47 protein-coding genes, 1 tRNA gene and 1 pseudogene (1 of these 49 only partly in view) are annotated in these 57,671 nt (G+C 70.2%); 24 read left to right on the top strand and 25 right to left on the bottom strand.

Annotation, left to right across the window (positions count from 1 at the left end):
- Both ACZ48X_RS16140 and ACZ48X_RS16135 read left to right on the top strand, forming a co-directional pair.
- Positions 1-341, top strand: partial view of an ABC transporter ATP-binding protein gene (locus ACZ48X_RS16140; RefSeq protein ID WP_336348729.1) — the 3' portion only. The gene continues 616 nt to the left of window position 1, outside the view; 341 of the gene's 957 nt are visible here — the last part of the coding sequence; its start codon lies off the left edge, out of view; it ends in the stop codon at positions 339-341.
- On the top strand, positions 341-1,219 hold the full coding sequence (locus tag ACZ48X_RS16135) for an ABC transporter permease (protein ID WP_336348730.1): 879 nt from the start codon (positions 341-343) through the stop codon (positions 1,217-1,219). Before ACZ48X_RS16140 ends, ACZ48X_RS16135 begins: the two co-directional genes overlap by 1 nt.
- A gap of 104 nt (positions 1,220-1,323) precedes the next feature.
- Here the strand turns inward: ACZ48X_RS16135 and ACZ48X_RS16130 are convergent, their stop codons facing one another.
- Positions 1,324-2,382 carry an NAD(P)-dependent glycerol-1-phosphate dehydrogenase gene (locus ACZ48X_RS16130; RefSeq protein ID WP_336348731.1) on the bottom strand — a complete coding sequence of 353 codons (1,059 nt, stop codon included), beginning with the start codon at positions 2,380-2,382 and terminating at the stop codon, positions 1,324-1,326.
- A 149-nt stretch (positions 2,383-2,531) separates the two neighbouring features.
- On the opposite strand from ACZ48X_RS16130, the pseudogene ACZ48X_RS16125 reads away from it, so the two are divergent.
- From ACZ48X_RS16125 to ACZ48X_RS16110, 4 genes and pseudogenes are all read left to right on the top strand, one after another.
- Positions 2,532-3,905 (top strand): annotated as a pseudogene (locus ACZ48X_RS16125) (APC family permease); the annotation flags it as partial.
- A gap of 272 nt (positions 3,906-4,177) precedes the next feature.
- Positions 4,178-4,831, top strand: coding sequence for a potassium channel family protein (locus ACZ48X_RS16120; RefSeq protein WP_336348733.1), 654 nt, complete (start codon positions 4,178-4,180; stop codon positions 4,829-4,831).
- 2 nt (positions 4,832-4,833) lie between these two features.
- Positions 4,834-5,220, top strand: a complete 387-nt coding sequence (locus tag ACZ48X_RS16115) for a hypothetical protein (RefSeq protein WP_336348734.1) — start codon at positions 4,834-4,836, stop codon at positions 5,218-5,220.
- Positions 5,221-5,331: 111 nt separating this feature from the next.
- Positions 5,332-6,507: an inorganic phosphate transporter gene (locus ACZ48X_RS16110; protein ID WP_336348735.1), complete on the top strand. Its 1,176-nt coding sequence runs from the start codon at positions 5,332-5,334 to the stop codon at positions 6,505-6,507.
- A gap of 36 nt (positions 6,508-6,543) precedes the next feature.
- Here the strand turns inward: ACZ48X_RS16110 and ACZ48X_RS16105 are convergent, their stop codons facing one another.
- Positions 6,544-7,596 (bottom strand): NAD-dependent epimerase/dehydratase family protein, encoded by a 1,053-nt coding sequence (locus tag ACZ48X_RS16105; RefSeq protein ID WP_336348736.1) that lies wholly within the window; start codon positions 7,594-7,596, stop codon positions 6,544-6,546.
- 101 nt (positions 7,597-7,697) lie between these two features.
- On the opposite strand from ACZ48X_RS16105, the gene ACZ48X_RS16100 reads away from it, so the two are divergent.
- On the top strand, positions 7,698-7,910 hold the full coding sequence (locus ACZ48X_RS16100) for a zinc ribbon domain-containing protein (protein WP_336348737.1): 213 nt from the start codon (positions 7,698-7,700) through the stop codon (positions 7,908-7,910).
- On the top strand, positions 7,911-8,168 hold the full coding sequence (locus ACZ48X_RS16095; protein ID WP_336348738.1) for a hypothetical protein: 258 nt from the start codon (positions 7,911-7,913) through the stop codon (positions 8,166-8,168). It abuts the gene before it with no gap.
- Between the two features lie 9 nt (positions 8,169-8,177).
- On the opposite strand, the gene gltB is transcribed toward ACZ48X_RS16095, so the two are convergent.
- From gltB to ACZ48X_RS16060, 7 genes are all read right to left on the bottom strand, one after another.
- Positions 8,178-12,920, bottom strand: coding sequence for a glutamate synthase large subunit (gene gltB / locus ACZ48X_RS16090; RefSeq protein ID WP_379761782.1), 4,743 nt, complete (start codon positions 12,918-12,920; stop codon positions 8,178-8,180).
- A 269-nt stretch (positions 12,921-13,189) separates the two neighbouring features.
- Positions 13,190-14,719 (bottom strand): ATP-binding protein, encoded by a 1,530-nt coding sequence (locus ACZ48X_RS16085; protein ID WP_336348739.1) that lies wholly within the window; start codon positions 14,717-14,719, stop codon positions 13,190-13,192.
- Between the two features lie 155 nt (positions 14,720-14,874).
- On the bottom strand, positions 14,875-16,374 hold the full coding sequence (gene proS / locus ACZ48X_RS16080) for a proline--tRNA ligase (protein ID WP_336348740.1): 1,500 nt from the start codon (positions 16,372-16,374) through the stop codon (positions 14,875-14,877).
- A 75-nt stretch (positions 16,375-16,449) separates the two neighbouring features.
- Positions 16,450-17,076: an 8-oxo-dGTP diphosphatase gene (locus tag ACZ48X_RS16075; protein WP_336348741.1), complete on the bottom strand. Its 627-nt coding sequence runs from the start codon at positions 17,074-17,076 to the stop codon at positions 16,450-16,452.
- Positions 17,077-17,128: 52 nt separating this feature from the next.
- Entirely contained in the window at positions 17,129-17,608 is a 480-nt protein-coding gene (locus tag ACZ48X_RS16070; protein WP_336348742.1) for a DUF488 domain-containing protein, read from the bottom strand.
- A gap of 29 nt (positions 17,609-17,637) precedes the next feature.
- Positions 17,638-18,483, bottom strand: coding sequence for a hypothetical protein (locus tag ACZ48X_RS16065; RefSeq protein WP_336348743.1), 846 nt, complete (start codon positions 18,481-18,483; stop codon positions 17,638-17,640).
- Positions 18,484-18,567: 84 nt separating this feature from the next.
- On the bottom strand, positions 18,568-19,074 hold the full coding sequence (locus ACZ48X_RS16060) for a hypothetical protein (protein ID WP_336348744.1): 507 nt from the start codon (positions 19,072-19,074) through the stop codon (positions 18,568-18,570).
- A 301-nt stretch (positions 19,075-19,375) separates the two neighbouring features.
- Between ACZ48X_RS16060 and ACZ48X_RS16055 the strand changes: the two genes are divergently transcribed.
- The gene (locus tag ACZ48X_RS16055) at positions 19,376-21,295 is read left to right on the top strand and encodes a beta-CASP ribonuclease aCPSF1 (protein WP_336348745.1); all 1,920 of its coding nucleotides are present in this window, start codon (positions 19,376-19,378) and stop codon (positions 21,293-21,295) included.
- A gap of 39 nt (positions 21,296-21,334) precedes the next feature.
- On the opposite strand, the gene ACZ48X_RS16050 is transcribed toward ACZ48X_RS16055, so the two are convergent.
- Complete coding sequence (locus tag ACZ48X_RS16050) at positions 21,335-22,963, bottom strand: hydroxysqualene dehydroxylase (RefSeq protein ID WP_336348746.1); 1,629 nt, start codon at positions 22,961-22,963, stop codon at positions 21,335-21,337.
- 181 nt (positions 22,964-23,144) lie between these two features.
- Between ACZ48X_RS16050 and ACZ48X_RS16045 the strand changes: the two genes are divergently transcribed.
- Positions 23,145-23,492 carry a DUF192 domain-containing protein gene (locus ACZ48X_RS16045; protein ID WP_336348747.1) on the top strand — a complete coding sequence of 116 codons (348 nt, stop codon included), beginning with the start codon at positions 23,145-23,147 and terminating at the stop codon, positions 23,490-23,492.
- Between the two features lie 230 nt (positions 23,493-23,722).
- Here the strand turns inward: ACZ48X_RS16045 and ACZ48X_RS16040 are convergent, their stop codons facing one another.
- Both ACZ48X_RS16040 and ACZ48X_RS16035 read right to left on the bottom strand, forming a co-directional pair.
- On the bottom strand, positions 23,723-24,727 hold the full coding sequence (locus ACZ48X_RS16040) for a transcription initiation factor IIB (protein WP_336348748.1): 1,005 nt from the start codon (positions 24,725-24,727) through the stop codon (positions 23,723-23,725).
- 125 nt (positions 24,728-24,852) lie between these two features.
- A complete protein-coding gene (locus ACZ48X_RS16035) occupies positions 24,853-25,980 on the bottom strand; it encodes a M48 family metalloprotease (protein WP_336348749.1) in 1,128 nt (375 codons plus the stop codon).
- Positions 25,981-26,183: 203 nt separating this feature from the next.
- Here ACZ48X_RS16035 and ACZ48X_RS16030 point away from each other — a divergent pair, with 203 nt between their 5' ends.
- Entirely contained in the window at positions 26,184-26,471 is a 288-nt protein-coding gene (locus tag ACZ48X_RS16030; RefSeq protein ID WP_336348750.1) for a YgaP family membrane protein, read from the top strand.
- Positions 26,472-26,993: 522 nt separating this feature from the next.
- Here the strand turns inward: ACZ48X_RS16030 and ACZ48X_RS16025 are convergent.
- Positions 26,994-27,078: transfer RNA gene (locus ACZ48X_RS16025), tRNA-Ser, on the bottom strand.
- 104 nt (positions 27,079-27,182) lie between these two features.
- Here ACZ48X_RS16025 and ACZ48X_RS16020 point away from each other — a divergent pair.
- The gene (locus ACZ48X_RS16020; protein WP_336348751.1) at positions 27,183-28,133 is read left to right on the top strand and encodes an AAA family ATPase; all 951 of its coding nucleotides are present in this window, start codon (positions 27,183-27,185) and stop codon (positions 28,131-28,133) included.
- Positions 28,134-28,217: 84 nt separating this feature from the next.
- Here the strand turns inward: ACZ48X_RS16020 and ACZ48X_RS16015 are convergent, their stop codons facing one another.
- The 7 genes from ACZ48X_RS16015 to ACZ48X_RS15985 all read right to left on the bottom strand — a co-directional run bounded on the left by ACZ48X_RS16015 (position 28,218) and on the right by ACZ48X_RS15985 (position 33,786).
- Positions 28,218-28,430 (bottom strand): hypothetical protein, encoded by a 213-nt coding sequence (locus ACZ48X_RS16015; protein ID WP_336348752.1) that lies wholly within the window; start codon positions 28,428-28,430, stop codon positions 28,218-28,220.
- Between the two features lie 98 nt (positions 28,431-28,528).
- Entirely contained in the window at positions 28,529-29,113 is a 585-nt protein-coding gene (locus tag ACZ48X_RS16010) for a DUF7519 family protein (RefSeq protein ID WP_336348753.1), read from the bottom strand.
- On the bottom strand, positions 29,110-30,519 hold the full coding sequence (locus tag ACZ48X_RS16005) for a DUF58 domain-containing protein (protein WP_336348754.1): 1,410 nt from the start codon (positions 30,517-30,519) through the stop codon (positions 29,110-29,112). Before ACZ48X_RS16005 ends, ACZ48X_RS16010 begins: the two co-directional genes overlap by 4 nt.
- Entirely contained in the window at positions 30,516-31,079 is a 564-nt protein-coding gene (locus ACZ48X_RS16000; protein WP_336348755.1) for a DUF7269 family protein, read from the bottom strand. The genes ACZ48X_RS16005 and ACZ48X_RS16000 overlap by 4 nt, the downstream gene beginning before the upstream one ends.
- On the bottom strand, positions 31,076-32,041 hold the full coding sequence (locus ACZ48X_RS15995; protein WP_336348756.1) for a DUF4129 domain-containing protein: 966 nt from the start codon (positions 32,039-32,041) through the stop codon (positions 31,076-31,078). Before ACZ48X_RS15995 ends, ACZ48X_RS16000 begins: the two co-directional genes overlap by 4 nt.
- 99 nt (positions 32,042-32,140) lie before the next feature.
- Positions 32,141-33,109, bottom strand: a complete 969-nt coding sequence (locus tag ACZ48X_RS15990; protein WP_336348757.1) for a DUF4129 domain-containing protein — start codon at positions 33,107-33,109, stop codon at positions 32,141-32,143.
- Positions 33,110-33,156: 47 nt separating this feature from the next.
- Complete coding sequence (locus ACZ48X_RS15985) at positions 33,157-33,786, bottom strand: VOC family protein (RefSeq protein ID WP_336348758.1); 630 nt, start codon at positions 33,784-33,786, stop codon at positions 33,157-33,159.
- Positions 33,787-33,964: 178 nt separating this feature from the next.
- On the opposite strand from ACZ48X_RS15985, the gene ACZ48X_RS15980 reads away from it, so the two are divergent.
- Entirely contained in the window at positions 33,965-34,501 is a 537-nt protein-coding gene (locus ACZ48X_RS15980; protein WP_336348759.1) for a metal-dependent hydrolase, read from the top strand.
- Between the two features lie 32 nt (positions 34,502-34,533).
- Here ACZ48X_RS15980 and ACZ48X_RS15975 read toward each other — a convergent pair whose 3' ends face one another.
- A complete protein-coding gene (locus ACZ48X_RS15975) occupies positions 34,534-35,766 on the bottom strand; it encodes a M20 family metallopeptidase (protein ID WP_336348760.1) in 1,233 nt (410 codons plus the stop codon).
- Entirely contained in the window at positions 35,763-37,046 is a 1,284-nt protein-coding gene (gene thrC / locus ACZ48X_RS15970; RefSeq protein ID WP_336348761.1) for a threonine synthase, read from the bottom strand. Before thrC ends, ACZ48X_RS15975 begins: the two co-directional genes overlap by 4 nt.
- A gap of 196 nt (positions 37,047-37,242) precedes the next feature.
- Between thrC and ACZ48X_RS15965 the strand changes: the two genes are divergently transcribed.
- The 9 genes from ACZ48X_RS15965 to ACZ48X_RS15925 all read left to right on the top strand — a co-directional run bounded on the left by ACZ48X_RS15965 (position 37,243) and on the right by ACZ48X_RS15925 (position 48,756).
- Positions 37,243-39,561 (top strand): type II/IV secretion system ATPase subunit, encoded by a 2,319-nt coding sequence (locus ACZ48X_RS15965; RefSeq protein ID WP_336348762.1) that lies wholly within the window; start codon positions 37,243-37,245, stop codon positions 39,559-39,561.
- Positions 39,558-41,447: a type II secretion system F family protein gene (locus ACZ48X_RS15960; protein ID WP_336348763.1), complete on the top strand. Its 1,890-nt coding sequence runs from the start codon at positions 39,558-39,560 to the stop codon at positions 41,445-41,447. Before ACZ48X_RS15965 ends, ACZ48X_RS15960 begins: the two co-directional genes overlap by 4 nt.
- Positions 41,444-42,202 (top strand): DUF7289 family protein, encoded by a 759-nt coding sequence (locus ACZ48X_RS15955; protein ID WP_336348764.1) that lies wholly within the window; start codon positions 41,444-41,446, stop codon positions 42,200-42,202. Before ACZ48X_RS15960 ends, ACZ48X_RS15955 begins: the two co-directional genes overlap by 4 nt.
- The gene (locus ACZ48X_RS15950; RefSeq protein ID WP_336348765.1) at positions 42,199-42,741 is read left to right on the top strand and encodes a DUF7266 family protein; all 543 of its coding nucleotides are present in this window, start codon (positions 42,199-42,201) and stop codon (positions 42,739-42,741) included. The genes ACZ48X_RS15955 and ACZ48X_RS15950 overlap by 4 nt, the downstream gene beginning before the upstream one ends.
- Complete coding sequence (locus tag ACZ48X_RS15945) at positions 42,742-43,452, top strand: DUF7263 family protein (protein ID WP_336348766.1); 711 nt, start codon at positions 42,742-42,744, stop codon at positions 43,450-43,452.
- On the top strand, positions 43,445-43,891 hold the full coding sequence (locus ACZ48X_RS15940) for a DUF7262 family protein (protein WP_336348767.1): 447 nt from the start codon (positions 43,445-43,447) through the stop codon (positions 43,889-43,891). Before ACZ48X_RS15945 ends, ACZ48X_RS15940 begins: the two co-directional genes overlap by 8 nt.
- Entirely contained in the window at positions 43,888-44,436 is a 549-nt protein-coding gene (locus ACZ48X_RS15935; protein WP_336348768.1) for a DUF7261 family protein, read from the top strand. Before ACZ48X_RS15940 ends, ACZ48X_RS15935 begins: the two co-directional genes overlap by 4 nt.
- A gap of 179 nt (positions 44,437-44,615) precedes the next feature.
- Positions 44,616-46,577, top strand: a complete 1,962-nt coding sequence (locus ACZ48X_RS15930; RefSeq protein WP_336348769.1) for an outer membrane protein assembly factor BamB family protein — start codon at positions 44,616-44,618, stop codon at positions 46,575-46,577.
- 268 nt (positions 46,578-46,845) lie between these two features.
- The gene (locus tag ACZ48X_RS15925) at positions 46,846-48,756 is read left to right on the top strand and encodes a PQQ-binding-like beta-propeller repeat protein (RefSeq protein ID WP_336348770.1); all 1,911 of its coding nucleotides are present in this window, start codon (positions 46,846-46,848) and stop codon (positions 48,754-48,756) included.
- A 56-nt stretch (positions 48,757-48,812) separates the two neighbouring features.
- Here ACZ48X_RS15925 and ACZ48X_RS15920 read toward each other — a convergent pair whose 3' ends face one another.
- Both ACZ48X_RS15920 and ACZ48X_RS15915 read right to left on the bottom strand, forming a co-directional pair.
- The gene (locus ACZ48X_RS15920) at positions 48,813-49,946 is read right to left on the bottom strand and encodes a M48 family metalloprotease (protein WP_336348771.1); all 1,134 of its coding nucleotides are present in this window, start codon (positions 49,944-49,946) and stop codon (positions 48,813-48,815) included.
- Between the two features lie 75 nt (positions 49,947-50,021).
- Entirely contained in the window at positions 50,022-51,083 is a 1,062-nt protein-coding gene (locus ACZ48X_RS15915) for a TrmB family transcriptional regulator (protein WP_336348772.1), read from the bottom strand.
- Between the two features lie 218 nt (positions 51,084-51,301).
- Here ACZ48X_RS15915 and ACZ48X_RS15910 point away from each other — a divergent pair, with 218 nt between their 5' ends.
- Positions 51,302-53,398, top strand: coding sequence for a DUF7997 domain-containing protein (locus ACZ48X_RS15910; protein WP_336348773.1), 2,097 nt, complete (start codon positions 51,302-51,304; stop codon positions 53,396-53,398).
- A gap of 206 nt (positions 53,399-53,604) precedes the next feature.
- Here ACZ48X_RS15910 and ACZ48X_RS15905 read toward each other — a convergent pair whose 3' ends face one another.
- Entirely contained in the window at positions 53,605-54,732 is a 1,128-nt protein-coding gene (locus ACZ48X_RS15905) for an ABC transporter ATP-binding protein (RefSeq protein ID WP_336348774.1), read from the bottom strand.
- 104 nt (positions 54,733-54,836) lie between these two features.
- Between ACZ48X_RS15905 and ACZ48X_RS15900 the strand changes: the two genes are divergently transcribed.
- A complete protein-coding gene (locus tag ACZ48X_RS15900) occupies positions 54,837-57,599 on the top strand; it encodes a glycoside hydrolase family 15 protein (RefSeq protein WP_336348775.1) in 2,763 nt (920 codons plus the stop codon).
- Positions 57,600-57,671 lie beyond the last annotated feature (72 nt).

Raw genomic sequence — 57,671 nt, 5'->3', positions numbered from 1 at the left:
ACGGCTCGATGGCCGCGGTCGACACCATCGACAACCTCCGCGACGACGTCGGCGGTGCGACCACCATCGAACTCGAGGTCGACCCGATGCCGGACGCGGACGCGCTCGACCTCCCCGCCGTCGACGGCGTCGAGCACGCGACCGGACGCGGGGACGCCATCGAGGTGACGTGTAGCGACCCGCGAGCGAAGGTCGACGTCGTGAAGCGCGTCGACGCGGAGACGACGGTCACGGACATCGTGAGCGACGAGACCGACCTCGAGGAGCTGTTCAACCAGTACACGTCCGGCGACGCCGTGGAACGCGACGACCGCGAGCAGGAGGCGGAGGTGACCGCCTGATGGAGAACCTCACCGCGATCGCACGCCGGGACTTCCTGGACGCCCGCCGGTCGAAGCTCGTCTGGGGCGTCTTCAGTCTCTACGGTATCATCGCGCTCCTCATCTTCGTCGGCCCGACGCTCGTCGCCGACAACGTCGAGTCGTTCGGTATCATCAGTATCGTCTCCTCGGTCGGCCTGTTCCTCCTGCCGTTCATCGCGCTCGTCGCGGGCTACCTCGCGATCGCCGGTGAACGAGAGAGCGGGACCGTGAACTTCCTACTCGGGCTCCCGAACACCCGCAAGGAGGTCGTGCTCGCGAAGTTCCTCTCGCGCGGTGGCCTGATGCTCGCCGCGACGATGCTCGTGTTCCTCATCGGCGTCGTCGTCGCCGCCACCCAGTACGCCGACCCCCAGCTCGTGCTGTTCGCGCCGACGCTCGCGTTCACCGCACTCCTCGTGCTCGTCATGGTCTCGGTCGCGGTCGGCATCTCCGCAATGACGGGGTCGCGGTCGAGCGCGATGGCTGGCGCCGTCGGGTTCTACTTCGTCACCATCCCGTTCAACCTCATCCCCACCATCTCCATCCCCGGCCTCATCCGGTACGTCACGAACGACCTCCTCGGGATGGCACTGGAGGGCGACATCTTCCAGTTCATCCAGGCTGCGATATCGCCCGCGATGGCGTACCAGCAGGGACTGAACGTCGTCACCACTCGGCTGTACTTCGACCGCTTCGAGTCGAACCTTCCGCCGGAAGCCCAGGAGCAGGCGCTCGCGCGACTCAACGACCAGGCGTGGTACCTCGCGCCCGAGGTCATGGTCGCCATCATGCTCGTCTGGCTCGTCGTCCCCCTCGCGCTCGGCTACTGGCGGTTCAAGGACGCGGAACTCGGGTGACGGTCCTCGGACTCGTCGCCGGAGTCGTGCTCGCCCCCACCTGAACCCTCGAAAGGCATGCTTCTCTCGGCGGTAACGGAGTGAAAGGAACTATCGGTGGCGCGTCAGATGACGCCGGTCTTCCGTGCGACCTCGCGCGCCGCGTCCTCGTTCATGCCGTCGCCGAGGATGGTGTAGCGGTCGCGGATCGCGTGACAGGTCGTGAGCGACTCGATGACGACCCCGGGGTCGATGCCGAGTTCGTCCGCGGTCGTCGGTGCGTCGATGGCGGCGAGCGCGTCGCGGATGTCCCGCCAGATGCCGCGGTCGCCACCGTGGAGGTACGCGGTCATGATGGAGCCGACGCCGACCTGATGGCCGTGGAGCGCGGCGTTCGGCGCGAGCCGGTCGAGCTGGTGACTGAACAGGTGCTCGGCGCCCGACGCGGGACGGGACGACCCGGCGATACTCATCGCGACGCCCGAGGACATCAACGCCTTCGTGACGACCCACGCGGACTCTTCGAGGCCCGGGCGGACCATGCTGGCGTTGTCGACGAGGATCTCCGCGGTCATCTCGCTGAGCGCGGCGGCGTACTCGCTGTACTCGACGTCCTGGAGGCGGTTCGCGAGCCGCCAGTCCATCACGGCGGTGTAGTTCGAGATGATGTCCGCACAGCCCGCGGTCGTCAGGTCCCACGGCGCGTTCGCGAGCACGCCCGTGTCGGCGACGACCGCGAGCGGCGGGTCCGCCGCGACGGAATGGCGCGTGTCGCCTTCCGGAATCGAGGAGCGCCCGGAGACGATGCCGTCGTGACTCGCCGCCGTCGGGACGCTCACGAAGCCCTTGTCGCAGTGGTCGCTCGCCATCTTCGCGATGTCGATTGGTTTCCCGCCGCCGACGCCGACGACGTACCCGATGTCGTCGTTCCCGGCGGCTTCCGCGACCTCCTCGACGGTCTCGAAGCTCGCTTTCTCGACGGTGACGACCTCGGGGTCGATGCCGCGTTCCTCGTACTGCGCGACGATGGGTGCGGCGGCGACGTCGCGCGGCGTCGGACTCGTGACGATGAGCGGTCGGCCCGTCAGGTGGATGTCGTCAACGACCTCGACGGTCTGGGAGAGCACGTCGTGGCCCACGACGACGTTCCGCGGGAGTCGAATCCACGTCGACTTGTCGAACATACCCGCAACGACGCCCGTAGCGCGGAGAAACCTTTCGCCTCGACGACCCGCGCTCGCGGCGCGTCGCGCGGCCTCGAGCACGCGCGAGTTCCCACTCGATGGGTTCGAGACCAGTGATTAAGGCGGACGGTCGTGTACGCGAGGAACGAATGGCACAGCACGAAGAGCGGTCGCCGTCGGCGAGTCTCGGGTTGCTGGACGCGACGATGGTCGGGATGGGCGCGATGATCGGCGCAGGCATCTTCGTCCTCACGGGCCTGGCGGCGGACATCGCGGGCCCCGCAGCGATCCTCGTGTTCGGACTGAACGGCGTCGTCACGTCGTTCACGGCGCTGTCGTACGCCGAACTCGCGTCCGCGATACCGAAGAGCGGCGGCGGCTACGCGTTCGTCGAGGAGGTGTTCAGGGACTCGATCGCGTTCCAGATGGGGTGGATGCTCTGGTTCGCGTACATGATCGCCGGGGCGCTGTACGCGCTCGGGTTCGCGGGGAACTTCCTCGAGTTCGTGCACTTCTACTGGGAGGGGCTGCCGTCGGGCGCGCTCCTCGGCCCGGTCACCTGGAAGGTCCTGTACGCTATCGGGCTCGTCGGGTTCCTCGTCGTCCTGAACGCGGTGTCGACCGCCGCCAGCGGCGGCGCGGAGACCGTCGTGACGATAGTCAAGATCGTCATCCTCGTCGTGTTCTCGGCGTACGGCGCGAACGCGGTGGACCTCGCGGAGTTCGACCCGTTCTTCACGAACGGGACGGTGAACGCGATACTGCCGGCGATGGGGTTGACGTTCATCGCGTTCGAGGGGTACGACCTCATCGCGACCGTCACCGAGGAGGTGAAGAACCCGCGGAAGAACATCCCGCGAGCGATCTTCCTGTCGCTCGCGGCGACGATCGTCATCTACCTCGTCGTCGTCCTCGTCGCTATCGGGACGCTCGGCGCGGGCGGCCTCGCCGGCGCCGGGGAGCGCGGTATCGCGGAGGCGGCGAAGGGCTTCATGCCGGCTGACATCCCGATACTGCAGAACGGCGCCTCGGTCATCGCGTTCGGCGCGGTGTTCTCGACGGTGTCGGCGCTGAACGCGGTCGTGCTCGCCTCCAGTCGGGTGGCGTTCGCGATGGGACGCGACCGGTTGCTGCCCGCGGGAATCGGCCGCATCCATCATCGCTTCGGGACGCCGCTGATCGCGGTGGTGGCGAGCGCGGTCGTGATGCTCGTCTCCGTCGCGTTCGTCCCGATCCGGCAGGTCGGGTCGCTCTCGAGCCTGTTCTTCCTGCTGTCGTTCGTCGTCGTGAACGCGAGCGTCATCAAACTCCGGCGGGAGCGCCCGGACATGCGTCGGCCCTACGAGATGCCGTTCTATCCGCTGCCGGCGGTCGCGGGCATCGTCGGGAACCTCGTCCTCGGGTACTACCTCGTCACGGCGAACCTGACGACGGCGGGGCTCGCGTTCGGGTGGCTCGTCCTCGGCGGGGTCGCGTACGTCGCGCTCGGCCGCGTCGGCCTGCGGCGCGAACCGGCCGGTGGCGCGAGCGAGGGCATCGACGTCGATACCGGTGGTGGGTCCGACGCCGCGGGCGACGCGGACGCCGGGAGCGCGGGCGACGAGTCCGGTGTCGGTGCGAGCACGCGCGGGGAGGCGACCGCGCATCGGTCGCTCGACCACGTCGACGCTGACGCCGAACTCGCGACGCGGGACGCCGCCGGCTACGACCGGACGGACGCGGGCGACTCGCGTGGTTCCGACGAGGTGGGAACCGACCCGGAACGTGAAGGCGATGGCGAGTCGAGGGGTGAACGATGACGAACGGACCGCTGCGCGTGGTCGTCGTGGGGAGTGGCCCGGTCGCGCTCCGCGCGATAAAGCAACTGGACGACCACGGGCACGACGTCGTGGTGGTGGAGCGAGACCCGGAGCAACTCGCGGAGCTCGAGGCGGCGTACGTCGCGACGGCGATCGAGGGCGACGCGACGCGACCGAGCGTGCTCGCGCAGGCGGACGTGGAGCGCGCGGACGTCGTCGCGGCGCTCACGGACACGATGGGGACGAACGTCGCGGTGTGTACGACCGCGAAGCGAATCGACCCGGGGACGCGGACGATACTCCGGTCGACGTACCCGGATATCGAGGAGTTCGCGCCGTACGCCGATCAGGTGGTGTTCCCGGAGCGCGCCGGCGGCCGCGTCGCCGTCACCGCCATCGAGGAGGACTTCGGGGCGCTCACGGGCCTCTCTGGTGACCTGGAGGTGTACGAGCTACGCGTCGCCGAGGACGCGCCGGTCGCGGGGAAGCGACTGTCGAGCGTGTCGCTGCCCCAGGGGAGTCTCGTCGTGAGCGACGAGAACGGCGACACGGTCGCGAGCGCCGACACCGTCCTCCAAGCGGGCCACACGTACGTCGTCGCCGTCGAGGGCCGGGTCGCGGACGAAGTGATGAACCTCTTCCGCGGGTGACGATGCCGGACGCTCCGAGCGACGACGCGGCGAGTGCGCCAGAGTGCGAGCACGACCCGGCTGTCGCGTACGAGGTCGGGTTCGGGTTCGCTGACGGCGTCGACGGCGTCGAGGACGTCGATTCGGCGTGCGCGATGCGCGCCACCGTCCACGAGGTGCCCGTCGGGAGCGCTGACGCCGACGCCGTCGGCTGCGCGGACGAATCCTGCGAGCACTACCACGAGCACGTCGCGGCGGACCTGCGCGCGACCGCGGCACGCCACAGCGGGAACGTCGGCGCGGACGGGTCGTGTCGCGTCGACCGCGACGCCGGGACTGACTTCGACGCCGGGACTGACCGCGACGCCGGAACTGACCGCGACGCCGGGACTGACCGCGACGCCGGTTAGCGGCTCGCGCTCGACCCGAAGGCCGTGCCCGTCGATGCGGTCGTCGCGACGAACACACCGATACGTGCCCGGCGACCGATTCCTTATACCGTTCGCGGCGCACTCACCGGTATGGTCGAGGTCCTCCTCCTGGTCGGCGTCGCGGTGGCTGTCTTCGTCGGGTTCAACATCGGCGGGTCGACGACGGGGCCGGCGTTCGGCCCGGCCGTCGGCGCGAACGCCATCTCGAAGACGGTCGCCGCCGCCCTCATGTCCGGGTTCTTCTTCGTCGGCGCGTGGACGCTCGGGCGGCGCGTCGTCGCGACGCTCGGCGAGGAACTCGTCACCGACCCGGGCGTGTTCACGATCGAATCCAGTATCGTCGTCCTGTTCTTCATCGGCGGCGCGCTCTTCGTCGGGAACTACTTCGGCGTGCCGGCGTCCACGTCGATGACCGCGGTCGGCGCCATCGCGGGCCTCGGCGTCGCCAGCGGCGCACTCGACTGGACGGTCATGGGCGAGATCGCGGTCTGGTGGATCGTCGCGCCCGTCATCGGGTTCTGGACGTCCGCGGTCATCGGTCGGTACTGGTACCCGCGCATCGACGCGTGGGTCGACATCGAGAGCACGCCCGGCGCGCTGTTCGAGGTGAACCGCGACGGCCTGATTCCGCGACCGGCCGCCGGCCCGAACACGACGCGGCGCGAACTCACCGGCGGCGTCGTCGTCGTCGCCATCGGATGCCTGATGGGGTTCTCCTCGGGGACGTCGAACATCGCGAACGCCATCGCGCCGCTCGTCGGCGCGGGCGTCGACCTGAACATGATGATACTCCTCGGCGGCGTCGCGGTCGCGGTCGGCGCGTTCACCATCGCCCGCCGGACGCTCGACACGCTCGGGAACGACATCACGGACCTCCCGTTGACCGCCGCGATCGTCGTCGCCATGGTCTCCTCGACGATCGTCGTCGGCCTCTCCGCGATCGGCATCCCGGCGTCGTTCGTCATCATCGCGACGACGTCCATCGTCGGCCTCGGCTGGGGGCGCGCCACCCGGACCGCGACGGTGTCCGGGGCGGTGTCGGGCGAGGAGTCGCCGGCCGTGTCCGTCGGCGCGCTCGCCGCGGACAACCCCGACGACGAGCCGCCAGCGATCGGCGAGGAGTCCAGCGAGGACATTCCCTCCGCCGCGGACCTCTTCGACCCCGAGACCACGGGTCGCGTGCTCGCGATGCAGAACGTCGTCCCGGTCCTCGCGACCGCCGGCGCGTACGCGACCTTCCTCCTCCTCTACGCCGTCTGGTGGTAACCGCGGTCCCGCTACGGGCCGACCACTCGCGAGCGCTCAGAGCGTGTCGAGGACGTCGAGCAGCGTCTCCTCGCGCTCGCGTCCGGGGTCCTCGTCGCTGCCGTCGCGGTCGGTCGCGAGGTGGTCGTCGACGCTGCGCTGCATCGCTTCGCGGAGCGGCGTGGCCTCCCAGCCGAGCGCGGCGAGCTTCTTGGTGTCGAGGACGTGCGGGTAGTCCCGGTAGAGGACGTAGTCGTCCGTGGAGAGGTCCGCGATGGAGAGCTCGCGTTCGCTCGCGTGCACGACCTCGACGTCGCCGGCGTCCTCGGGTGCGCTCTCGGGGGCGTCGGCGGCGTCGCCGAGGCAGTCCGCGATGAGGTCGACCATCTCCTCGAGCGTCACGAGGCGGCGGTCGCCGACGTTGTACGCGTGGCCCGCGCTGCCTTCCTCGGCGACGACGCGGAGTGCGCTCGCGACGTCCTCGACGTACGCGCGATGCCAGACGTTCGTCCCGTCACCGGGGACGACGACGCGCTCGTAGTTCGCGACGCGGTCGATCCAGTAGTCGAGTCGCTCCGTGTAGTCGTCGGGCCCGTACACGATACAGGGTCGGACCGCCATCGCGCGCAGCCCGCGTTCCTCGGCGGCGGCGAACACCGCACGGTCGCCCTCGGCCTTCCGGTTCCCGTACGTCTCACCGCTCTCGTCGACCGCCTGGTCGCCCGTGCACGATTCGAGCGCGGTCGCCTCGTCGCGCCCCTGGAGCGCGCCCTCCCGCTTCGGAATCTCCTCCTCGCCGTACGCCGCGCCCGAGGACACGTACACGTACGCGTCGGCGTCGTCGAACACGCGCGTCGCCGTCCGGACCTCCCGGGGCTGGTACGCGACCATGTCGAAGACCGCGTCGTACGCGCTCTCCCGGGCCGCCGTCGCGAGGTCCGCGTCGTCCGTCCGGTCGCCCTCGACGTGCGTGACGCGGTCGTCGTCCGCGAACGGGTTCTCGTGGTTCCCGCGGTTGAATATCGTGACGTCGTAGTCGTGCGCGAGCAGGTCCGCGACGAGGTGTCGCCCGATGAATCGCGTCCCGCCGATGACGAATGCGCTGTCCATGCCAGTAGCGACTCGACGCCGCGAAAAGAGCGTGGCGTTCGCGGTACCAGCGTTCGGCCACCAGCAAAAAATACTCAAGTAACCGAGGCGTCGGTCGGGATATGTCGCCCTCCACTGACAGCGGCTGCCCGAAGTGTGGCCACACGGACGCGATCACGGACAACATCTCGACCACCGGCGGTGGCCTCTCGAAGATGTTCGACATCCAGTCGAAGAACTTCGACGTCATCTCGTGCGCGAACTGCGGGTACTCCGAGCTCTACCGTTCGGACCGCCGGAGCGGGAGCGACATCGCGGACATCTTCTTCGGATAGATGGCCGCCGTCGGCTTCGCGTTCCTCTTCGTCCTGTTCGCGCTCGTCCTCCCGCTCGCACTCTACTGGTTCGTGAAAGGCGAGGACCCCGACCCGAGCGAGACGACGTCCTGGAACGACGCCCGCGACCGGGCGAGCAGCGACACGTTCGGCGGCGGTCGACGGGACCGCGACGGGCGTGACGGAGACGACCGCGAAGACCGCGGGTCGCGCGGGTCCGACGACGACCGCGGCGTCGACGGCAACCACTGGAACTGACCGCGGCAGTCAGTCGTCGCTGCTCGCGTACCCCTGCGCACTCCCGGCGTTGTCCGCGGTGGCGCTCGCGGGCGGGCTGTCGCGGACGTCGAAGCCCTCGCGCTCGCTGAGCACCTTCTCGTACGCGTCGGGGAGGACCTTCGCGAACGCGGCGAGCGCAGCCTCCCAGTTCTCCAGCAACGCGGCGGCGCGCTCGCTCCCGGTGTACGCGTGGTGGTTCTCGACGAGGCGCCGGAGGACGGTCGCGTCGCGCTCGTCGAGGTCGTGCTCGACGTGCACCATCCCCTCGTTCACGCGGTCCTCGAACGCGACCGCGGGCGCGTCGACGTCGTCGAAGAACGCGCTCTCGTCGAGGACGTACGCGAGCCCGCCGCTCATCCCGGCGGCGAAGTTCGCGCCGGTGTCGCCGAGGACCGCGACGACGCCACCGGTCATGTACTCGCAGCCGTGGTCGCCGACGCCCTCGACGACCGCGTGCGCGCCGGAGTTCCGGACCGCGAACCGCTCGCCGGCGCGCCCGTTCACGTACGCCTCGCCGTCGGTCGCGCCGTAGAGCGCGACGTTCCCGGCGACGACGTTCTCCGTCGGCTCGAATCCGGCGCGGTCGGGCGTGTCGACGACGACGCGCCCGCCGCTGAGACCCTTGCCGACGTAGTCGTTCGCGCCGCCGCGCAGGTGGAGCGCGACGCCCGAGGCGAGGAACGCCCCGAAGGACTGCCCGGCGGTCCCCTCCAGGTCGACGGTGAGCGTGCCCGCGGGCAGGCCGGCCTCGCCGTACCGGCTCGTGACCTCGTGACTGAGCGTCGCACCGACCGCGCGGTCCGTGTTCGAGATGTCGGCGGAGACGCCGACCGGCTGTCGGTCCTCGACCGCTTCGCGCGCCTCGTCGAGGACGTCCCAGTCGAGTTGGGCGTCGACCTCGTGGGTCTGCTCGCGGACCTTCGTGTGCGGGCCGTCGCCGACCTCGGCGAGGACGCCAGAGAGGTCGAGCTTGCTCGCGCGCTCGTGGGCGACGTCGCGCTGCTCGAGGCAGTCGACGCGCCCGATCATGTCCTCGACCGTCGAGAAGCCGAGTTCGGCCATGTACTCGCGGAGGTCCTGCGCGAGGAACGTCATGTAGTTGATGACGTGCTCGGGCTCGCCCGGGAAGCGCTTCCGGAGGTCCTCGCGCTGGGTCGCGACGCCCACGGGGCAGGTGTTCTTGTGGCACTGGCGCGCCATCACGCACCCCGAGGAGACGAGGCTCGCGGTCCCGAACACGTACTCCTCGCCACCGAGGAGCGCGGCGACCGCGACGTCGCGACCGGTCTTCATGCCGCCGTCGACGGTGACGCGGATGCGGTCCCGGAGGCCAGTCCTGCGGAGGGTCTGCACGGCCTCGGCGAGCCCGAGCTCCCACGGCAGGCCCGCGTGCTTGATGCTCGTCTTCGGGCTCGCACCCGTCCCGCCCGAGTGCCCCGAGATGTGGACGACGTCCGCGTTCGCCTTCGCCACGCCCGCCGCGACCGTCCCGATGCCCGCCTCGGACACGAGCTTCACGTTGATGTCCGCGTCGGGACTCGCCGCCTTCAGGTCGTGGATGAGCTGTTTGAGGTCCTCGATGCTGTAGATGTCGTGCAGTGGCGGCGGCGAGATGAGGCCCACACCGGGCGTGGACTTCCGGACGTGCGCGATCATCTCGTTCACCTTCTCACCCGGCAGATGGCCGCCCTCGCCGGGCTTGGAGCCCTGGGCCATCTTGATCTGGATCTCGTCCGCGTTCGAGAGGTACGTCGACGTGACGCCGAAGCGCCCGGACGCGACCTGCTTGACGTTGCACTCCTTCTCCGTGTCGAAGCGCTCCGGGGGTTCACCGCCCTCGCCCGTGTTCGCCTTCCCGCCGATGCGGTTCATCGCCACCGCGTTGTTCTCGTGCGCCTCCGGGCTGAGGCTCCCGAGACTCATCGCGGCCGTCGAGAACCGCTCGACGATCTCGTGCACCGGCTGGACGTCCTCGACGGGGATGGACTCGCGCGAGTCCGTGTCGAAGTCGAGCAGGCCCCGGAGCGTCTCGGGAGCCTCCTCGTCGGGGGTGTCGTTCGTCGCGCTCGCGAAGTTCTGGTACTCCTCGTAGTCACCCGTCCGCACGGAGCGCTGGAGCGCGCCGACCGTCTCGGGGTTCCACGAGTGCCGGCGCCCGCCGTTCCGGTGCTCGAACTCGCCCTGCCGTTCGAGTTCGACGTCGTCGCCGAACGCGAACGCGTGGCGCTTCGCGACGTCCGCGCCGACATCGTCGACGCCGATACCGCCCGTTCGGTTCTCCGTGCCCTCGAAGTACTCGTCGACGAACTCGGGAGCGAGGCCGACGGCCTCGAACACCTGCGCGCCCTGGTAGGACTCCACCGTGGAGATACCCATCTTCGCCATGATCTTCAGCAGGCCCCCTTCGAGCGCCTCGCGGTACGCCGCGCACGCCCTCGCGGTGTTCGCGCCGTCGCTCCCCGCGGTCAGGTCCGCGAGCGTCTCGTACGCGAGGTACGGGCAGACCGCGTCCGCGCCGTACCCGACGAGCGTCGCGTGCTGGTGGACGGTGCGCGGGTCCGCGGAGTCGACGACCAGGCCCGCGCGGTTCCGCGCGCCGGTGCGGACGAGGTGATGGTGGACGCCACCGGTCGCGAGGAGGCTCGGAACGGCCGCGCGCTCCGGCCCGCTCGCGCGGTCCGAGAGCACGACCACGTCCGCGCCGTCCTCGATGACCGCGAACGCGTCCTCGCGGACCGCCTCCACTGCCTCCTCGAGCGTCGCGTCGTCGGGGTCGTACGTCGTGTCGACCACGGCCGACTCGAGGCCGTTCGCGTCGGCGCTCCCGTCGAGCGCGCGGATGGCGTCGACCTCGGAGAGCGAGAGCACGGGCGAGTCGGCGACGAGCTGGCGGGCGTGCGCGGGCGTCTCGTCGAGGAGGTTCCGCTGGAACCCCATCCGGGTCTCCAGGCTCGTCACGCGCTCCTCGCGGATGTAGTCCAGCGGCGGGTTCGTCACCTGCGCGAACAGCTGCTTGAAGTACGACGCGAGCGGGCGGTCGTGGTCCGAGAGCACCGACAGCGGCGTGTCGTCGCCCATCGAGCCGACGGGGTCCTTGCCCTTCTGACTCATCGGCTCGACGAGGTTGTCGATCTCGTCGTGCGTGTACCCGAACGCCGCCTGCTGCGCGCGGAGGTCGTCGACCGCGTCCACGATACCGCCGCCGTCCGCGTCGACCTCGCGCTCGTCCTCGACGTCGACGTCGCGCTCGGCGTCCAGTTCGTCGCCCTCGTCGGTGACGTCGTCGAGCGCGACCTGTTCGTCGGCGACCCACTCGCCGTACTTCGAGTCGGTGAGGTCGTCGAACACCTCGTCGTCCGTGAGTACACCCTGTTCGGGGTCGGCGACGAAACACTGGCCGGGTTCGAGGCGGCCGCGTTCCTCGACCTCGCTCTCGTCGACGTCGAGCGCGCCCGCCTCGCTCGCCATCACGAGCCGGCCGTCGGTCGTCACGTCGTACCGGCACGGCCGGAGGCCGTTCCGGTCGAGGACCGCGCCGACGCGCTCGCCGTCGGTCGCGGCGACGAGCGCCGGGCCGTCCCACGGCTCGACGAGGCTCGCGTGGTAGTCGTAGAACTCGCGGCGCTCGGCGCTCATCGCGTCGTCGCCGCGCCACGCCTCCGGGACGAGCGTCCGGAGCGCGTGCGGGAGGTCGCGGCCGGACTCGAGGAGGAGTTCGAGCGTGTTGTCGATGCTCGCGGTGTCGGACTGCTCGGGGTCGTCGATGACCGGGCGGACGTCGGCGACGTCGAACGCGTCCGCTTCCATCTCGGTCTCGCGAGCACGCATCCAGTTGACGTTCCCGCGGAGCGTGTTGAACTCGCCGTTGTGGATGATGTTCCGATAGGGGTGCGCGAGGTGCCAGGCGCCGAGCGTGTTCGTCGAGAAGCGCTCGTGCACCATCACGAACGTCGACCGGATGCGTTCGTCGGTGAGGTCCTGGTAGTACGACCGGACCTGTTCGCCCTTCAGCAGTCCCTTGTAGACGAGCGTCTGTCGGTCGAGCGAGCACACGTAGAACCGTTCGGCGTCCGCGTCGTCGACGTCGGGATGGGAGAAGTCGGGCGCGTCCTCGGCGGACTGGCCGGAGGTATCGGCGTCGTCGGCAGTCGGATGGGCGACGCCGTCGACGCGATGCTCGATGCGCTTCCGGGCGACGAACAGGTCGGTGTCGAAGGCGTCTCGGTCCTGGCCGTCGGCGGGCGCGACCGCGACCTGCCAGACGTCCGGTTCGGCGTCGCGCGCGGTCGCGCCGAGGTCGCTCGCGTCCGTCGGCACGTCCCGCCATTCGAGGACGTCGACGCCGCGAGCGTCGAGTTCCGCCGTGACGAGGTCCTGGAGTGCCTCGCGTGCAGCAGCGTCCTGCGGGAAGTACAGCGACCCGACGGCGTACACGTCGGGGAGGTCAGTGTCGAGGACGCCGTCGAAGAACGCGTCGGGCCGGCGGAGGAGGATGCCGGCGCCGTCGCCGGTGTCGGGTTCCGCGCCGGTGGTGCCGCGGTGTTCGAGGTTCACGAGGAGGTCGAGGCCGTCGCTGACGACGTCGTGACTGGGTTCGGCGTCGAAGTCCATGACGACGCCGACCCCGCAGTTCGCACGCGCATCCGTGGGGTCCGCGAGGCCGCTCGTTCGCTGAGAGTCCATCGTATCGCCCAGTCCGGGGTCTCCGGACTGGTCGTGTGGCTGAGTCATGCTACGTCCTCCCACAAGCACCTACAAGAGGCTACTCCTGAATCACTAAGGGTCTCTTAATCCCCCACTAGGAGATATAAGGGATTCGGCGCCGATTCCCATACAGGAAGCAGTCTCGAGGGGCGCCATACGTTCACAAACCATCTTCGAGAAATCCTGGACGAACGGTCGGAGAAAATATTATTCCGCGCTCCCCAGGCCTGTAACTTCCTCGGCGCGAGCGGAGGCTTGCCGACCCGTCGACGCACCCCGAAGAACGACCGCCCGAGTCAGTTCACGTGAAACTCGAAACGCGCGCCGCCCTGCTCGCTCGCCGCGACCGCCGGCTCCCAGCCGTGCGCTCGCGCGATCCGTGACACGATACCGAGCCCGAGCCCCGTCCCGTCGTCGCTCGTCGAGTACCCCGCCTCGAACACCTGGTCGCGCTCCCCGGACGGGATACCGACGCCGTCGTCCGCGACGAAGAACCCATCGGCGTCCGCGAGCGCATCCACCACCACGGTCACGCCTTCGTGTCCACCGTCCGTCTCGCCCGACACCGCCCCATCCACCTCGCGCTCGGGCATCGCGTGCTCCTGCGCGTTCCGGAACAGGTTCTCGAACACCTGCAGGAGCCGGTCGCGGTCCGCCGCCACCACGCCCGGCTCCCGAACCACGAGCGACGACGTGGACGCACTCACGCTCGCCCACGCCTCCCGCGCGACCGCCGCAACCTCGACGTCCGTCGTTTCGTCCACGTCCTCGCCCTCGCGAGCGAGCGTCAACACCTCCTCGATGATCGACTCCATGCGCTCGAACGCGTACTCCACGTCCTCGGCCGTCTCCGGATCGCCCGTCTCCTTGTACAGCTCGAACGACCCACGGCCGAGACTCAACGGGTTCCGGAGGTCGTGCGCGACCACGCTCGCGAACTCGTCCAACCGCTCGTTCTGGCGCTCCAACGCCTCGCGCTGCGCGTGGAGCTGCTCGCGCTGACGCGCTTGCTGGATCGCCGCCGCCGTGTTCTCCGCGAGAATCTCCGCGAACCGCCGGTCCGAATCGTCGAACTGGTCGCCGAACTTCCCGAGCGACAACACGCCGAACTCGCCGATCGGGACGTACATCGCGAACGCGAACACGTCCCGGTCGTAGGGGTCGTCCGGCCCGATCTCGTCGACGACCGTCGTCCCGTTCCGGAACGCACGCCCGTGCGGCGAATCGTCCACCGGGTACGGCGGCCGAGAATCGATATCGTCGACGCGCCCCCCGAACGTCACGTGCCGCAGCACGTCCTCCTCCGCGTCGAACTCGCGGACCGCCGTCCCCGGGAACCCGAGCACGTCGTTCGCCGCCTCCCCGCAGAGCTCGTACGCCTCCGCCGGCGAATCCGCCGTCATCAACCCGCGGGTCGCGTCGTGCAACGCCTCGACGGTCTCGTCGTACCGCTCGCTCGTCCCCAGGTCCGTCAACGACCACACGAACCCCCGCGTCTCACCGTCCCGCTGGAACGGCGTCACCGTCGCCTCGTAGAGATACCACGACCCCTCCCCGGCGCGTCGAGCGCGCGCCTCGAACGTCACCTCCGACACGGACTCCGCCGACAGCGACGCCGCCGCGTCCTGGTACGCCTCGAACGTCCGGCTCGCGAGCAACCCCTCCTCGACGAGGTCGCGGAGATGCTCGCCGACGAGGTCGTCGAAGTCCCGCCCGAACAGGACCGAGCACCGGTCGTTCCCCAGGGAGACGCGACCGCCGCGCGTCACGACGAACACGGCACCGGGGAACGACTCCAGGACGGAGGACGTCGTATCGTCGAACATGAAAACGAACCAGTAATCGTCCGACACTTTCGGCCGCTGCGATAAGAGCGTATCGGCAGATTCGAGCCTCGAAAAGCGACCACGAGCGCGCCCCGTCGACCCGTCACCAACGGTCGAACCGCCCGTTTGGGCGGGTACACCCGGCGTAAGACGGCTCAGTACGTCTTCGCGAAGTACGCGACCTCGGTCGCGTCCTCACCGCACATCGTGCACTCGTCGCCCTCGACCGCGACTTCCTCACCACCCTCGACGGCCGCCTCCGGCGCCTCGCCGTCCTCCAAGGGCAGCATCGCGATCTCCGCGGCGACCTTCTCCTTGATGACCTCCTCGCACGCCTCGTCACCGCACCACGGCGTCTTCACGAACCCACCGTGCTGGCCGATGGTCCCCATGATCTCCTCGGGCTCGGTGGCGGTTCGGACGTTCTCCGCGAGGTTCTCCGCGGCCTTCGCGTACAGCTCGTCGAACACGGTGTCGAGCTGGTCGTCGACCTCGTCGACGAGCTCGGTCCGGTCGAGCTCGCGCTTCGTGTTCTGGTTGTCCGACCGACGGACCGCGGTGACGACCTCGTCCTCGACCTCGTTCGGGCCGATCTCGATGCGGAGCGGGACGCCCTTGAGCTCCCACTCGTTGAACTTGAACCCGGGGTTGCGCTGGTCGCGGTCGTCGAGGTGCACGCGCACGTCGCCCGCCTCTTCGAGTTCCGCCGCGACCTCGGTCGCGTACTGGAGGACGTCGTCCTTCGTGTCCTCCTGCCAGATGGGGACGATGACGACCTGCTCGGGCGCCACAGCGGGCGGGAGCACGAGCCCCTGGTCGTCGCTGTGGGTCATGATGAGCGCACCGAGTGCGCGCCAGGACAGCCCCCACGACGTCGTCCACGCCGTCCGCTCCTCCTCGTCCTCGTCCGTGTACGTCACGTCGTACGCCTCCGCGAACGACTGGCCGAGCGCGTGACTCGTCCCACCCTGCACGGACTTCCCATCGGGCATGAGCGCCTCGACGGTCGTCGTCATGTCCGCGCCCGGGAACTTGTCGTGCTCGGGCTTCTTCCCGCGGAGCACCGGGATGGCGAGCACGTCCTCGTACAGGCGCTCGTACTGGCCGAGACGCATCATGACCTCGTCGAGCGCGCCGTCCTCGGTCGCGTGCGCCGTGTGGCCCTCCTGCCAGAGGAACTCCTTCGTCCGGAAGAACGGCTTCGTCTCCGTCGCCTCCCACCGGATCACCGAACACCACTGGTTGAGCCGCATCGGGAGGTCGCGGTGACTGCGCGTCCACTCGCTCATGAACGGCGTGATGATGGACTCGCTCGTCGGCCGGACCGCGAGGCGCTCCTCGAGTTCCTCGTACCCGCCGTGGGTGACCCACGCGACCTCCGGGTCGAACCCTTCGACGATGTCCGCCTCGCGCTCGAGGAACGACTCCGGGATGAGTACGGGGAAGTACGCGTTCCGCGCACCGGTCTCCTTGAACCAGCCGTCGAGGTGATTCTGGAGGCGCTCCCAGAGCTCGTAGCCGCGCGGGCGGGTGACGATGAAGCCACCCATCGGCGCGTAGTCCGCGAGTTTCGCCTTCTGGACGACCTCCGCGTACCACTCGCCCGTGTTGTGGTTCTTGCTCTCCGTGATACCGAGTTCCTGCTCGCCACTCATTACGCCAGTCGACGCCCACCGCGACCATAAGGGCATTGAAGCCCGCGGCGCGCTGTGGTACGCGGCCGGTCCCGCTCAGTCGTCGTCGAGGTCGACGCCCGATCCGTCCGCGTCGAGGTCGACGCCGACCGCGACGTCGTGCTCGAGCATCTCGTCGCCGTCCGCGTCGAAGTAGAACACGCCGCGGATGGTGTCGCCATCGAGGACGTGCGGCAGCCATAGCTCGTCGTCCTCCCACATCTCGTCGTAGGGGACGTCCTCGCGAGCGCGCCACTCCGGGAACGCCTCCGGCGTCTCCTCGGGACTCCCGGTGACCGAGTGCGCGACGTAGACGTGACAGCAGAAGACGTGCTCGCGGCCGAAGTAGAAGTCGAACTCGCCGCGCTTCGCGAGGTCCGCGACCTCGACGCCAGTCTCCTCCTTCGTCTCGCGCGCCGCCGCCTCGCGCGGGGTCTCGCCGGCCTCCACCTTCCCACCGGGGCCGTTGTAGAGGTCCGCGCCGAGCCCGCGGCGCTTCCGTATCATGAGGAGTTCGTCGTCGGCCGCGAGCGGGAGCGACCCGCGGAGGGGATAGCAGATGGTCGCGTCGTCGCGCTCGCCCGCGAACGCGTCGCTCGGCACGCCGTCGGCGACGTCCACGTCCGCGTGCTCGGTCCACACACCCACCGCCTCGGGTCCAGCGTCGGGCGACCCCTCGTCCATACCCGGAGATGAGCACGCGGGCACAATCAAGCGTTCGGACGCGACCGCGCTGTCAGTCGTCCTCAGCGGTCGCGAGCCGCGATTCGAGGACGTCCCGGAGGATGGTGCGGTGACAGCGCTTCTTCTCGGTGTTCTCGAAGCACACGAGCGCGACGTCCTCGCCGTCGCGGACGCGCTCGGCGAGCGACTCCAGTGCCACCGCGGCGTCCGCGTCCGACTCCAGGTGCGTCCGATACCGCTCGGCGAAGTCCACGTCGAGCCACGCCTCGTTGTGCGCCTCCCGCTCGCAGACGCCGCGCATCTCGAAGTCCTCCTGCAGCTGTTTCGTCTCGTCGAGGAGGCCGGATGGCGGGGCGAGCGCCGGTTCGTTCTCGTCGACGCTCCCCGAGAACCACCGCGTCGGCCGCCGCACGACGCCGACGCGCGTCGCATCGCCGACGTCGGCGAGGTCGTGCTGGAGCGCCGCGACGTACGTGTCGAGCACCCGGCCAGGTGCGTCGGATTCGTCGGTCACGCCCGAATCGTCGGTCACAGGTCGAGCGACGAACGCGACCCACTAAGTCACTCGGTCGTCGTCGGGACCGCCACGGTGCGTTCCATCGTCCCCGACCCCCAGTCGAGGACGACCACCTGCTCGTTCACGCTCGGCACCAGGCCGACCGACCGCGTCACCGTCCTCGTCTCGCCCGCCGCGACCTCGACGCGGAGTTCGCCCTGATCCGAGACGGCGCGCGAGCCGAGTTCCGCGAGGAACTCGCCGTCGCCCTCGCCGACGTTCGCGACCGTGAACGACACCGCGACCTCGTCGCCGTCCGCGCGCGCCGGCACCTGGAACGGCCGCACCTCGAACGCGGGAGGGTTCCTCAGCGAGGGGACCAGCGAGTTCGTGAGCGGAAACACCGGAGTTTCGACCGCGCCGACCCACGCCAGCGCCACCGCCTCGGGGTCGACGTCGAGCGGAAGCGAGAACGCGAGGTGGACGCCGTCGGTGAACGGCTGGACGGTCTCGGAGACCGGCTCGATAGCGGCGTCGTCGACGCGGAGCTCGCAGGCGTCTCGCGCCGCCTGCTGTGGGTCGTCGCCGGACACCTCGAGTTCGACGACGACGTACTGGCGGTCGGCCTCCGCGCTGACGCTCGGGTGCGTGCCCGCGAGGAGCGTGACGATGGCGCGCGACGTCCGCGCCGACGCCAGCCGGACCGACCGACCGTCGACGTCCGCGCGTCTCGCGGGAGCCGCATCCCCCTCATCGGTGCCGTCTTGCGTCGTCGCGTTCGTCGTCGTCGACCGCGTCCCGGTGGGCTCGGTCGTGCCGCCGCCACCGTCGGTCGCGTCGAGACAGCCCGCCGTCGCGGCGAGCGCCGGCAGGACGGCAGCGACGACGGCACGGCGAGAGACGCGTTTCATGCCAGTACAAGCGGCCACGGCCGGTAAGTGTCTTGTCGAGACTCTAATGCGAGTTTCACCGGAGCAGCATCGGGAGTGCCCGCCTTACCGGTTCGCGCGTTCGACGGCGTCCGCGACCGCGAACGGACTCGGTTCCTCGGTCCACCCCCAGCCGGGGACGTGCTCCTGGACGCCGGCGGCGAGCGCGGCGTCGAGGTCGTCCGCGCCAGCGGCCTCGTCGTCGTCGCCGTGCGTGTCGACGTCCGCGTAGTGGAACGTCGCCTCGCCGAGCATGCGGAGCGGCTGGCCGCCCGCGATGGTGCCCGCGAGCTCGCGCCCGAGGACCTCGTCGACGACGAACCCCGGATAGTCGCCGTCGACGTCCAGATCCCGGAGGAGTGCAACGAGCGCCGCGACGTTCACCGCGCGGTCGCCGTCCGCGAACGTCTCGTCCACGACCGCCCGGTACTGCGCGTCCGTCACGTGGTCGACGTCGAGACCGAACAGCTCTCCGAGGTCGTCCCGAACCGCATTGATGAGCGGGACGACGACGTTCGCGCGCTCGCGCGCCCACTCGTACTCGCTCGCGACCATCGACGGCGTGACGTGCATACCCGCCGGTACCGTGCGAGGGCGCCTCAAGTTTGCGAAGGCTTTTATAACTCCGCGGATTAATCGACGAGTAAGCGGGTTCTCCCTGGACTCCCCCCAGTGGGCGACGAACCGTACGAGCGGTCAGCCGGCCCGGGGCACACTAACCGATGAACTACTGCTGTAATCGACAGTCCACGTTCCGCTCGCGCGTCCATCGCCGTCGCCGCGACGGCGACGACCAGCCCCGCGGCGCGTCCAGGGACCCCCTGCGAGCACGAACACGCGTTCGCGCTCGCTGGACCCCACATCTGCAGCACTCATGAGTTCAGTAGACCGACAACTCGACGACCTGAAGGCAGAGATCACGAGCGAGATACCCGACGACATCACCGTCTCCGACGTGAAGTACGAGGGCCCGGAACTGGTCGTGTACACGCGCGACCCGAAGAAGTTCGCCCAGCAAGGCGACCTCATCCGGCAACTCGCCTCCAAACTCCGCAAGCGCATCACCGTCCGGCCCGACCCGGACGTCCTCAGTCACCCCGACGAGGCACGCGAACAGATCATGGCGGTCATCCCCGAGGACGCGGGCGTCACCGACCTCGACTTCCACGCCGACACCGGCGAGGTCGTCATCGAAGCCCAGAAGCCCGGGATGGTCATCGGCCGACACGGCTCGACGCTCCGCGAGATAACGCAGGAGGTCGGGTGGACGCCCGAGGTCGTCCGCACGCCCCCGATCGAGTCCTCGACGGTGTCGAACGTCCGGAGCTTCCTGAAACAGGAGCGCGACGAACGCCGCGACATCCTCGAGAAGGTCGGCCGCCAGATCCACCGCGAGGAGATGCAGGACGACGAGTGGGTCCGCATCACGACCCTCGGGTGCTGTCGCGAGGTCGGTCGCGCGAGCTTCATCCTCTCGACGCCCGAGACCCGTATCCTCATCGACTGCGGGGACAAACCCGGCGCCGAAGGCGAGGTCCCGTACCTCCAGGTACCCGAAGCGCTCGGCTCCGGCGCGAACTCGCTCGACGCCGTGGTTCTCACGCACGCGCACCTCGACCACTCCGCGCTCATCCCGCTGCTGTTCAAGTACGGCTACGACGGCCCGATCTACTGCACGGAGCCGACCCGCGACCTGATGGGGCTGCTGACGCTCGACTACCTCGACGTCGCCGCAAAGGAAGGGCGCGCACCGCCGTACGAGTCCGAGCAGGTCCGCGAAGCCATCAAGCACACCATCCCGCTCGAGTACGGCGACGTCACCGACATCGCACCGGACGTGAAGCTCACGTTCCACAACGCCGGCCACATCCTCGGGAGCGCAGTCAGTCACTTCCACATCGGCGACGGATTGTACAACGTCGCGTTCTCCGGCGACATCCACTACAGCGACACGCGCCTGTTCAACGGTGCCGTGAACGACTTCCCGCGCGTCGAGACGCTCGTCCTCGAATCCACGTACGGTGGTCGGAACGACTACCAGACCGACCAGGAGGACTCCGAACGCAAGTTGAAGGAGGTCATCAACACGGCTCACGACCGCGGCGGGAAGGTCCTCATCCCCGCGTTCGCGGTCGGCCGCAGCCAGGAACTCATGCTCGTCCTCGAGGAGGCGATGCGCGAGGGTGACATCCCCGAGATGCCCGTGCACCTCGACGGGATGATGTGGGAGGCGACCGCCATCCACACCACGTACCCCGAGTACCTCCGGGACGAACTCCGCGACCGCATCTTCCACGACGACGAGAACCCGTTCCTCGCCGACCAGTTCAACCACATCGACGGCGGCGAGGAGGAACGCCAGGAGGTCGCCGACGGCGGCCCGTGCATCATCCTCTCCACGAGCGGGATGGTCACGGGCGGCCCCATCATGTCCTGGCTCCGCCACCTCGGGAGCGAGGAGGACTCGACGCTGACGTTCGTCGGCTACCAGGCACAGGGGACGCTCGGTCGCCGCATCCAGAACGGCTGGGACGAGATCCCCGTGAGTCGCGACGGCGGCCGCGGGAACACGATGAAGATGAAGATGCACGTCGAGACCGTCGACGGGTTCTCCGGGCACGCCGACCGCCAGGGCCTCGAGAACTTCGTGCGCACGATGAATCCGCGCCCCGAGAAGGTGCTGTGCGTGCACGGCGACGAATCCAGCGTGCAGGACCTGTCGTCGTCGCTCTACCACGACTTCAACATGCGGACGTTCGCGCCGAAGAACCTCGAGACGTTCCGGTTCAAGTGACGACGCCGTAATCGTCGCGTTCGCGCTCGTTCTCGACCGTCACCGCAGGCCGTTCGTGAGTCGCCGGTACCCCGACCAGACGACGTCGCTTCCCTGGCCGGGGTGCGGGAGCCCGAACTGCGTCGCGAACTCGTCCTGCGCGCGGAGTGGTTCGACGAACGCTGGCCAGTCGAACGACCAGACGCCCGCTCGCGCGGACCGGACGCCGAGGCGGTCGAGGACGACGTTCGCCGCGCGTCGCCCGGCTTCGTTCGCGTTCTCCATGCTCGCCAGGTCCGAGTGCGTGCGGACGTAGTCCGCGGCGAGCGCGAGGTTCGCGCACTCGGTCTCGGCGTCCGGACGATGTCGGCGCGACCCGACGGTGTTGATGAGCAGCGGGTCGGCGTTCCGGAGTTCGCCGGCGTCGTCGTCCCAGGAGAGCGCCGGGTCGACCTGCCAGTCGACGAGGTCGTCGTCACCGAGTTCGGGGACGTGATCGCGGACCATCCGCCAGACCGCGTCGGCGAGTTCCTCCCGGGAGTGCTCGCGCGCCGACCGGCCGTCCGGGCCGGGCGCGTCGAAGTTCGAGATGGCGACCGAGAGCACGCCGTCGACGGTCGGGTGCGCGTCGAAGTCGTAGTCCGTCCAGAACTCGCGTTGACTGATGGCGGTGAGCGCCCACGGCGAATCCAGGAGCGCGACGTGCCCGCCGACCGGGCTGACGTCGCGAGCGAGGTAGAACTGGATGCCGTTCATCCACGCGGTGTCGAGGTCGTCGAGCGCGCGGAGCGACGGCGCGGCCGCATCGAGTGCCTCCGTCCGTAGTCGACGTGCGACACCGAGCGGGACCGCGAGCACGTACTGGTCGAACGCGACTCGTCGTTCCTCGCCGTCGGCCGCGACGCGGACGCCCGTGACGCGTTCGCCGTCGCTCTCGACCGCTCGAACCGGCGTACTCGGCCGGAATTCGACGCCCTCGTCTTCGAGGAACGCGACCCAGGGGTCGATCCAGACGTCGCTCGTCGGGCCGTCGAGGATGCGGTCGGCGTCCCGGTCGGGCGCGAAGATGTCCTGGAGGAGCTGGAGGTAGATGCGACCGATGGTCCGCGTGCTCGCTCGTTCGGGGCGCATCGCGACGAGCGTCTGCGTGATACCGTACGCGAGATGCGTCCGATAGCCGTCGCTCATCTCCTCGGCGCGAACGAACTCCCACCAGGGGACGTCGTCGTACGCCTCCCAGCGGTCCTCGCTCGACGTCAACAACTGGAGGAGTCGCCCGGTGAAGAACGCGGTCTCGTCAGCGGGCACGTCCTGGCCACCGAAGAGGTCGGCGACGCGGTCGCGCCACCCCGCGAGCGTCGTCGGTGCACTCGTCGGGACGGTCCGGCCACCACCGACGAGTGCCTGCCGCATCTCTGGAACGGCGACGAGGTGGTCCGCGACCGAGCCGCCGTCGCCGTCCGGGATGTCCGCCATCGTCGCCGTGAGGTGCCGGTAGAACCCCGGGAAGAACCGGAAGCCGTGCTCGGCGGGCAGCGGCGCGCCGTCGGACGGTCCCGGGAACGACCGCGCCTTCCCGCCGAACCGGTCGCGCGCTTCGAACACGGTCACGTCCACGCCGCGCGTCGCGAGCTCGTGCGCGGCACTCAGTCCCGCGACGCCGCCACCGAGAACGGCGACGCGATTCACGACGACCACCGTTCGCTCCGTCTCATGCGCGCCGCTAGGGATGGTGTGGACAAATACGCACCGCCGACGCGACCCCCACCGAGTCCGACCGACCGAGCGGGTGACGCGAGCCGCGCGGGGCGCGCGAACGAGAGGCGCGTCGCCGGAACCCTCTTGCGTGCCGCTGTCGACAGCACGCTGTATGCGAGTTCTCCACGACGACGGCGGGACCGAGCGCGTGCTCGCCAGCGACGTCGACGTCGCCGCGTCGACGCTCGCTCGCGCTCGCGGCCTGATGTTCCGACGGTCGATCCCCGACGAGTACGCGCTCGTGTTCGCGTTCGACGACGCTGCCGCTCGCGACGTCCACATGCTGTTCGTGCCGTTCCCCATCGACGCGGTGTGGCTCGTGGACGACGAGGTCACGCACGTGAAGCGACTCCGGTCGTGGCTGGGGCTGGGGCGAGCGCGAGCGGACACGCTCGTCGAACTCCCGGCCGGTGCGGCCGCGGACGTCGACGTCGGGGACGTGGTTCGCGTCGAGAACTGACCGCGAGCGCGCGTCGAGTACCGTTCGACGTCGTCGCTAGCTGGATGCTGGCGGGCAGCCCACCCGTGGCGGAGCCTGCGTCGGCGGGTGGGACTCCCGTCGTGACCGACGCACGCGCTGGTCAGCGCACGTCGGGGTTGGCTGCGAGTTCACTGAAGAAGTCTCGGGTTCGAAGCAGGCCGCTTGTAGCGGCCGAGGCGGACGAGGGTGTGGTGACGAGGGTGTGGTGGTTACGCGAGCGCGCCGCCCTGGTCGGCGTTCTCGAGGAGTTCCTTGTAGCGGTTCCGGATGGTGACCTCGCTGACGTTCGCGACGTCACTCACCTGGCTCTGCGTGACCTTCTCGTTCGCGAGCAGGCTCGCGGCGTAGACGGCCGCGGCGGCGAGCCCGACCGGTGACTTCCCGGAGTGCAGCCCCTCGCGTTTCGCGGCGTCGAGGAGTTCGCGGGCGGTGCGTTCGCCTTCGTCGCTGAGGCCGAGTTCGCTCGCGAACCGCGGCACGTACTGGAGCGGGTCCGCGGGTTCGACCTCGAGGTTGAGCTCGCGGACGACGTACCGGTACGCGCGCTTGAACTCCATCGCGTCGACGCGCGAGACCGCGGCGACCTCGTCGAGACTGCGGGGCGTCCCTGCCTGGCGGGCGGCGGCGTAGAGCGCGGCGGTGGCGACGCCCTCGATGCTGCGGCCGGGCAGGAGGTCCTCGGCGAGCGCGCGGCGGTAGATGACGCTCGCGGTCTCCCGGACGTCGTCCGGCAGGCCGAGCGAGGACGCCATGCGGTCGATCTCGCCGAGAGCCTGCTTGAGGTTACGTTCCTTGCTGTCGCGGGTGCGGAAGCGCTCGTTCCAGGTGCGCAACCGCTGCATCTTCTGGCGCTGGCTGGAGCTGAGCTGGCGGCCGTAGGCGTCCTTGTTCTGCCAGCCGATGTTCGTCGACAGCCCCTGGTCGTGCATCATCTTCGTGGTGGGAGCGCCGACGCGGGACTTCTCGTCGCGCTCGCCGGCGTCGAACGCGCGCCATTCGGGGCCGCGGTCGACGGCGTCCTCTTCGACGACGAGCCCGCAGTCGGTGCAGACGGTCTCGCCGTGTGATTCGTCGGCGTCCACGCGACCGCCGCATTCGGGGCACGTTCGTTCGTCGGTTCGCTCTTGCTCTCGTTCGTCGTGCTCTACCGTTCGGTCGACGGTGTTCCGTTCGGCTGTGCGGTCGTCGGTCGTTCGTGTGCGGGAACCTGACATCGTGTGAGGGGAGGGGCGGACCGGGTCGTGTGGTTTCGGAACTGGACTCGGCCGTCTTTCAGTAACCAATTGTAACCCCTGCAGCCATATAAATACACCGGCTAGTTTTATAATGGATGAGTTATCTACGTGGCTGCATTCTCACCAGAAAACGCCATCAATCGTCGTTTCCGAGCTGCTATCGAAGGATGAACCGCGAACAAGGAGGTCGTCCGAGTACTGCCGGCGAGCACCAGTCGCTGCTCGACGAGCGCGTCGAACGCCGCGACGAGCGCGCCCGGACCGACCGCCCGCGCCGCAGCGGCGTCGGCGGTGAACTCCGTCCAGCGGAACACCCACGCCGTCGCGAGCACGTACCCGGCGCCCGCGAGGAGGGTCCACGCCGGGAGGTCGAGTCCGAACTCGACCGCAGCGAGGACTGGAAGGACGCCGGCGAGGACGGTCGCGAACCGGACGGCGACGTGCCGGTGACGATGGTGTGCGACCTCGTGCGCGACGACCGCACGGACCGCCGCGTCGGTGCAGACGTCGAAGACGGTCCCGGTGACGAACACGTACTCGGGCCCTGGCGGGGTGCCGGCGGCGAACGCGGGCCCGATACGCGTCCGGTCGTCGACGACGCGGAGCGTGACGTCTTCGGGGAGGACGTCCGCGACCACGCGCCGTTCGACCGTCGTCGCGGGACGGGCGCGCAGTGCGACCGTGAGCGTGTAGGGGAGCACGAGCATCGTGCCGGCCGCGAGCGCGAGCACGGCGGCGAGCCGTGGAACGCCCGCGGGAACCGTCGACACGACGAGGACCGCGACGCCGACGACGGCCACCGACCCGCCGCCGCGCGAGAGCAACCAGCGAACGACGAACCGATGCGTGAGGTCGTACTCGCGAGCGCGCCGTCGGTACGAGACCGTCGCGAGCGCGACCGCGAGCACGCCCCCGAGCCACGCGCTCCCGAGCGCGACGACGACGACAGCGGCGTGCACCGCAGCGACGGCCGACGGGGACCCGAGAACCGCCGGCGCGTCCGCGGCCGTGAGCCCGTCCGCGACGACCCCGTCACCGTCGACCGCGCGCCAGCCGACGAGGGCCGCGACCGTGACGACCACGTACCCGGCGCGTCGAAGGCCGCGAAGCGTCCCCGCCAGCTCCGGCCCGTCGAGTCGCTCGCCGAGCCATCGCGCGACCGCTCGCGCCACGAGATACGCCGCGCTCCAGCACGCGACGACGAACGCCAGCACGACCCAGGACCCGGTCACGACACCGGGTTCGCCCAGCAGGGGCAAGAAGATGGTGTCGACGCGTCCATCCGGCGGTCGACCCGCACGCGGTCCTCGCCGCAGACCCGCCGTCGAGCCGTCCCACCCCACGAGCACCGCCTTGAGAGTGGTTCTCACCCGCAGAGAAACGGTCTCGAAGCTTAAGCTCACCCGAAGCGTCTAGGAGTACAGGTGCTTACACCATGCAAAAGAACGTCGGCGGCTACGACCGCATCGCCCGGTTCGTCCTCGGTCCCATCCTCGTCATCGTCGGCCTCGCGCACGTCCTCGAGGTCTTCGCGATCGCGAGCGGCACACTCGGCCTCGGCATCGCCGTCGCCGCCATCCTCGTCGGTGCGGTGTTCCTCGTGACCGCCGCCACCCAGAAGTGCCCGCTCAACAGCGTCCTCGGCTTCGACACGTACAAGCCGAAGACGACCGACGACACCGAACCCACCACCGACACCAACCGCGTCGGCCCCACCAACTAACCCCACAGCGTTTTTCCACAGGACCACACTCCCCAGAGACCAATCGCCGCTGCTCACGATGTTGAGTCGAAGAAGCGCCGAGGCGGAGATTCTGAACCACGGTCGCTCACTTCGTTCGCTCCCTGGTTCAAACTCAACGTTCACGCTTCTCGCAGGACGGACGACTCGCTGACTCGCGGCTATCGCCGCTCGTCGCTTCGAGGTCGCTTCGCGACCGCGCTACCGCTCGTCGTCGTTGTCCTGCGAGAAGCGCCGAGGAGGAGATTCTGAACCGAAGCCAGACGTGCTCACTCACTGCGTTCGCTGCGCGCGACTGGCAGGGTTCAAATCTCTCGTTTCCGCTTCTTCCAGCACGCACGCCTCGCTATCGCTCGGCGTTGTTGTGCTGGAAGAAGCGCCGAGGAGGAGATTCTGAACCACGGTCGCTCACTTCGTTCGCTCCCTGGTTCAAATCTCGTCTGGCGTTTCTGCTTCCAGACTCACTCGTCGCTCCGCTCCTCGTTCGCAGTTGGAAGCAGAAAGCGCCGAGGAGGAGATTTGAACTCCTGAGTCCTTGCGGACAGTTGCTCTCGAAGCAACCGCCTTGGCCGGGCTAGGCTACCTCGGCTACACCCTGCGATTCGCGGGTGATGATTTTATGGGTTTCGATTCGTCCGGTGGTCGTGTGAGTTATCGCCACCACTAAATTGTAGTATGTGTTTCAGGTGGAACATGGACGTCGCTCAAGCGAGCGAGGACTGTGCCGCCGTCCTCGACGAGATCAGTAACGCCGTCATCGCCGACCGAGAGTTCCTCGAGACCGTCCTCCTGGGAGGCGTCGCCCGCGGGCACGTCCTCCTCGAGGACGTCCCCGGTACCGGGAAGACCCTGACCGCGCGCGCCATGGCGAGCGCGCTCGGGCTCGAGTTCTCCCGCGTCCAGTTCACGCCCGACCTCCTCCCCGCGGACGTGACGGGAACGCACGTGTTCAACGAGGAAACGCGCGAGTTCGAGTTCCAGGAAGGCCCGATCTTCGCGAACATCGTGCTCGCCGACGAGATCAATCGCGCCCCGCCGAAGACCCAGGCGGCGCTCCTCGAGGCGATGGAGGAGGCGCAGGTCACCGTCGACGGTGAGACGCGCCAGCTCCCGCAGCCGTTCTTCGTCATCGCGACCCAGAACCCCGTCGAGCAGGAGGGGACGTTCCCGCTCCCGGAGGCGCAGGTCGACCGGTTCATGGTGAAGTCGAGTATCGGGTATCCTGACGAGGCGGGCGAGACCGAACTCCTGCATCGGCGCGCGGGCCGCGTCGAGCAGTCGCCGAGCGTCGGGCGCGTCCTCACCGACCAGGAGGTCACTGACCTCCGGCAGGTCCCCGAGGACGTCACCGTCCACGAGGACCTCCTCTCGTACATGGCGCAGTTGACGCGGTTGACGCGCGAGGACGGTCGCGTCGAGGTCGGCGTGTCGCCGCGTGGCACCCAGCGATTGTTCGAGGCGTCGCGAGCGTACGCGACGCTCGTCGGTCGCGACTACGTCACGCCGGACGACATCAAGCGCGTCGCCCAGCCCGTGCTCGCGCACCGGCTCGTGCTGACGCCGGACGCGATGGTGAACAACGTCGAGAAGTCCCAGGTCGTCGACGCCGTCCTCGAGTCCGTGCCGGTTCCGACCGTCGAGTGACGCGTCACTGACCACGCACGCCGCTCCTCGCCCGGCGCGTTCTTCTGCGCGGTCGTCTGTGCGTTCGTACTCGTCGCGTCGCGTTCAGCGACCGGTGTCCGCGCTGGTCGGGTCGATGTTCCACGCGCCCTCGCAGGCGTCGTCGCAGAACGTCCGTTCGAGGAGGCGGACGCCGACGTCGGCGTCGCGGTCGGTCGGCGGGTTCTCGAACAGTTTCGTCCCGCAGTACGCGCAGTACTTGTCGGTGCCTCGCGGCTGGCGGTCGGTCGGGTCGTGTGGCTGCTGTGACTGGGCCATCGGTTGCTCGAATCCTACGTCCGTTCACTTGTAACCGCACACCCGACCACGGTCGGCAACGCGCCGTCGCGCTCGCCCCGGGCTAGGTGTGCAGACGGTCACCGGAGCGCCTGGAGGAGGATGCCGACGGCGACGAGGAGGAAGATGACGCCGGAGAGCGGCCTGGACCCGCCCGCGAACAGGAAGACGACGTACGCGAGGCCGGCGGTCGTGGTGCCGATGGCGACGGTGGCGGCGGAGTGTGCGACCTCGGCGCGCGCGGTGTCGGCGTCGCGACCGAGCTGGTTGCCGAGACTGACGGCGTTCTGGCCGGCGTCCCACGCGACGACGGCGGCGACGGTCGCGACGAGGATCCAGAGCGGCGGTGCGTCCCCGGACCCGCCGAGTGCGACGCCGCCGAGGAGTGCGAGGCCGGCGCCGTCGACGAGCTTCGGGTACCCGGAGAGGACGCCGGGGGCGAGCGCGACGATGCCGAGGGCGGCGAGTGCCCCGCCGGCGGTGCTGCCGACGCTCGCGGCGATGGCGACGACGCTCGCGGCGGCGAGTGCGACGACCGCCGACAGCGGCGTCGGTCGGCGGTCGACCTCGCGGCCCGTGCGTTCGTTCTCGGCGTCCGCGCTCGCGGCATCGGCATCGTCGGAACCGCCAGCAGCCGCGGTCTCGTCCGCGGTGGTCGTGCTCATGCGGACCACCGTCGTCTGGCGCGCGCGAGCGTCGTCGCGAGCGTGTCGTCGACGTTCCAGTCGACGGCGCGCACGCCGACCTCGCGGAGCGCGCTGATGCGAGCGAGTCGTTCGACGCGCGCGACGCGATGGCCGAGCGTCGCGCCGTCGGTCGGGTCCGGGCTGATTATCGTGACGGCGTGACCGTGCGCGTGCAGGAGGCGCGCGGCCTTCGCGGCTTCGTCGTCGGCGAGTGGCGAGAACATGATGACCTGGGCGTCGTTCGGGAGGCGCTTGCGGAGGTTCCGGAGGCCGATACCGAGCGAGAAGTAGTCGTCGGGGCGTTCCGGCGACAGCGCGGGGTGCCTGGCGAACAGTTCCTCTGCGCGGATGCGGTGCTCGTTCCCGAGGCCGGGCGCGAGCCAGACGCCGCTCGCCGACAGCGCGCCGATGCCGACGCGGTCACCGGTCTCGAGGAGGGTCGCGAACACCTGGCCGGCAGCGTCGATCCCGTGGTCGGCGGCGTGGAAGTTGTCGCCCTCGGCGTGCACGTACGCGCCCTGCCGGAGGTCGAGGACGCACACGACGGTCGCGGCCTTCTCCTCGCGGAACTCGACGGTCGTCAGCTCGCCCGTTCGCGCGTGGCGCTTCCAGTCGATGCGCGACAGCGAGTCGCCGCGACGGTACTCGCGGGTCTGGTAGAACTCGAGGCCCTCGCCGCCCGTGTTCGTGTCGACGCGGCCGGCGTACCGCGACGTCTGCTGGCGGAGCGGGACCTCGGCGGTCGCTTCGAGCGACGGCGTCGCGACCATCTCCGTCGCCGCCGCCAGGTCGAGTTCGGTCTCGATGCTGCCCGTGAACCCTCTGGCGTACACGGAGAGCGTCCGGAACTCGTGCGTGCCGCGTTTCGCGGCGACCGTGTACGAGAACGACGTGCGTTCGCCGGGCCGGAGGAAGGTTGCGGCGCGCGCGGTCCCGTCGACGACCTCGAGGCTCTCGGGGACGCCGTCGACGAGCCGGAGGTCCGGGAGCGTCGACTCGCCGGTGTTCTTGACGTGCACGGTGACGTCGACCTCGTCGCCGAGGTCGGGGTCGGCGTCCGAGAGTTCGCGGTCGACGGCGAGTTCCACGCGGACCGGTTCGGCGACCTTCGCGTACGCGACGAACGCGATGCCGACGACGGCGGCCAGCAGGAGCGCGGGCGACCGGAAGATGATGCCGGTGCCGCCCAGCAAGGTCGTGACGGCGGCGACACCCTCCCAGTGATTGGTCGCCGTCTCGTGGTGTTTGATGATGCGAGCGCCGACGGTCTCGCCGTCGAACTCGACGTCGGCGTCGGCCGACGGCGTGTCCTCGGCCGCCGTTTCCGTGCTCGCGGCCCCGTCGTCGGTCTCGGGACCGTCGGTCGTCGTGGTCGTTGCACTCATGCGTTCTCGCCCTCGCTCAGGTCGACGATCTCCTTCGCTGCGTGGGTCGCCCAGCGTTCGAACTGCGAGCGCGTCCGGTCGAACAACGAGACGCGCTGCAGGAGCGACGTGCCCTGTATCTCGCCGGTGAAGAACGCGGCCGCGTAGGGGTCGTCGGTCCACGAGCCGTCGTCGATGCGTTCGATCGCTTGCTCGCGCGAGAGCCCTTCGGTGCGGACGATGACGGCGACCGCGGCGGCGCGGAGGCGTTCGCGGACGGTGTCACGTTGCGCGCCGCTGTACCGGACGGCCGCGGCCTGGTCCATGAGGTCGTCGAAGTCGTCGCCGGGCGTCGGGAGTTCCTGCGCTATCTCGGGGTCCGCGGTCGTCGCCTGCTCGTATGGCGTCCGACGGCGTGCGTTCACGACGCGGACGGTCTGGAGCGCGAACCCGAGGCCGATGAGGCTCAGGAACACTTCGTTCGCGTCGAACAGTCCGGCGAGGCCGGGGACGAACAGCATCGCGAACCCGACGACGACGAACAGGACGCCGAGCGCGGACGTCGCGGTCTTCGCGTTCACGTCTCGTCACCTCCGTACTGGGACTCGATGCGGCGGAGTGCGTCGAGCGCGCGGGCTTCGCGGTCGCTCGTCGCCGCGGTGTGCCCGTATCGGACGCGCTCGAACAACTCTGTGAGTTCGACGACGTCGTCGCGGTCGATGCCGGCGTCCACGGCGGCGGCGGCGAACTCGCCCGGGGTGCTCGACTCGGGGTGGTCGACGTCGAGGTGCTCGGTCATCTCCACCCACGCCCGATATATCTCGTTGTCGACGTCGTCGGTGTCCTCGATGCGGTCGGCGGCGCGACCGGCAGCGGCGGCGAACTCGTCGACGTCGACGAGTCCTTCTTCGACGTCGTCGTCGGCTTCTTCGAGCGCGTCGAACGGGTCGTCGCCGTCGGCGTCCCCGCGCGTGACGAGGACTGCGCCGACCGCGGCGACGGCGATGACGGCGATGACGGCGACGAGCGCGAGCGGGAGGTCGCGAGCCTGCTCGCCCTCGCCACCGCTGCCACCGGCGCCGCCGGGCGAGAAGTCCGTGCGCGTCTCGTTCATCTCCTCGGCGCCCGAGCCGTTCTGGGGTTGCGGAATCTGACTGGTGTAACACACCCCGAACAGCGAGTACACGAAGAACAGGAGCACGAGGAGGATCATCGTGATCGATATCGCCTCCATCTGGCCGCGCTTCCAGTAGACGACGCCGACGATGCCGGTGAGACCGACGACGACGCCGAACCACAGGAGCGGGCGTTCGGAGCCCTGGACGCACTCGCGAGACCGCCCGGAGCGGTCGACCGCGGTGTTCGTCTGGTCGGTGAGGTCCGACGTCGTCCGCTCGACGTCGGTCTCCGTCACCGTGTTGGGCGCGCTGGGGGCCGCTCCGCCCCCGGTGGTCTGCGCGTCGTCGACGCTTCCGGCGACGGCGACGATGGCGGTCGCCGCGAGGAGTGCGACGAACGCGACCTGGAGGGTGGAGCGATTCATCGATACAGTGTTTCAGAGTAGTAACTAAATGGGTTGTGGAACGTCAAAGAACCACTTACGTCACGTGTTTACACGCCGCAAGGCTTGCTATCTTCGGTGTCACGTCGATTCGTCCTCGGTCCAGAAGTCGTCGAGGTCGCTCGCGGACGCCTCCATCCGTCGGAGTGCGTCCACCGCGCGTGCCTCCGTTTCCTCGGTCGGCGGTTCGTCGCCGTACCGGACGCGCTCGAACAGGTCCGTGAGTTCGCCGACGGTCGCCGGGTCGACGCCGGCGTCGACGGCTGCACGCCGGAACTCGCCGGGGGTGCTCGCGTCCGGATGGTCGACGTCCAGGTGCTCGGTCATCTCCACCCACGCCCGATAGATCTCGTTGTCGACGCCCGCCGATCCCTCGATGCGGTCCGCCGCTCGCCCAGCGGCCTCGCGTAGTTCGTCGACGTCGTGCGCTTCGGGTGGTTCGACCGCGTCCGGCACGCGCTCGTCGGGGTCCTCGGCGTTCTGGGCGTCGCGAGCGAGCGCGAGCGCGAACGCGCCGACGCCGACGACCGCGACCACGGCGACGAGCCACGTCGGCGACGCGAACTGGCCGGCGTCGCCGAGGATACCGAACGTCGCGTCACCGCCTTCGGGCGTGGCGACGACGTCGCTCGGGACGATGCTCTGGGGCGCGTTCTCGTCGGTCCCGCACTTGCTGAGGAGCAGCCAGACGAACGTGAACGGCAGTGCGAGCACGCTGACGTACGCGGTCGCCGCGAGCGCGTCCTGCCTGTGGCGCGCGTACAGCCAGCCCGCTATCGTCACGCCGCCGACGACGGCCCAGAACGACGCCGAGTACAGCCACGGGATGCACGCCCCGATCTCGATGTCGAGTTCGCCGGGACTCCCAATCGGGTCCGCGGCCGAATCACCGCCTTCGCCTTGCTCGTCCGCGGGGCCGTCGTCCTGGAGCGACCCGCCGCCGGGTGCCTCGTCGGTCGGCGCTGGCGCGGCGAGCGTCGCGGCCGCGGCGGCGACCGCGAGCACGCACACCACGCCGACGGCGACGACGCGCGCACGCTCCGAATCCATACCGCTACGTTAGCACGTGACGCTGGTGAGGGTTTCGGTGGCGGGGTTCACAGGCCCGCGGTGCCGCTCGCGGCGTCCGGGAGGTCGTTCTTCTCGACGGGGATGCCGAGTTCCTCCAGCGCCGCGCGCATGTGCTCGTCCTCCGCGTAGTCAGCGCCCTCCTCCTCGCGGATGCGCTGGGCGGTCGCGAGCACCTCGCCCTTGCGGTCGTCGGGGAACTCGTACTTGTCCGTCGTCAGCTCGATGACGAGCCCGCTGTTGTCGCGCGTGTACAGCGAGAAGAAGATACCGCGGTCGAACACGTTGTACCCGCGACCGTCGTCGTCGAGCGCCGCCATGGTGTCCTCGAAGTCCTCGGGCGCGATCGAGAAGCAGAGGTGGTGGACGCCGCCGACCTGCGTGCGCTGCCCTCGCGGCGAGTCGCGGTCAGGGCTCACGAAGAACGTGAGGATGCGGCCGTCGCCCGTGTCGAAGAACAGGTGCGTCTGGCTCGGGTCGTCGAGGTTCGGCTGGCGGAGCACGAGCGGCATCCCGAGGAGGTCGCGGTAGAACGCGATGGTGTCCTCGGCGTTCGACCCCCACACCGTGATGTGGTCGGTGCCGGTGGTGTGGATGGGGCTGTCGGGTCGCGCCGCGCTCGTGGGGATCTCGGTCTGACTAGCCGCGTCGTCTGTCATAGAACGTGATAGGTCCGCGACGCTGATAAGCGCTCGCGGGCCTCGGCGTCACCAGGTGACATCCACGTCAGTACGCGAGCGACAGGCACGCCAAGGTAAGCGACACGCACGGCAACGCGAGCGACACCCACGACAGTTAGACGGCTGACTGAAGGCCGAGGGCGGCGTTACAGCGCGTATGGTGGACGTGGCCGGCCACCTCGGGATGGCGCTCGTGTGGCTCGCGGGCGCGTGGGTCGTCGTCGACGACGCGCGGACCGCCGCCGCGTTCGTCGCGGTCGGCGTCCTCTTCGGGATGCTCCCGGACGTCGACCTCTACCTGCGGGACGTGCTGCCGACCGTGAAGCACCACGGCGCCCTCCACACGGTCCTCGCCGTCGTCGCGTTCGCGGTCGTGCTCGCACCCGTCGTCGGGGTCGCACTCCGCGCGCTCGACGCCCGCGTCGACGCCCCCGTGCTTCCCGACGCCGTCCGCGACGACGCGAACCAGTTCGCGGGCGTTGCCGTGCTCGTCGCCGGCCTCGCGCACGTCTTCGCGGACACGCTCTCCGCGCCCGACACGGCCGAAGCGCTCGAACCGTTCTGGCCGCTGTACGCACACCCGCTCGGGATAGACGTCGTCTACTACGACGCCCCGCTCGTGAACTACGGCCTGCTCGCCGCGGGCGTCGCCCTGAACGTCGCGCTCTGGACGTGGCGTCGACGAGGCGCGTGAGGCACCTGCGCGAACCGTCGTATCCGACGCGGTCAGTCGTCCGGGTAGGGTTCGAGGAGCGTCCTGGCGGCGCGTTTCAGTATCTCGAACCCGGCTTCGGCGGCGTCGAGGTCGACGTACTCGTCGATGCTGTGCGCCTGGTCGAGACTCCCCGGCCCCCACGTGATGGCTGGGACGTCGGCGACGTTGACGAACTCGCGGACGTCCGTGGACGCCTTGATACCCCACGGCTCGGGGTCCACGCCCGCGACGGCGGCGGCGTGCTCGCGGAACACGGTCGCGAGGTGGTGGTCGGTGGGGATGACGGCGGACGTGTACGTCTCGTCGCGACGCCACGACGCCGCGATGCCGTGCTCGCGTTCGAGAGTGTCGACGAGCGCGGCGAACTCGTCGTCGACGTCGTCGATGGTCTCCGCGGGGAGGATGCGCCGGTCGACGGTGACGCTCGCGCGCTCCGGAATGACGGCCTTGTTCGACCCGACGCCCGCGTTCGTCCCGGTCACGGTCGCGTACGCGCACCCGCACAGCGGGTCGGTGCGGTCGCGGAGTCGCGCGTCGTACTCCGCGAGCGCGTCCAGGACGACCGGGTAGTGCGCGGTCGGGTTCGTGCCCTCGTCGGGGCGACTCGCGTGCGCCGGCACGCCCGGCCACGAGAGCTCGTACCACGCCATGCCCTTCTCGCTGGTCGCGACCCGGCACTCCGTCGGTTCCAGCACGACGCCGTAATCGCCGTCGTACCCGGCTTCGAGCAACGCACGCGTGCCGGGTTCGGCGGTCTCCTCGCCCATCGCCGCGTGCACGACGATCGACCCGTCGAGCGCGCCCGATTCGAGTTCGGCCCGTAGCTCGTACGCGGTCAGCATCGCGATGGCGACGCCCGTCTTCATGTCGACGCTCCCTCGCCCGTAGAGCCGGCCGTCCGCGACGACGCCAGCGTACGGCGGGTGCGTCCACTCGTCGTGGTCGCCGACGGGAACCACGTCCAGGTGGCCGTTCAGGACGAGCGTCGGCCCGTCGGTGTCCCCCTCGACCGCGTCCGTCTCGCCTTCGCTCGGGGCGACGCGCGCGCCGACCTGCGGGCGCTCGGGGTCGGGGTCGGTGACGAGTTCGGCGTCGATGTCGTACTGGGCGAACCAGTCGCGGACGTACTCGGCGCACTCGCGCTCGTTCCCGGGCGGGTTCTCGGTCTCGATGCGGACGAGCGCCGCCGCGAGCGACCGGAGGTCGGTCGGGTACGTCGGCGACTCCGCTGGCGCCGAGGTCATCCGTCCAGGTCCGTGTACGCCGCCGCGGCGCCGTCGGTCGCGCCCGGTTCCGGCGCACCGTAGGTCGCCTCCACGGCGTCGAGCGACGGCGCGATACCCGTCACGTCGCCGACGGCCTCGTTCGCGCCCGCGGTGTCCTTGAGCCCCATGCCGGTGACGACCGCGACGACGGACTCGCCCGCCTCGATGATGCCTTCCTCGCGCGCTCGACGGATGCCCGCGACCGGCGCCGCGCCCGCGGGCTCGGCGTAGATGCCTTCGGTACCACCGAGCGTCGTGACCGCCGAGAGGATGTCCTCGTCGGGGACCGCGAGCGCGGTCCCGCCGCTCTCCTCGAGCGCGCGACACGCCTTCAGGGTGTTCCGCGGTCGCCCGACCGCGATGGCGTCCGCGAGCGTGTCCGCGACGTCGTCCACGTCGTCGTGCCCGTGGAACGCGTCGTGGATGGCGCTCGCGCCCGCGGACTGCACGCCGAGCATCCTCGGCGTGTCGTCGACGTATCCGAGTTCGGCGAACTCCCGGAACCCCTTCCAGCAGCCGGCGATCGTGCAGCCGTCGCCCATCGAGAACACGATCCAGTCCGGGACCGCACCCTGGGTCTGTTCGGCGAGTTCGTGCCCGACGGTGCGCTTGCCCTCGATCTGGAACGGGTTGATGGCGGCGTTCCGGTTGTACCAGCCGTACGTGTCGGTGACCTCGAGACTGAGGTCGTACGCCTCGTCGTAACTACCGTCGACGGCGAGGACGTCAGCGCCGTACACGCGCGGCTGCACGAGCTTCCCCTCCGGTGCGGCCGCGGGCACGAAGATGCGGGCGTCCAGCCCGGCGCGGGCGGCGTACCCGGCGAGGGACGCCGCGGCGTTCCCCGTGGACGCGCACGTGACGACGTCCTGCCCGCCGAAGCGCGCTTTCGTGACGGCGACGCTCGTCGCGCGGTCCTTGAAGCACCCCGTCGGATTCGCGCCGTCGTTCTTCACCGCGAGGTCGACGCCGAGTTCCGCGCCCAGGCGAGGGGCGTCCAGCAGGTCCGTGCCGCCCTCGTCGAGCGTGACGGGCGTCGCGTCCGTATCCACGGGCAGGAACGCGTCGTACTTCCACTGGCTGTCGACGTGACCGTCCAGCGGTGCGTCGAACCGGTCCTGGATGACGTCGTAGTCGTACGTGACGTCGAGGATGCCGGTGACGCCATCGTGGTTCGGGCACGTGTAGATAACGCGTTCCGGGTCGTACGTCGCCCCGCAGAGCGTGCATTCGAGCGTCTCGACGTGGTCGAGGGACATTGTCGATTCAGGTGTGTCACCGCACCACGAAACCAGTTGCGCCCGAGACGGAGTCACACACCCAGCAGACTCACACACCCAGCAGACTCACACACCCAGCAGACCCACCGCCCGGCTGCGACGACGGACGCCAACCAACCCAACCCCAATTGAGGATACCTTTAATTTAAGTTCGATAGCGACGGAACGTGCTGGCATGTCCGACCCGCCGACGCTCGAACTCCCCGACGACGAGGCGGCAACCACGCCCGCGGGGACGACGAGCGACGTCCCGCCCCCGATTCCGCCCGACGACCCCGACGCCTGGTACGCGCCCGACGTCCGCGCCCAGTACGCCGTCGCGCCCGACGTCGTCGCGACCGTCCGCGAGACCGCCGACGGGTTCGCGTACGACGTCCGCGAACCGGCGCTCTCCCCCGACGAGGACGCGGTCGTCGACAGCGTCGTCGACTACTTCGCGGACGCGAACCTCCAGCCACCCCGCACGCGGGAGGCCGTCCGCGACCGACTCGACGACGGGTTCGACGGGAAGCACGAGCGCGTCGTCTCGCGGCTCGTCGACCGGTCGCCCGCGAGCGAACGCCGCGTCCGCTACCACCTCCTGCGCGAGCTCCACGGGCTCGGCGACCTGACGCCGCTCGCGCTCGACGACCACGTCGAGGTCGCGGACGTCGACGACGACGTCCTCCGCGTCCACACCGACCGGTTCGCGCCAGCGACCACGCGCATCGACGCGGACGTCGACGACCTCGGTCGGTTCGCGAGCGAGCGCCTCGCACGGTACACCGTCAGCTTCGAACAGTACGAGATCCCCGTCGTCCTCTACCGCGAGCACGCCATCGGCGGGGACGCGTTCAACACGCGGTACGCCGTCCTCGAGCCCGACCTCCTCCCCGGCGACCGCGAACTCGTCGCCGACGCCACCGAGCGCGTCTGGGAGCACGCCGTCACGACGCCCGACGTCGACCGCGTCGCGCTCGTCCGCGACCGCGCCGAACGCTACCTCGAACGTGCGCTCAACGCTCGCTCCGCGAAAGCGTGGCTCGGCGCCACCAAGCATCGCGTCCGCGAACTCCTCGCGGACCTCGACCTCGCGCTCCCGCCCGTGGACGACCGCCACGGCCACGACCGCCTCGACGACCTCGTCTACTACGTCCTCCGGGACTACGTCGGCCACGGCGAACTCACCGTCCCCATCCGCGACCCGAACCTCGAAGACGTCGAGGCGAACCGCGTCGGCGAACGCGTGAAGGTCGTCCCCAGGAGCGACCTGCACGACGGCCGCGTCCCCACGAACCTCGCGTTCGACGACGAGTCGTCGTTCGTGAACGTCGTCACCCAGCTCGCCGCGAGCGACGGCGTCGAACTCACCGCGAGCAATCCGAGCGCGAAGGTGAACCTCGACGTCGGCACCGACGAGACCGTGCGTTGCGCGGTCGCGCTCCCCGTCGTCAGCGAGGGCGGCCCGCACGTCTCCATCCGCAAGCAGGCCGCGGACCCGCTCTCGCCGGTGGACCTCCTCGAAGCGGACGCGCTCCCCGTCGACCTCGTCGCCTTGCTGTGGATGCTCTACGAGCACCGCGGCGTCGTCCTCTTCTCCGGCCCCACGGGCGTCGGGAAGACCACGCTCATGAACGCCCACATGCCGTTCGTCCCCTTCGACCACCGCCCCGTCAGCATCGACGAGGGCTCCAGGGAGGTTGCACTCCCCCACGAGACCGGCGTGTCGCTCACCACGAGAGACCACCAGACGCCGTACAAGCGCGTGACGATGGCGGACCTCATGACCGAGACGAACTACCTCAACCCCGACGTCGAGGTCATCGCCGAAGTCAACACGCCGGAGTCGTTCGCGACGTTCGCGGAGACCCTGAACACGGGTCACGGCGTCGTCGGCACCACGCACGCGGAGTCGGTGGAGAAGCTCGTGAACCGCGTCGTCGAGCAGGGCCTTCCGTCCTACTTGCTCGCGGAACTGGACCTCGTGGTGTTCCCGCGGCACACGGACGGCGAGCGGTACGTCGGGCGCGTCGTCGAGTTCGTCGACGAGGCGACCTACGAGGCGTGCTCGGGCCCGAAGGGCTCCGTCGAGAAGGACGGCGCCACGGTGTACTACGACGAAGTGCTGTCGCGGACGCCGGACGGCGACTTCGAGCGCGCGTACGAGCATCCGGACCTCCACGACACCGCCGCGTCCCGTCGCTGCGAGCACGCGGTGTTCGAGACGATCGCGGACCGCACGGACCGGACCGTCGACGCCGTCGAGGACGAGTTCCACCGCAAGCACCGGTACGTCGAGCACTTCGTGCGCGACGGCGTCCGCGACGTCGACGAGTTGTTCTCGGTGGTCGCGGACCTCCGGACGGACGAGGCCGCGACGGTCGCGTCGCGAGCGAGCACGGACGCCCGCGGTGCTGACGCGGACGCGGACGCCACCGATGCGGCCACGGGTGCGGTCGCCGACGGCGAGAACGCGGCCATGGACGCGGTCGCCGAGGACGGTGGTGGGTCGTGACGCGGCCGGTGTCGGCGCTCGACCGGGCGGCGTACGCGCTGTTCTCGCGGCGCGCGGACGCGAGCCGGCACGACCGGAACCGCGAACGATACCGTGGGTCGGGCGTCCAGATGCCGTTCGACGTGTTCGTCGCGCGCCTCCACGCGCTCGCGTGGCTGGTCGCGGCCGTCGCCGGGCCGACCGCGGCGGCGCTCGCACCGCTCGTGGTCGTGGCCGTCCCCGGGGTCGCACTCGGACCAGCGAGCGCCGGTGCGGGCGGCGGACCCGGCGTCGTCGGAGCGGGCGGCGCGTCGATGCTCGCGTTCCGCGCCGGCGCGTTCGCGGTCGCGGCGTTCGGCGGGCATCGCGCGACGACGGCGCTCGGCGGCCGGTACCTGGCGTGGCGCGCTCGCGCCCGTCGCGTCGGCATCCAGCGGACGCTCCCCGGCGCAGTCCGCTACCTGCGCGCGCTCTCGACGGGGACGGACGACCGGCGGACGATGCTCGCGAAGGTCGCGGAGAACCGGGACGCGTACGGCGCGACCGCCGACGCCGCCGGCGCCGTGCTCGCGAAGGCCGAACTCACGGGGAGCCTCAACGAGGGCCTCCGCTTGGTCGCCCGCGACACGCCGAGTCAGGACACGCTCGCGCCGTTCCTGATGAAGTTCCGCGAGCACGCGACGCAGGGCCCCGAGGAACTGTCGAGATACCTCCGGATGGAGAGTCGGATGCTCGGGCACCGGCAGGCCCGGGAGCGCGAGCGCGCGAGCGGGTTCCTCGAACTCGTCGCCGAACTGTTCGTCGTCCTGCTCGTCCTCCCCGCGCTCCTGGTCGTCGTGCTCTCCGTGATGAGCGTGCTGACACCGAGCCTGAACCAGCCGCTCGGCGGGCCGTTCGCCGGCACGCCGCTCGGCGCGGTGACGCCGCGAGCGCTCATCGTGTACGGCGCGGCCGTGTTCGTCGCCGCGGTCGGCGCGCTCTCGGCGGCGATAGTCGTCTCGCTCCGGCCGATCGCGGCGACGCCCGAGTACGAGCGCCCCCGCGGCGTGGGGGCGACGTTCGCGTCCGCGCTCTCGAACCCGGCGAGCGCGAGCGTCGTCGCTGTCGCGCTCGCGGGCGGCGTGGTCGTCCTGGCGTGGGCGACCGGCGCGAGCGCGCTCGCCGCACTCACGGTCGGGTACGTCGCGTACGCCGTCCCGGTCGGCGTCGTCGCCACCCGTCGCGCGCGCCGGGACGACGCGAAGGACCGCGAGCTGAAGGACTTCGTGCACGCCGTCAGCGGGCACGTCTCGCTCGGCCGGCCGTTCCCGGACGCCGTCGCCAGGGTCGCCGAGGAGGTCGACCTCGGGCCGCTGGACGCGGACGTCGCCGACCTCGCGTTCGCCGCGGGCCTCACGAGCACGGACGGCGACCTCCGGACCGCGGCGCTCGACCGATTCGTCGCACGCGTCGGCACGCCACTCAGCGAGCAGACGATGCGATTGGTCACGGGCGCGCTCGACGCCGGGAGCGACACCGAGACCGTGTTCGAGACGCTCCAGACGGAGGTCGGCCGGCTCCATCACGAGAAGCAGTCGCTGCGCGACGAGATGCTCGTGTACGCCGCGGTCGGGTGGACGACCGCCATCCTCGTCGTCGGTATCGTCGTCGCCGTGAACCTCTACGTGCTGGACTCGTTCGCGCAACTCTCGGCGGTGTCGACGCCCGGCACGGGGTTCGTGCTCGACCCGGACGCGGTGAACGTCTCGCGCGAACACCGGCGGTTCTACGTCGTCACGCAGGCGACGATGCTCGCGTCCGGCTGGTTCGCGGGCGCGGCGAGCCGCGGGAAGTACGACGCGCTCCTGCACTCCGGGCTCCTCGTCGCGTTCGCGTACGCGGTCTTCGCGCTCGGAGGGCTGCTATGACTCGCGACGGTGGGCTCGGCGGGTACGCCACCGGGCGGCGTGACGGTCGGAGCGAGCGCGCTCAGTCCCACGTCGTCGGCGTGGCGCTCCTCCTGGGTGTGACCGTGGTCGCGATGGCGGCGGTGACGGCTGGCGTCGGGTCGACGGTCGACTCCGGCGTGGCTCGCGCGGACGCGGACCGGGCCGCGGACGCGTTCGCGAATCTCGATGCGGTCTCCCGGACCGGCCCGGGGTCGGTGCGCGTCGAGTTCGCGGACGGGACGCTGTCGACGGTCGAACGCGACGTCCGCGTGCTCGACGACGACGGCGGCGTGGTGCGTGCGGTGGACGCGAACGCGCTCGTGTTCGAGGCGGGCGACCGCCGCGTCGCGTACCTCGCGGGCGCGGTCGTCCGCGGTGACCGCGGGAACGCGTGGTTCGCCGCCGACCCACCGGTCGCGGCCGGCGAGGAGAGCGTCCTCGTCGGCGCGCCCGCCGTCGGCGCGAGCGAGTCGGTCGCCGTCGGCGGCCGCGGCCGCGTGGACCTCGACGTGGACGTCTCTCACGACCGGGAGACGCTCCCCGCGGGCGCCTACCGGCTGGCGGTCGAGACCGCGACGCCACGGCCGTGGCGGGCGTACTTCGAGGCGCTCGGCGCGACCGTGGAGACCCGCGACCTCGACGGCGACGGCGTCGACAGCGTCGTCGCGTCCTTCCCGGGCGGCCGCCGCCTCCACCTGGTCGTGCACGCGCTCGACCTGGAGGTGGACGCGTGACGCTCCCTGACCGCGAGCGAGCGCCGAGACGACCCGGCGTCGGTGCGGGCCGCGAGTCGTTCGCGACCGACGATCGCGCGCTGTCGTCGGTCGTCGGGAAGACGCTCGAACTCGGGTTGCTCGCGCTCTACGTCGGCCTGTTGGTGTCGACGTTCTACGGTGGCGTGCTCCCGGAGTACCGGCTGGGTGCCGCGGGCTCGGTCGCTGACCGTGCCGGTGCTGCGGTCGCGACGGACGTCGAGGCGGCGGTGCCGTCGACCGCCGACAGCGGCGTCCCCCCGGACGCGGGCGTGCAGTCCGTCGCCGTGGAGCGCGAACTCGACGTTCCTCGGACCATCCGTGGCGACGCGTATCGGCTCCGCCTCGACGCTGGCGCGCTGGTCCTCGACCACCCACGGGATGCGCTGTCGCGGACGATACCGCTCGCGCTCCCCGACTCGGTCACGCGCGTCGAGGGCGCGGCGCGTAGCGGCGAGACGGTCGTGGTCGTCGTCGTGTCGACGCCGGACGGACTGGTCGTTCGACTGGAGGGCCGCTGAATGCACGACGCGACCGTGCGAGCCGACGGCGGCGGCGCGGGCTGGCGTGCGCAGGCGAACCTCGTCGCGCTCGTCGCCGCGCTCGTTGCGTTGACGACGGTGTCGACGGTCGCGGTCGTCGTCGCGAACGGCGCGCTCGCGGACGCGACCCGCGAGCCAGTCGAGCGACGGGGTGCGACCGCGCTCGCGGATCGCCTGGTTGCGGCTGACGGCCCCGTCGCGGTCCGCGAGAACGTCCTGAACGAGACGCGCGTCGAGGAACTGGACGCCGACGCCGTCCGCGACCTCGCTGCCCTCCCCGAGAGCGCGGACGTTCGGGTGCGCGTCGACGGCGAGACGATAGTGAAGACCGGCGACGTGACCGGTGGGACGACGGTACGCCGGGTCGCGCTCGTCGTCGACCGCGACCCGCGGACGGTGACGCCTGGACTCGACGGCCGGGACCGCGTGACGCTCCCGCGACGCACGCCGTGGGTCGCCGTCGACGTCGCGCCCTCGGCCGGTGAGGTGACGACGGTTCGCGCGAACGGCCGCGTCGTCCTCCACGACCCCGACGGGCTCGCGCCCGGCCGGTACCGCGTGAACGTCTCGCGGCGCGTCACGCCCGCGCTCTCGTTCGCGGGCGACGACCTCGCCACTGGCGCGGTCGACGTGACGTACGCACCAGCGGACTCGCGGAAGGTCGTCGTCGAGGTGACCGTCGATGCCTGAGCGCTCACGGCGCCCCGGGGCGGACCGGGACGGCGCGGACCGCGGCCAGCTGTCGCTGTCGGCGGTGGAGGGGGCGGTCGGCGTCCTGCTCGTCCTGGGTGCGCTCGCGTCGTTCTTCGCTGGCGTGCCGGCGCCCGCCGACGAGCGAGCGGCGCTCGACGCGACCGCGTCGGACGCCGCGACGGTGCTGTCCGGCGAGAACCCGCGACACGCGGGGGCGACGCGGCTCGCGGAGGTCGCGCGGTCGCCCGATGCGTTCGAACGCGAGCGCGACGCACTCCGTCGTCGCGTCGCCGCGGTCCTCCCCGAGAACGTCCTGTTCGAGGTGCGGACGCCCCACGGAACGGTCGGGTTCGACCCGCCGGACGACGTCGCGGTCGGGGTGGCGACCGTGCCGACGCGCTACGGCGACGTCACGATACGAGTGTGGTACGCGTGAGGGGATCGAGTGAACCCGAACGGTTGCGCCTCCGCGGGGACGACCGCGGACAGCTCGTGCTCGCAGCTGCGGGCGTCGTCGCGGTCGCACTGCTCGCGATGACGGCGGCGTACCTTCAGTTGGGCGCGCACCCGGACGTCGCTGCGGAGCGCGACGTCGGCCCGCGGGAGGCGGTCGACCGCGCGGTCGGCGTCCTGTCGCGGGCGGTCGACGACGCGCGCGTCACGCACACCGGCGAGGCGTGGGGCGAGCGCGACGCCGTCGCCGACGCCGTCAGGAGCGACCTCGCGACGGCACTCGACTCGCTGGAGACCGCGCGGGTCGCTCGCGGGGTCGCGTACGCGGTCGGGTACGACCAGGCGGCGGCGTCGGCGTACGCGAGCGAGCACTGCCCTGGTGGCGACGGCCGCGCGTTCGGCGACTGCGAAGCGATACGTGGCGTCGTCGTCCAGGAACGCGCCGGCGAGACCACCGTGCTCGCGGTCGCGTTCGAGGTGACCGTGACGACGCCCGACGGCGAGACGACCGTCGAGGTCGTCGTCTGACCCGGAGACCGGGGCTGACCGCCCGAAGTTCTGCGCGGCATCGATTTGTCAACGTTCACGGTTCCCGTACTCTCCCAGCAGGTTACCGGGCGACAAAGAAGCTGCAAGCGGGGTTTGAACGAAGAACAGTCCCGGTTACGAGCACAATAGCCTTTGACAGGTTCCGTGTCCGACCAGTCATGGGTAGCGATAGATCTCCCACAGCGAGTCGAAGAGCCGTACTGCAGGCAAGTGGCGTTCTCGGCCTCGGCGTCTTCGGCGCACAGACCGCGTCGGGCGTCGCGACCGCGGACGGCTCGGACGGTGACGCGACCGACGCCGCGGCGAGCGCGTGGACGCAGTTCGGCCGGGGTCCGTCGAACGCGGGCACGACCGACGTCGACCTGCGGTCCGAGGAACGCCCGTTCCTCCGGCAGCGCTGGTCGCGCACGGAGACCGGCCAGGGCATCCCCGGGCAACCGGTCGTCGCGAACGGGCGAACGTTCACCGTCGGGTGGGGCGGGACCGTTCGCGCGTTCGACGTCACGACGGGCGTGGAACGCTGGTCCGCGGACGCACCGGGACGGTGCGTTGCCGCGCCAGCGGTCGCCAACGGCGTCGTGTACGTCGTGACGACGTCGGTGACGGCGGCGTACGAGATGGGGAACGGGACGGAACTCTGGTCCGTCGACCGCGGCGGGTTCGCCGCACCGACCGTCCACGACGGGACCGTGTACGTCCCCGGCGCGTCGCCGGGAATGGGCGAATACGACGACACGTTCGAACCGACGGCGATCGCGGCGCTTTCGGCGGCCGACGGGAGCGCCGAGTGGACGGCGAACGCGGACGCGCTCCTCGACACGACCCCGGCCGTCGCGGACGGAACGGTCGTCGTCGGGACGGAAGCCGGCGTCTGGGCGCTCGACCCCGAATCCGGCGACACCACGTGGAAGACGACGATTTCGGAGGGTCACTCGTCGACCGTGACGGTCGCGGACGGCGTCGCGTACGGCCAGTCCGACGGGACGATGTACGCCATCGACGTCGCGAGCGGCGACGTGTCCTGGACGCGAGATATCGGGTCGACGCCCGCGCCGCGTGCGGGCTCGGGCATCAATCCGCCTCGTTGGTTCGCGGACGCCGTCTTCTCGGCTGCCGTTCGCGACGGGGTCGTGTACGCCACGATCCACGATCCGACGGACGAGTACGAGGACAACTCCCTGTACGCGTTCGACGCAGCGGACGGGTCGACGCGCTGGACGTCCTCGGGAACGCCCTGGGAGACCGGGGGCGGGCACGTCCTGAACGCGCCGACGCTCGCGAACGACGAGGTGTACGTGCTCTGCCAGACGAGCGTCGACGACGAGAACGACGACCTGTTCAACGCGGCCGACCCGTACGTCCTGCTGTCGCTCGACCCCGACGATGGGACGGTGGCTGGAACGCACGTCTTCCTCGACAACACGGGCGACGCGGGGTCGGCGCTCCAGGCGTTCTCGCCGGTGACGATCGTCGACGACCGGTTGCTGTTCACGACGTTCATCGAGAACGGACTGCCGTCCGCGGGCCTGCAAGCGTACCGGCCCCTCGACGAGATAGACCGGGCGCCACCGAAGGAGGTGACGGTCGAAGCGACCGGCGATCCGACGAAGTGCACGGAGACCACGCTCACCGTGGACTTCCCGGAGAACCTCGATCACTACGACCGCCACACGGTCGTTCGGTGGACCGTCGACGGCGACTATCGCGGGACTGCACGAGGGTTCTATCACGGCACGGAGGCCGCGTTCGACCTCGCGGCTGGCGAGCACACGGCGTCGGTGACCGCGGTCGACCGCTGGGGTCGCTCGGCGAGCGCATCCACGGAGTTCACGGTCGCCGCGGAGTGTGACCCGAAGACCGAGAGCGTCGGCATCGACGTCCAGACCGACGACCCGATGGTCGGCGAACCGGTCGAGTTCCGCGCGGTCGTCGAGGGCGACGACGACCTGACGTACGAGTGGGACGTCGCGTGCGGGTCCGAGATAGACGCAACCGGCCGCGAGGCGTCGTACACGTTCGACGAGGCCGGCGACTGGGGCATCCACCTGCTCGCGACGGACGAGGACGAGGAGAAGACCTTCGAGGCGTACACGACCGTGGTCGTCGACGACGCCGGCTGACGCGACCCGCGACGACGCCGGCTGACGCGGCCCGCGACGACGCCGGCTGACGCGGCCCGCGACGACGCCGGCTGACGCGGCCCGCGACGACGCCGGCTGATGCGGCCCTGGACGACGAGAGCTGACGGTGCAACGACCGGTCGGAACGACAGGACGCCCGGAGCCCTGAAAATCCAAGTCCTTTGGTGACTCTCCCGGTGTTTACGCCCGGGATAGTATCGATTACGAGAAATATAGTATTTCAACCCCAAGACGACGTTCGGCTTGCATGTCCGACGATTCCAGTGACACGACGAGTCGGCGTCGATTCCTGACAGCGACCGCGGCGGTCGGTGGCAGTGCACTCCTCGGCACTCGCTACGCGGGTACGGCCGCTGGCGGAGGCGCTGGGCGGTCCCGTTCGTCGGGCCGTACTGACATCGACGGCGACACCCTGGTGACGGACTGGAAAGCGCCGACACCGAACTACGGCTCGAAGGCGAGCCCGGTCGTCGCCGAGGTCGACACGGACGCGTACACGGGCGGCGTGGTGTACGACGCCCCGGTCGACGTCGGCGTCCGCGCGTACGCACTCGAGGACGGGACGCCGCTCTGGGAGACCGAGCTCGAGGGCCTCGTCGGCGAAGGCCCGACGGTCGAGGACGGCGTCGCGTACGTCGCCACGGACGGCGAGACGTACGCGCTCGACGCCGCGACCGGGAGCGTCCTGTGGTCGTACGAGATGGGCGGCAGCCTCGGGATCGCGGTCGGCGAGGACCACGTGTACGCGCCGACCGGCCGGTCCGCCATGCAAGGCAGCACCGATTACACGCCAGAAGCGGTCGAACGAACGCTGCGCGCGTTCGAGAAGGCCGACGGGACGGTCGCGTGGGAGCGGTCCTTCGGTGGGACCGACACGACCGCGCCGGACGAGTTCAAGACCCAGCCCGTGCTCGTCGACGGCGAACTCGTCGTCGGCGGCGCCATGGGACTGGTCGGCGTCGACCCCGCGTCCGGCGAGACGAACTGGCAGCAGTTCGACTACGTCGACTCGATGACGGTCGCGGACGGCGTCGCGTACTGCGTGACCGGCGACGAGCAGACGCTGACAGCATTCGATCTCGCCTCGAAGGAGCGCCAGTGGACGGCGGACGTGAAAGGCAGCGACCCGCTGTACCACGACGGGGCGGTGTTCGTCGCGCAGCAGGCGTTCGGGACGGCGTTCGATGCGGAACTCCAGGAGGACGGCGTCAGCGCGGTCGACGCCGGGACGGGCGAGGTCCGCTGGCAGCGCAACACGTGGGCGGAGGCGACGGTCCCCGGTGATTTCGCGCTCGTCCCGACGACGCCCCCGACGGTCGCGAACGGGCAGGTCGTCGTCGGCGCCGCGAACACCAGCGGGCCGACCTCCGAGCACGCCGCCATCTTCGGCCTCGACCCAGAGAGTGGGGACGTGGAGACGCACTGGTGGGCGCCGATCTCCGAGGACATGGACGCCGAAGGCGCGTTCCTCTCGCGATGGCTCGGTGGCGCACCGACCGCGGTCGACGGGCACCTGCTCGTCTCCAGCTACGACCCGACCGGGTACGCACCGCGGACGCAAGGCCTGTACGCGCTCGCGTGGAGCGACTCGCCACCGGGCGAGGGCCCCGCGGAACCCAGTCCCGTCCAGACCGGCGGCTGTAGCGTCGAGGACGGGCAGACGTCCGTCGGCGTCCAGCCGTACCCGGACCAGGACGACGGCTACGGGCAGGGGTACGCGTACGTCTGGGACGTCATGGACGACGGCGTGTTCGACGACACCGGTACGCGCGACGGCATGGTCCCGCTCCCGGACGACGCCACGGGGACGGTCACGACGACGGTCACGGTCCGCGACCGCTTCGGTCGGACCGCGACCGGGTCGCTCGACATCACCGTCGAGGCGGCGTGCGCGTCGTTCACGCTGACGGTGAGCCCGAAGACCGCCCTGACGGACGAGGAGTTCACGGGCCAACTCGAGGTCCGGAACGCGGACGCGAGCGAGTTCGACTACCACTGGGCGGTCGCCGACCAGTACGAGCCCGAGGGCGACACGTCGTGGACGACGTCGCTGTCGGCGCCCGGCACGTACACGCTCTCTGTGCGCGTCACGTCCGACGCGGGCTTCGACCAGACGTTCGAGACGGACGTGACGGTCCAGTGCCCGGACGACGCGTGACGACCTGACGTCGCTCGCGCCGCGACGCGCCCGGTTTCGCGAGTACCGCGTCGCCGTCAGGCGTCGTCGGCGGCCTCGAAGATGCGGTCGATGCGCGTCTGCGTGTCGGGGTGCGTGTTCGGGAAGAAGTCGTCGCTGAGGAGGACGACGTCGCTGAACCCGTGGAGGCCGCGACGGAGCGGCATCACGTACAGGGTCTCGACGGCGCCGTCTATCTCGCGGATGTCCCGGAGCGGCGCCTTCTGGAGTTCCTCGTCGAGTTTCGCGAGCGCACTGGCGAGCGCGTCGGGGTCGCCGGTGAGTTCGACCGCGCCGTAGTCCGCAGCGTATTCGCGGGTGCGGGCGAGCAGGAGGAGCGTGAGCGAGGAGAACACCCAGAAGAACGTGGAGATGGCGAGCGTGAGGACGGCGGTGAGTATCATGATGGCGACGAGGACGAGGATGGCGACGATGATGCCGCCGCCCTCGTCGTCGCCGCCGGCGTCACCCCAGGACCCGCCACTAGTGCTCGACCCGCTCGAACTCCCGAAGAAGGGGATGGGGAGCCACGAGTCCGAGCTGTCGTCGTAATACTCGTTCTCGTCCGCCTCGTCGTCGTCGCTCTCGAACGGCGACGTGAGTGCTTTCGCGAACGCGAACGCGACCGCTGGGAGGAGGTACCCGACGGACATGACGGCGCCGTCGCGGTTCGTGACGTGCGCGAGTTCGTGCGCGAGGACGGCGTGCAGTTCGTCCTCGGTGAGCGTGTCGAGGAGGCCGGTGGTGACGACGATGGTGGAGCTACTCGGCGTGAACCCGACGGTGTACGCGTTCGGGACCGAGGAGTCGACGATCTTCAGGTCGGGGGCGGGGACGTCCGCTTGCTGGGCGAGTCGGCGGACGGCCGCGTACAGCTCGGGGTGGTCGGCTTCGGGTGCGTCGACGGCGTTCGTCTCCGAGAGCGGGGACGCGTAGAAGTTCCTGACCGTCCCGATGGCGAGCCAGACGACGACGCCCGCGGGGACGAGGACGGCGACGAGCCCGATCTCGGACGCGAGGTCGAACCGCTGTGCCCACCACCCGACGAGGGCGGGGACGACGTACCCGTAGAGGACGGCGAGCGCGCCGACGAACGAGGCGGCGCAGACGACGAACAGCGCGATGGTCGCGAGCATCCGGCGACGGAGCGACGACTCGATGCGCGAACTCATAAGAACACCAACTGGTCCGCCGTAATTAATCCTGACGGACGCTCCGTCCCTGGTCCGGCTCCAGCCCCAGGAACGTCAGTCGTCGGCGTGTTCGAGCGTGACGCCGCGGGCTTCGTAGTCCTCGAGGAACGCGCCGGGGCCGCCGACGGTGACGCGGTCGCCGTCGACGTCGAGGACGAGCGCGTTCTCGACCGCGAACCGGCTGTTCGGCGGGTTCACGAGGCCCTGGCGGACGTCGACGACGCGACCGGTGAGTTCGCGGTAGCCGTCGTCGTCCTTGACGGGGCGGGCGTCGACGGTCGCGACGATCGGTTCGTCCTGGTTCTGGTATCTGGTGGCGGCGAACACGGCGTGCCGGAAGCTCTGGTAGTCCGTCGGAAGGGGTTCGGGGTCGGCGACGTGGGCTTCCTCCGCGATCGGCCAGTAGTTCCCGAAGAAGCTCCCGGTGAGGATGGGGACGAGTTGCTCTTGGGCGATGGCGACGGCCTGCTGGCCGGCGTTCGAGCGCGCGAGGAGTTCGTACGGCGCGAACAGCCCGAGTTGGGTGTCGACCGAGAAGAGGACGGGTGCGCGTTCGGTCCAGACGCGGACGACGCTCGCGGGCGCGACGTCGCTGGCGACGTCGACGGCGGTGGATTCGTCGCCCGTGAGCAGGAGGAACACGAGGACGTTCCGGTCGACGGTCTCGCGGAGTTCGTCCTCGATCTCGGGGAGGAGTTTCGCGGGCACGGAGAGCGTCACCTCGTCCTCGGCGCTCGCGAGGAACTCGCGGATGCGTTTGACGACCGTGGACTGGGCTTTGATGATCTCGAACTCGCGGCGTTCCTCGGTGACGCGGTTCCAGCGCGCGGCGAGGTCCGGGCCGAGCGAGGAGAGTTCGGCGCTCAGGCGTTCGACGACCTCCTCCGGTGGGTTCGCGCGGATGAGCGTCGGGACGGCGTGGTCGTTGACGTCGACGAACCCGCGGTCCTCGAGTTGCTCGCTGACGCTGTAGACGTAGCGCTTGGAGACGCCGGCGTCGTCGGCGATGGTGCTCGCCTTCGCCTCGCCGTGGTCGAGGATCGAGAGGTAGGTGTCTATCTCCTTCTCGGAGAGGCCGAGGCGTTCGAGTCGGTCCGTGAGTGACGTGTCCTCCATGATACCCCGTGGGTTTCTATCGTCACTCACGGCGACCCGCGCCTTACCGCTTTCGTGACGACCGCTTCCGGCGCGGTCGTCGGTGCTGGCTCGCGGCCGAGGCGTCAGTGCTGGATTGGCGCCGCGGCGTCGGTATCGGCCACCACCCGACACCGAATCTGAATCTATGAACGAATATTACACCAAGTTTTATGATTCGTCGGGCGGACGTTGAGACGATGAACCTGCGAGACTCGCTCCACGACCACGCACGGAACCGCGGCCACCCGACGCGGTTCCCCGGCGAACGCCGGACGACCTCCGGCCTGTTCTCCGGCCTCGACGGCCGCCTCGTGCACGTCGGACGGGACGGCCGCCTCCGGGACTTCTCCGCGCCTCTCCTCGACTGCGCGGGCCTGGCGACCGCGCGCGTCGGCGTCCGCGTCGACGGCGACGTCCGCTGGCTCGACGCGTTCGACGCCCGCACCCAGCGGTACGTCGACGACACCGCACTCGTCGAATCCACGTACGTCGACGGCGACGTCGAGGTCACGCGCCGCGACCTCACGCTCGACGCCACGCACCTCACGCACGTCGACGTCACCGGGTCCGCGGACGCGCTCGTCGTCTACTGCTCGTTCCGTCCGGACGGCCACGAGGCCCGCGTCGGCAAGCTCGTCTACGGCGACCGCGGCGTCGTCGAGACGTATCACCGCCACGAGCACGACTACCTCGCCTCCGCGACCGGGTTCGCGCACCTCGACGGCCGCCGGCCCGCGGACGCCGGGGACGTCCTCGAGCACGGCCCCCGCGAGCGCCCGCGGGACGTCGACCTGGACGCCTACGAGGAGAGTCGACTCGGCGGCGACGTCGTCGCAACCGCTCCGCTCGAGGACGGGACCGCGACCGTCGCGACCGCGCTCGAACGGGACGTCGACGACCGCGACGCCGCAGTCGACCGTGTCCGGGAGCGCGTCAGCGGCGTGGACGCCGCCTCGCTCGTCGAAACCGCACGCGAGCAGGCGGCCACCCTCGGCGACGGGGACGCGAGCGACACCGCGGACGCGAACGCCGCCGCGGACCTCCGCGCGCTCGCCCTGCTCTCGGGGCCGACCGGTGCCCGCGTCGCCGGCCCGGACTTCGACCCGCTGTACGCGAACTCCGGCGGCTACGGCTACACGTGGTTCCGGGACGACGCGGAGATAACGCGGTACCTGCTCGCGGTCGACCGCGAGCGCGAGCTCGGGCTCGACGACTGGCATCACCGCAGCGCCGCGCTGTACGTCGACACCCAGCTCGCGGACGGCTCGTGGCCGCATCGCGTCTGGCCGAGCGACGGCTCGCTCGCACCCGGCTGGGCGAACAGTCGCGTCGAGGGCGACGGCGACGACTACCAGGCCGACCAGACCGCGAGCGTCGTCTCCGCGCTCGCGGACTACCACCGGTACCGGCAGGCGACCGACGCCGACGCCGCGAGCGAGCGCGCCGACGCACCCGCACTGGACGCGGTCGTGGACGCCATCGCCGCGGGCGTGGACGTGCTCGACGACACCCTCGAAGCCGATGGGCTCCCGGGCGCGTGCCAGAACGCGTGGGAGGACATGACCGGGCGGTTCGCGCACACCGCGGCGACGTACCTCGCGGCGTACGCGAGCGTCGCTCGCGTCGACGCACCAGACGACTCGCCGGTGGACGCGGCGCACGCCGCCGCGCAGGCCGAGGTCGTCCTCGACGGCCTCGACGCGCTCTGGGTCGCCGACCGCGGCGCGTACGCGCTCCGGCTCGCCGACGGCACCGTCGACGACCGCCTGGACGCGAGCACGTTCGCGCTCGTCGACGCCGTCAGCACCGCCCACGAAGCAGGTATCGACGTCACGGCGCACCTGTCGCGGCTCGTCTCGCACACCGCGACGACGCTCGACGGCCTCGAACGCGAGACCGACGCAGTACGGGGCCTCGTCCGCTACGAGGGCGACGACTGGCGCCAGCGCGAACAGGACGCCCCGAAGGTCTGGACGGTGTCGACCGCGTGGGGCGCGGTCGCCGCCGCCGAACTCGCCGCGCTCCTCGAACGCGTCGACGGCCACGACGTCGCGGGGGCGGACAGGAGCGACTGGAACGCCGAGGACTTCGCCGAGAGCGCGGACGCGCTGCTCGCCGAACTCGACCCGGACGGGACGCTCTCGCGGAACGGCGACTACCTCCCCGAACAGGTGTTCGACGACGGCACCGCCGACAGCGCCACCCCGCTCGGGTGGCCCCACGCCATCCGGCTCGCGACCGCGACGAAGCGCCGCGAGACCGAGGCCGCGGTCGCCGTCGCCGAGGACGACTGACGCGCTCGCCGCTATCGAGCGCTGTTCGAGGACTGTTCGAGCGCTGTTCGAGGACTGTTCGAGCGCTGTTCGAGGACCGTTCGAGGACTGTTCGAGGACTGTTCGAGCGCTGTTCGAGGACCGTTCGAGGACTGTTCGAGGACTGTTCGCGGGCTGCTTCTGGAGAACGGAACCGATGGGCTCGCTTCGCGAGCGCCGCGTCGACCCTACTGGGCGGCGTGGGTCTGCTTCCGGCGTTCCTCGCGCGAGTGCGTCTCGCCGCTGTCGACGTCGAACAGCTGGACGCTGTCCTCGTCGAAGCGCACGGTCACCTCGTCGCCGGGTGCGGGTTCGATGCTGGAGTCGACGCGCGCGACGAAGTGCTCGGCGACGTCGAGCGTGAGGTAGTTGTCCGCGCCGACGGGTTCGACGACCTCGACGGTCGCGGTGATGCCGCCCCCGTCGTCGCCCGCGGCGTCGACCGCGACGTTTTCCGGGCGGATACCGAGCTCGAACCGGTCGTCGTCGGGCATCGCGCTCGCGAACGCGTCGCTGACGGGGTACTCGAAGCCGTCGCCGACGAGCGTCGTCCGGCCGCCGTCGCGGTCGACGGCGACCTCCGCGAAGTTCATGCTCGGACTGCCGACGAACCCGCCGACGAACGCGTTCGCGGGGCTCTCGTAGACGTCCGTGGGCGCGCCGACCTGCTGGAGTTCGCCCTCGTCGAGGATGACCATGCGGTCACCCATCGTCATCGCCTCCTCCTGGTCGTGCGTGACGTAGACCGCGGTGATGTCGAGTTCGTTCTGGAGGCGCTGAATCTCCGTGCGCATCGTCGTCCGGAGCTTCGCGTCGAGGTTACTGAGGGGTTCGTCGAACAGGAAGACGGCGGGTTCGCGGACGATGGCGCGCCCGAGCGCGACGCGCTGCTTCTGTCCACCCGACAACTCGTCGGGCGTCTTCTCGAGGAGGTCGGTGATGTCCATCATGTCCGCGGCCCACTCGACCTTCTCGCGGCGTTCGTCGGCGTCGAGGTCGGTGCTCATCCGGAGGCCGAACCCCATGTTCTGGGCGACGGTCTTGTGCGGGTAGAGCGCGTAGTTCTGGAACACCATCGCGACGTCGCGGTGGCGCGCGGTCTGTGCGGTGACGTCCTCGTCCCCGATGGAGATGGTCCCGGAGGTCGGTTTCTCGAGGCCGGCGATCATGCGGAGCGTGGTGGTCTTTCCGCACCCCGACGGGCCGACGACGGTGACGAACTCGCCGTCGTCGATGGAAAGCGTGAGGTCGTCGACGGCGACGATGGAGCCGGTGTCGTACTCCTTTCGGAGGTTCTCGATGCGAAGGCGAGCCATTACACTGTGTGGGTGCGTCACAATACAAAAGACTTGTGCAACTTCGTGAATTTGTGATTGATTATTTCGTAGTCTTTTTAGAGCGTGCGGTTCTTTCCCATGCCATGACTCGACCGCCACGCCCAGGGGCGCGCCGACGCACCGTCCTCTCGGCGCTCTCCACCGGCGCACTCGCCGGGCTCGCCGGCTGCGCCGGCACGGACGACGGCGAGGCTACCACGGACCCATCCACCATGCCAGACACAGCCACCACCGACACCGACGCGACCGAAACCCAGAGCGACGACGGCGACGACCAGCCGAACCGCGAACCGGCGACGCCGACGTGGACGACCGGCACGAAGTACGGCGTCGGCACCGTCGCCGACCACCACGCCGACGCACCGTCGAAGACGTGGTTCACGCTCACCGACGGCGCGCTCACCGAACCGCGCTTCCCGCGCGTCGACTGCCTGAACGCCCGCCACGTCTCCTTCGTCGTCACCGACGGCGACGGCTACGTCGCCCACACGCACGTCCCACCCGAGACCGATGATTCCGTCGAGCGCACGGTCGAGCCGACCGCGTCCGAAGCGCTCGCGTGGCGCCAGACCGCCACCGAGACCGGCGACGCGTACGACTGGACGCTCGCCGTCGAGCACGTCGCCGACCCCGACCGCGACGCCGTCGTCCTCGACGTCGCGTTCGAAGCGAGCGACGCGCTCACGCTGTACGTCCTCGCGGCGCCGACGCCCTCTGGACGCGCCGCCCACACCGCGGGCGAGCGCCGAGCAGTCCCGGACGGCAGCGGCCACGTCCTCACCGCGACCGAGACGGACCCGGACGGCGTCGCGGTCCGCGATAGCGACGACGAACCCGTGGTCGTCTCGCTCGCGCTCGCCGCCGACGACGGCGGGTTCGCCGACGCCGCCGTGCTCGAGGAGGCGAGCGCGGTCGCCGACGCGTTCGCCGACGACGGCGTTCTCCCCGACGCAGGCGCTGAAGATGAAGACGAAGGGATCGGAGCGGCCGAGGGCGTGCTCGAACTCGTCGGCGCGCTCGCGACCGATGCGACCGCGGCGAAGCGTACCGTCGCGCTCGGGTTCGCCGAGGACGGCGACGCCGACGCCGCGAGCGAGGTTGCCGCGACCGCCGCGAGAGACGGGTTCGAGCGCGCTCGCGAGGGGTACGTCGCGTCCTGGCGCGAGTACATCGCGGACGTCGTCGTCCCCGAGTCCGTCGCCAGCGACGAGGAACTCGCCGCACAGTACAACGCGGCGGCGATGGTCCTGAAGGCCGTCGAGGACAAAACCTATCGCGGGGCGAGCATCGCCAGCCCCTCCGTGCCGTGGGGCTCGGAGGTCAGCGCTCGCGACGCTGGCGACCACGGCTACAACTTCGTGTGGGCGCGAGACCTCTACCAGGTGTTCACGGCGTTCGACGCGCTCGGCGACCCCGAGAGCGCCGCCGAGCACCTCGAGTACGTCTTCGCCTTCCAGCACGACGGCGACGGGTTCCTCCCGCAGAACACGTGGGTAGACGGCCGGACCAGGTGGGGTGGCGAGCAGCTCGACGAGATCGCGTTCCCGCTCGTCATGGTCGACCAGCTCCGGCGCCGCCACGACTACGGGTTCGCCGACGCGGACTACGACTACGGCGCGTCGCGCGCGATGGCGGAGTACCTCGTGCACGGCGGCCCGCGCACCGAGCAGGAGCGCTGGGAGGAGGAGGACGGGTTCTCGCCGAGCACCATCGCCGCGACCGTCGCGGGCCTGGCGGCCGCGGCACGGCTCGCGGCGAGCGAGGGTCGCACCGAGGACGCGCTCGTCTATCGCGCGGTCGCCGACCACTGGCAGCGATCCGTCGTCGACTGGACCGCGACGACGACCGGTATCGACCCCGACGGCGACCTCGCGGCGGCGGACCGCGAGCACGGCGGGTCGGGGCGCGCGCCGTCGCCGGACGCGGAGACGCCGTACTTCCTCCGGGTTACGGACGACAGCGACCCTGACGACGGCGCGGGGCGGTCGCTCGCGAACGGCGGGCCGACGCTCGACGAGCGCGGTATCGTCGACGCCGGGTTCCTCGAACTCGTCCGCCTCGGCGTCCTCCCGCACGACCACCCCGTCGTCGAGCACTCGCTGGCGGTCGTCGACGACACCATCCGCGTCGAGACGCCGAACGGCCCGGCGTGGTACCGGTACAACGGCGACGGCTACGGCGAGGTCGGGACCGGCGGTCCCGACGAGGACCCCGCCGTCGACCCCGGGACGCCGTGGTCGGTGACCCACGCCGGCCGCGGGCGCCTCTGGCCGATACTCACCGGCGAGCGCGCGGAGTACGAGCTGCTCGCCGGCACCGAGTCCGGGGACCTCGCGCCCGAGCGCCTGCTGCGGGCGATGCAGGGGTTCGCGAACGACGGCCGGATGATACCCGAGCAGGTCTGGGACCGCGAGGAGTCGACCGCGTACGGCTGGGAGTTCGGGGAAGGCACGGCGAGTGCGACGCCGCTCGCGTGGAGCATGGCCGGGTTCGTGCGTCTCGCCCGGTCGCTCGACGCCGGGACGCCCGTGGAGCGACCGCGGGCGACGGCGAGTCGGTACGTCGAGGACGATGGTGCGCCCGAACCGCCGGCGCTCTCGGTCGACTGGCCCGACAGCGTCGTCGACACCGCTGAGGTCGAGCTCTCGGGTGAGACCGAAGCCGTGACGCTCTTGGTCCGGACTCCCCAGGAGACGGTACGTGTCGACCCGAGCGACGGTTCGTTCGCGGCGACGATTCCGCTGGAGAGCGGTCGCAACCCCATCACGGTCGTCGCCGCGGACGAGGGCGCGCGCGGCGACCGCGGCCTGGCGGCCGCCCAGCGGACGATATCCTACGTCGAGTAACCGGACTCGGCCGGTCGCGAGTTCGTCGACCGCACAGCATTCCCCTTCGAGTCCAACAGGGTCGCAGCCGTC

It is taken from the genome of Halorubellus litoreus (assembly GCF_055378595.1).
The sequence above is the reverse complement of the archived record's forward strand: the minus strand, read 5'-3'. Positions and strand labels throughout refer to the sequence as shown.

Excerpts from the sequence above, each read along its gene's own strand:
- ACZ48X_RS16135 (WP_336348730.1), top strand. The coding sequence starts at position 341 with ATGGAGAACCTCACCGCGATCGCACGCCGGGACTTCCTGGACGCCCGC.
- ACZ48X_RS16130 (WP_336348731.1), bottom strand. The coding sequence starts at position 2,382 with ATGTTCGACAAGTCGACGTGGATTCGACTCCCGCGGAACGTCGTCGTG.
- ACZ48X_RS16120 (WP_336348733.1), top strand. The coding sequence starts at position 4,178 with ATGACGAACGGACCGCTGCGCGTGGTCGTCGTGGGGAGTGGCCCGGTC.
- ACZ48X_RS16115 (WP_336348734.1), top strand. The coding sequence starts at position 4,834 with ATGCCGGACGCTCCGAGCGACGACGCGGCGAGTGCGCCAGAGTGCGAG.
- ACZ48X_RS16110 (WP_336348735.1), top strand. The coding sequence starts at position 5,332 with ATGGTCGAGGTCCTCCTCCTGGTCGGCGTCGCGGTGGCTGTCTTCGTC.
- ACZ48X_RS16105 (WP_336348736.1), bottom strand. The coding sequence starts at position 7,596 with ATGGACAGCGCATTCGTCATCGGCGGGACGCGATTCATCGGGCGACAC.
- ACZ48X_RS16100 (WP_336348737.1), top strand. The coding sequence starts at position 7,698 with ATGTCGCCCTCCACTGACAGCGGCTGCCCGAAGTGTGGCCACACGGAC.
- ACZ48X_RS16095 (WP_336348738.1), top strand. The coding sequence starts at position 7,911 with ATGGCCGCCGTCGGCTTCGCGTTCCTCTTCGTCCTGTTCGCGCTCGTC.
- gltB (WP_379761782.1), bottom strand. The coding sequence starts at position 12,920 with ATGACTCAGCCACACGACCAGTCCGGAGACCCCGGACTGGGCGATACG.
- ACZ48X_RS16085 (WP_336348739.1), bottom strand. The coding sequence starts at position 14,719 with ATGTTCGACGATACGACGTCCTCCGTCCTGGAGTCGTTCCCCGGTGCC.
- proS (WP_336348740.1), bottom strand. The coding sequence starts at position 16,374 with ATGAGTGGCGAGCAGGAACTCGGTATCACGGAGAGCAAGAACCACAAC.
- ACZ48X_RS16075 (WP_336348741.1), bottom strand. The coding sequence starts at position 17,076 with ATGGACGAGGGGTCGCCCGACGCTGGACCCGAGGCGGTGGGTGTGTGG.
- ACZ48X_RS16065 (WP_336348743.1), bottom strand. The coding sequence starts at position 18,483 with ATGAAACGCGTCTCTCGCCGTGCCGTCGTCGCTGCCGTCCTGCCGGCG.
- ACZ48X_RS16060 (WP_336348744.1), bottom strand. The coding sequence starts at position 19,074 with ATGCACGTCACGCCGTCGATGGTCGCGAGCGAGTACGAGTGGGCGCGC.
- ACZ48X_RS16055 (WP_336348745.1), top strand. The coding sequence starts at position 19,376 with ATGAGTTCAGTAGACCGACAACTCGACGACCTGAAGGCAGAGATCACG.
- ACZ48X_RS16045 (WP_336348747.1), top strand. The coding sequence starts at position 23,145 with ATGCGAGTTCTCCACGACGACGGCGGGACCGAGCGCGTGCTCGCCAGC.
- ACZ48X_RS16040 (WP_336348748.1), bottom strand. The coding sequence starts at position 24,727 with ATGTCAGGTTCCCGCACACGAACGACCGACGACCGCACAGCCGAACGG.
- ACZ48X_RS16030 (WP_336348750.1), top strand. The coding sequence starts at position 26,184 with ATGCAAAAGAACGTCGGCGGCTACGACCGCATCGCCCGGTTCGTCCTC.
- ACZ48X_RS16020 (WP_336348751.1), top strand. The coding sequence starts at position 27,183 with ATGGACGTCGCTCAAGCGAGCGAGGACTGTGCCGCCGTCCTCGACGAG.
- ACZ48X_RS16015 (WP_336348752.1), bottom strand. The coding sequence starts at position 28,430 with ATGGCCCAGTCACAGCAGCCACACGACCCGACCGACCGCCAGCCGCGA.
- ACZ48X_RS16010 (WP_336348753.1), bottom strand. The coding sequence starts at position 29,113 with ATGAGCACGACCACCGCGGACGAGACCGCGGCTGCTGGCGGTTCCGAC.
- ACZ48X_RS16005 (WP_336348754.1), bottom strand. The coding sequence starts at position 30,519 with ATGAGTGCAACGACCACGACGACCGACGGTCCCGAGACCGACGACGGG.
- ACZ48X_RS15995 (WP_336348756.1), bottom strand. The coding sequence starts at position 32,041 with ATGAATCGCTCCACCCTCCAGGTCGCGTTCGTCGCACTCCTCGCGGCG.
- ACZ48X_RS15990 (WP_336348757.1), bottom strand. The coding sequence starts at position 33,109 with ATGGATTCGGAGCGTGCGCGCGTCGTCGCCGTCGGCGTGGTGTGCGTG.
- ACZ48X_RS15985 (WP_336348758.1), bottom strand. The coding sequence starts at position 33,786 with ATGACAGACGACGCGGCTAGTCAGACCGAGATCCCCACGAGCGCGGCG.
- ACZ48X_RS15980 (WP_336348759.1), top strand. The coding sequence starts at position 33,965 with ATGGTGGACGTGGCCGGCCACCTCGGGATGGCGCTCGTGTGGCTCGCG.
- ACZ48X_RS15975 (WP_336348760.1), bottom strand. The coding sequence starts at position 35,766 with ATGACCTCGGCGCCAGCGGAGTCGCCGACGTACCCGACCGACCTCCGG.
- thrC (WP_336348761.1), bottom strand. The coding sequence starts at position 37,046 with ATGTCCCTCGACCACGTCGAGACGCTCGAATGCACGCTCTGCGGGGCG.
- ACZ48X_RS15965 (WP_336348762.1), top strand. The coding sequence starts at position 37,243 with ATGTCCGACCCGCCGACGCTCGAACTCCCCGACGACGAGGCGGCAACC.
- ACZ48X_RS15955 (WP_336348764.1), top strand. The coding sequence starts at position 41,444 with ATGACTCGCGACGGTGGGCTCGGCGGGTACGCCACCGGGCGGCGTGAC.
- ACZ48X_RS15945 (WP_336348766.1), top strand. The coding sequence starts at position 42,742 with ATGCACGACGCGACCGTGCGAGCCGACGGCGGCGGCGCGGGCTGGCGT.
- ACZ48X_RS15940 (WP_336348767.1), top strand. The coding sequence starts at position 43,445 with ATGCCTGAGCGCTCACGGCGCCCCGGGGCGGACCGGGACGGCGCGGAC.
- ACZ48X_RS15930 (WP_336348769.1), top strand. The coding sequence starts at position 44,616 with ATGGGTAGCGATAGATCTCCCACAGCGAGTCGAAGAGCCGTACTGCAG.
- ACZ48X_RS15925 (WP_336348770.1), top strand. The coding sequence starts at position 46,846 with ATGTCCGACGATTCCAGTGACACGACGAGTCGGCGTCGATTCCTGACA.
- ACZ48X_RS15920 (WP_336348771.1), bottom strand. The coding sequence starts at position 49,946 with ATGAGTTCGCGCATCGAGTCGTCGCTCCGTCGCCGGATGCTCGCGACC.
- ACZ48X_RS15915 (WP_336348772.1), bottom strand. The coding sequence starts at position 51,083 with ATGGAGGACACGTCACTCACGGACCGACTCGAACGCCTCGGCCTCTCC.
- ACZ48X_RS15910 (WP_336348773.1), top strand. The coding sequence starts at position 51,302 with ATGAACCTGCGAGACTCGCTCCACGACCACGCACGGAACCGCGGCCAC.
- ACZ48X_RS15905 (WP_336348774.1), bottom strand. The coding sequence starts at position 54,732 with ATGGCTCGCCTTCGCATCGAGAACCTCCGAAAGGAGTACGACACCGGC.
- ACZ48X_RS15900 (WP_336348775.1), top strand. The coding sequence starts at position 54,837 with ATGACTCGACCGCCACGCCCAGGGGCGCGCCGACGCACCGTCCTCTCG.